We start from the raw sequence: 56812 nt of genomic DNA on the forward strand, positions 1-56812 counted from the left end.
CCCGAATACATGGCACCGATGATCTCGGCGTACTTCTCCTTGATCACCCCGCGGCGCACCTTGCGGGTGCGGGTCAGTTCGCCGTCGTCGGCGTCGAGCTGCTTGTAGAGCAGCAGGAACTTGCGGATGCGGTGGGCTTCGGGGAGGGTCGCGTTGACGATCTCGATCTCCCGCTGCACCAGGTCGTAGACCTTGCGCTGGGCCGAGAGGTTTGTGTAGTTGGTGAAAGCGACGTCGCGCTGTTCGGCCCACTTGGCGACGATGTCGAAGCGGATGCAGACGATGGCCGCCAGGTAGGGTCGGGCGTCGCCCTGGACCACCGCCTCGGCGACGAAGGGGGAGAACTTGAGCTTGTTCTCGATAAACTGTGGGGAGAAGCGCGCCCCCGTCGAGGTGGTGGCGATGTCGCTGATGCGGTCGATGACCACCAGGTGGCCGTTCTCCTGCTTGAGGTAGCCGGCGTCGCCGGTCTTCATCCAGCCCTCCAGGACGCTCTCGGCGGTGGCCTGGTCATTCTTGTAGTAGCCGAGGAACATCCCCGGGGTGCGCGCCTCGATCTCGCCGACGCCGTTTTCGTCGGGGTTGGCGATGCGGATCTCGCTGGTGCTGAAGGGGACCCCGACGCTGTCGAAATCGACGTCGTCGGCCTTGTGGATGGTGTAGGCCCCGCCCAGCTCGGTCTGGCCGTAGAGCTGGCGCAGCGGGACGCCCATGGCGAGGAAGAATTTGAAAGTATCGGGCCCCAACGCCGCGCCGCCGGTGGCCGCCGAGCGCAGGTAGCTGAAGCCGAGCCGGTCCTTCAGCGCGCGGAACAGCAGCCAGTAGGCGAGCCTGGAGTGGCCCCCCTTTCTTTTGATCGAGGCCCGCCAGGCCAGCTTCATGCCGACCTGATACATCTTCTGCTTGAACAGGGTGGCGTCCATCATGCGCGACTTGACGTCGGCGGCCACCGATTCCCAGACCCTGGGGGCGAGCAGCACGAAGTTGGGCCCGATCTCCCGCAGGTCGTTCATCATGGTTTCGGGCTCCTCGACGAAGTTCACCGTCACCCGGGTGATAAGCGCCTGGGCCACCGCGTAGACCTGTTCCATGATCCAGGGCAGCGGCAGCACCGAAACGTAATTGTCCCCCGGGCATTTGGGGTCTTCTTCAAGGTAGGCCATGCAGTGGCGCAGCATGGGGCCGCCCTGCAGCATGGCCAGCTTGGGGTTGGAGGTGGTCCCCGAGGTCGGGCAGAGAATCGCCACGTCCTCCCCGCTCCCCCCGTTGACCAGTTCCATGTAGAGCTCGGGGTGTTCCTCGTCCCGCTGTTGGCCCCGCAACAGCAGTTCCTCCAGGTTCATCAGCCGCGGGTCGTCGTACTTGCGCATGCCCCGGGGATCGCAGTAGACGATGTGCTTGACGCAGGGGCACTGTTCGGTGATCTCCAGGACCTTGTCGACCTGCTCCTCGTCCTCGGCGATGATGATCTTCGCCCCGGCGTAATTGATGAGATAGGCGACCTCCTCGTTGAGCGAGTCCTGGTAGATGCCGAAGATCATCGCCCCCAGGGCGTGGGAGGCGACCTCCCCCTGCACCCATTCGGGACGGTTGTCGCCGATGATCCCCACCGAGTCGCCGCGGTCGATCCCCAGCTCGTGCATCCCCAGGGCGAAGCACTTGACCGTGCGGTGATAGTCGGCCCAGGTGATCTCGTTCCAGATGCCGAACTCCTTCTCCCGCAGGGCGACCTGGTCCGGGGATCTTTCGGCGTTGTAGGCGAGCAGTTTGGCAAAGGTGTCGTAGCGGCTCACATCGGCGTAGTCGGGCTGCTTCGCTGGCATCAGGCCACCTCTTCCTCGGCGGGTTGGCTGGTCTCCGGTTCCTCGGTGTCCTCGCCCAGGTAGGCCTTCTTGACGTGATCGTTATCCATGATCTGGTCGGGCAGGCCTTCGGCGATCTTCTTGCCGAAATCGAGCACCATGACCCGGTGAGAGATGTCCATGACCACGCCCATGTCGTGCTCGATCATCACCACGGTCATGCCCCACTCCTCGTTGAGGTCGATGATGTAGCGGGCCATGTCCTCCTTTTCCTCCAGATTCATCCCCGCCATCGGCTCGTCGAGCAGAATCAGCTCCGGGCGCAGGGCCACCGCCCGGGCCAGCTCGACCCGCTTGCGCAGGCCGTAGGAGAGGGTGCCGGCCACGGACTTGCGGATGTGGGCGATCTCCAGAAAATCGATGATGTCCTCCACGTCGCGGCGGTGCCTGAGTTCCTCCTTCTGCGCCCTGGAGAGCCAGTAGAGGGGGCCGTTGAGGAAATTGTTCTTCAGCAGGTGATGGCGGCCGACCATAATGTTGTCGAGCACCGTCATGTGGGCGAACAGGGCCAGGTTCTGGAAGGTCCGGCCGATCCCCAGGGTGCAGCGGTCGTTGGGGCGCATCCCGGTGATCTCCTGACCCTTGAACAGGATGCTGCCTTTCTGCGGCTGGTAGCGGCCGGAGACGCAGTTGAGCATCGAAGTCTTGCCGGCTCCGTTGGGGCCGATAATGGAAAAGACCTCACCCTTGCGGACCTCGAAGGTTACATCGGTCAGGGCGTGGACGCCGCCGAAGGAGAGGGAGACTCCGGAGACTTGCAGAAGGGAGGTGGGGTCGCTCATGATTCGGCTCCTATGAAATTCGGACCGGTCGTGGGGCGGCTTGGTGCAACAGTGTTCCCTATGGCAAGCCTGAATGCAAAGCAGATACCAAACATTGTTTTAAAGACAAATTCAGGCTTTCTGTATGTTAAACACATTGAAAAAATTATAGAAAATGCCTATGCGTGGAGATGGGCAGCTATCTGCCTGGGCGAAGTTTCAGGTATGAAGTGTTTCGAGTAGTTAACAGTGTTTTTGCCTCATTTAAAAAGTGTAGACATTGCGGAAAAGGAAGTGGGCAAGTAGCAGGGGGAGGGTTGGCGCAGGGTTTGGGCAGTGCCGCGAAGGGGGGGCGGCACTGCCCAAACCGGTTATTGGATATTGAATTTCTGCAGTTTCTTGTAGAGCCCGGGCCGGGAAATACCCAGCAGGTTTGCGGCGTTGAGCTTGTTGCCGTCCACCTGCTCCAGGGCCTGTTCGATGATCCGCTTTTCCAACTCCTCCATGATTTCCTGGAGCGGTTTCAGGCCGATGGGTGCCTCGGTCTCCGGCCGACAGGTGTTGCCCTGGACGGCCCCCAGGGGCTGAAACAGATGCATCGGCAGATCCCCGCCCTGGATGATGTTGCCGGAAACCAGGTTGAAGGCACTTTCCATGATGTTGCGCAGTTCGCGGATATTGCCGGGGAAATCGTAGCTGCGCAACACGTCCCAGGCTCCGGGCGAGAGACCCTTGACCTGCATCCCGAATTGGTGATTGAAGACATCAAGGTAATGGCGGCACAGCTGATACAGGTCGTCGGCCCGTTCGCGCAGCGGCGGTATGGCCAGACCGACGATGTTGAGGCGGTAATAGAGGTCGCTGCGGAAGCGCCCCTCCTGCACCAGCTTCTGCAGGTTGACGTTGGTGGCGGCGATGACCCGCATGTCCACCTGCCTGGTGTTGTTGCAGCCGAGGGGCGTGACCTCCTTCTCCTGTAGGGTGCGCAGCAGCTTGGCCTGCATGGCCAGGGACATATCGCTGATTTCATCCAGAAAAATGGTGCCGCCGTCGGCCTGTTCGAACTTGCCGACCTGGCCGCCCTTGCGCGCGTCGGTAAAGGCCCCTTCGACATATCCGAAAAGCTCGGACTCGAGCAGGTGTTCGGGGATCGCCGCGCAGTTGACCCGGACAAAGGGGCCGTAACGCCTTGTACTGTGGGCATGCAGGGCGTGAGCGAACAGTTCCTTGCCCGTGCCGGTCTCGCCAACCAGCAGTACATTGGAGCCGCGCTCGGCGATGCGCAAAAGCTTGTTTTTCAAATCGCGGATGACCGGGCTGTTGCCGAGGATGCTGCTGCAGTCGTAGCGAAATTCCCGCTTGGCTGCCCTGGTGAGGGGCTGCGCCCGGGTTCTGCTGGAAATGCTGCGCAATTTGTCGGCCAGCAGCGAGACCTCCCGGGAATCTTTGAACAGGATCTTGCCGAAGGCCCCGATGACCCTGCCGTCGCGAAACAGCGGATAGCGACTGACCACCGCCTCCCGGCCGTTGAGCAGGTGGGGCTCGCCGATCTCCGCCTTGCCGGTCTCCATAACCACGGGGAGGCGCGAAAGGGATGAGTTAGGGTAGGACTTCAAGATGTGGCGGCCGATCATGTCATGGGCTCGGATTCCCAGAACATCGGCGAAGGCCTGGTTGACCAGGGTGACCATCCCCTCGCGGTTGACCATGATGATACCGTCGGAGGCGATGTCCGCCGCCGGGTCGATGGAATGGACCACGTCCTGAAGTCGCGGTTGTTCGCTCTGGTTCTCACCGGCCGGGTGCATCGAAAAGACGCCGCCGGCCTCCTGGCCCGGGTCGTCATGGGGGAGGTAGTCGCAGAGAAAGCTGCGGCCTTCGCGAGTGATGGGCTGGGAGCGGAAACAGACACCTTTACTCAACATCGGGCCGAGGTGGGCAAGTTTCAAAACCTGCCCGAGTTCCTTGCCCAACAACTCCTCGGGGCCTTTGTCGAGCAGGACCCTGCACGCTGCGTTGGTGGCGATGATCTGCTGTTCATGGTCGAGTTCGACTTGCCAGGGAGGCTGCCCGCCCCCCAGAGGTGCCGGTTCGCTTTCCAGGTGTGCTTCGCTCCTCGCCGGTTCCATTCCCGCACGTCCTTTCCCATGGGTTCGCTTGTCCTGATAGGCCGGAAGGCCTGCAGATGCCGGCGCCCACCGTACCCTTGTCTCATTCTGAACAGGTTCACATGTTGCAATAATACAATGTTTTACATTTTGCGCAAAACAAATGTTTGTCCCCGTCAAACGGCCGTGGTCGGATTTCTGCAAATGAATAATTTCGGCGAATCCAGGCACCTCAGTCCTTTGCCGAAGGTTATCCGCGACCCTGGTCACCGCCTGCGGAAATCGGAAATCTTTTGGTGACAGCAACAGATAGTCGGCAACCGGATGCATTGTTTACCTTCGGACCTTTTCGGCATTTCCGTGTAAACACTGGTTGACAGGTTCCAATCATCGACTTGGCGTCCGGATGGCATCCGGGAGAAAAAATTTCCAGGGGAATCGGTGATTTGTCGAGGTTTCGCCGGAAGGTGTGGTGGGAAACCGCCGGGTGGCACGGGCGTTGCTAAAACAGTGTTATTGAAAGCGCGTATCTGCCTTCTGCCGTGACCCGTGCGTAAAAGGAGAGATGACGACCATGGAAACCACCCCTTACCAGGCTCGGAATTCCATCCGATTCGTAACCGCCACCAGCCTCTATGACGGGCACGACGTATCGATCAATATCATGCGGCGCCTGCTGCAGGCCTCGGGTACCGAGGTCGTCCACCTTGGTCACAACCGCTCGGCCGAGGAGATCGTTACCGCGGCCATCCAGGAGGACGTCCAGGGGATCGCGGTCAGTTCCTACCAGGGTGGGCACATGGAATTTTTCACCTACATCCAGGATCTGCTCAGGGAGCGGGGCGGGGGGCACATCAAGGTTTTCGGCGGCGGCGGCGGAGTAATCCTCCCCCACGAGATCGAACAGCTGCACCAGTACGGCATCTGCCGGATCTTTTCCCCGGAAGACGGGCGCAAATTGGGCCTCCAGGGGATGGTCAACACCAAGCTGCGCGAATGCGACTTTGCCACCCCCTGCGAGTTGGAGCGGGAGCTGGAGAGGCTGCAGGAAAAGAAACATCAGGCCGCGGCCCGGCTGATCACCCTGGCCGAGCTGGGCATCGGCGGGGAGGGCCCCTGGAACAGGGAAATCCGGAACCGGCTAGCGGCCATGGCCCTCCCCGCACCGGTGGTGGGGATCACCGGCACCGGCGGTGCCGGCAAGAGCTCGCTGACCGATGAGCTGGTGCGGCGCTTTCTGCGGGATTTTCCCGAGAAGCAGGTGGCCATCCTTTCCGTCGACCCGACCCGCAAACGGACCGGCGGAGCCCTGCTCGGGGACCGCATCCGCATGAACGCCATCGATTCGCCACGGGTATTCATGCGCTCGCTGGCAACCCGCGAGTCGCGCAGCGAACTCTCCGCCGCCATTCGCGAGGCCCTCGAGGTGCTGAGGGCAGCCCGCTTCGACCTGGTCATCGTCGAAACCAGCGGTATCGGTCAGGGTGATGCCGCCATCGTCGACGTCTGCGACGTGTCGCTGTATGTCATGACCTCCGAGTTCGGCGCCCCGACCCAGTTGGAGAAGATCGACATGCTCGACTTCGCCGACCTGGTCTCCTTGAACAAGATGGAGAAAAATGGCGCCGAGGATGCGCTGCTGAACGTGCGCAAGCAGGTGCGGCGCAACCGCAATTTGTTCGACGCCCCGGACAGCGCGATCCCGGTCTTCGGTACCATCGCCAGCCAGTTCAACGATCCCGGCACCAATGTGCTGTACGGTGCGCTGATCGCGACCATCAACCGGAAAACCGGCGCCGACTGGCAGTCCTCCCTAAAAGTTCGCGAAACCGAGAGCCGCCGCAGCCATATCATTCCGCCGGGGAGAGTCGGCTACCTGGCGGAAATTACCCGCACGGTAAGGAGCTACCGCGACCTGGTCGAGCAGCAGGCGACCCTTGCCCGCGAGCTGTTTATGTTGCAGGGAGCGCGGCAGATCCTGGCCGGGCGGGGGGCGGCGGCAGAGGAGTGGGATCAAGCCGTCGCCGAGCGCGAAGCCGCCCTCGAGGCCGAGACCCGGGGCATCATCGCCGAGTGGCCCGAACTCAAGGCGGCCTATCGACAACCGCAGATGGTGACCAGGATCCGCGACAAGGAACTGCGCACCGAACTGTACACCACCACCCTCTCCGGCAGCCGCATCCCGAGGGTCAGCCTTCCCGATTTCGTCGACTGGGGCGAGATCGTCAAGTGGTCGCTGAAAGAGAACGTGCCGGGGCGTTTTCCTTTCACCGCGGGGCTGTTTCCCTTCCGCCGCACCAGCGAGGACCCGAAGCGCCAGTTCGCCGGCGAGGGAACCCCGGAGCGCACCAATCGCCGCTTCCACTACCTGACCAGGCACGACCCGGCCAAGCGCCTCTCCACCGCCTTCGACAGCGTGACCCTCTATGGCGAGGATCCCGACCATCGCCCCGACATCTACGGCAAGGTCGGCGAAAGCGGCGTCTCGATCTGCACCCAGGTCGACATGAACAAGCTGTTCGCCGGCTTCGACCTCTGCGACCCGATGACCAGCGTCTCGATGACCGTCAACGGCCCGGCGCCGATCCTGCTCGCCATGTTCTTCAACACCGCCGTCGAGCAGCAGCTCGAGCGCTTCCGCCTTGACAAGGGGCGCGATCCTGGGCAAGACGAATTCGCCGAGCTGCGCGCCTGCACCCTGCAGACCGTGCGCGGCACGGTCCAGGCCGACATCCTCAAGGAGGACCAGGGGCAGAACACCTGCATCTTCTCCACCGAGTTCGCGCTGAAGATGATGGGCGACATCCAGCAGTATTTCATCGAAAACGGCATCCGCAACTATTACTCGGTCTCGATCAGCGGCTACCACATCGCCGAGGCCGGCGCCAACCCCATCTCGCAGCTGGCCTTCACCCTGGCCAACGGCTTCACCTACGTGGAGTATTACCTCTCGCGGGGGATGCACATCGACGATTTCGCCCCCAATCTCTCCTTCTTTTTCAGCAACGGGCTCGACGCCGAGTACACCGTGCTCGGTAGGGTGGCGCGGCGCATCTGGTCGGTGGTGCTGCGCAACAAATACGGGGCCAACGCTCGCAGCCAGATGCTCAAGTACCACATCCAGACCTCGGGGCGTTCGCTGCACGCCCAGGAGATGGATTTCAACGACATCCGCACCACCCTGCAGGCGCTCATGGCCGTCTACGACAACTGCAACTCGCTGCATACCAACGCCTATGACGAGGCGGTAACCACCCCCACCGAGGAGTCGGTGCGCCGCGCCATGGCCATCCAGTTGATCATCAACCGCGAGTTGGGGCTGAACAAGAACGAGAACCCGCTGCAGGGGAGCTTCATCATCGAGGAGCTCACCGACCTGGTGGAGGAGGCGGTGCTCGCCGAGTTCGACCGGATCAACGAGCGCGGCGGGGTGCTCGGCGCCATGGAGACCATGTACCAGCGCAGCAGGATCCAGGAAGAGTCGATGCTCTACGAGCACAAGAAGCATTCGGGCGAGCTGCCGATCACTGGCGTCAACTGCTTTCTCAACCCGAAAGTGGAGGAGGAGGGGTACAGGATCCCCGAGCAGCTGGCCCGCTCCACCCGTGAGGAGAAGGAGCAGCAGATCGCCAACCTGCACGCCTTCCAGGAGGCCCATCGCGAGAAGGCGGACCAGGGGCTGCGGCGCCTGCAGGAGGTCGCCGAGAGCGGCGGCAACATCTTTGCCGAGCTGATGGAGACCGTCAAGGTCGCCTCGTTGGGCCAGATCAGCCGCGCGCTGTACCAGGTCGGCGGGCAGTACCGGCGCAATATGTGAATTGAACCAGGAGACGGTAGCGGGAATCTTCAGTCCAGCGGAGGCGTCAAATGGAAAAGGGCGGGTGGTGGCTGTTCGAGGAAACACAGATAAACGGGATGGAACTGAAAAACAGGTTGATCCGCTCCGCGACCTGGGAGGGAATGGCCGACTCCGACGGTTGCCCCACACCCGGGCTGATAGAGCTGTACCGGGACTTGGCCGCAGGCGGAGTCGGCCTGATCGTCAGCGGCTTCGCCTATGTTTGTACGGAAGGGAAGCCGCTTCCCGGCGCCATGGGTGCGCATCGCGACGACTTCGCAACCGCCCACCGCAACCTTGTGCAGGCGGTTCATGCAAAGGGGGGCAAGGTTTGCCTGCAACTGGGGCACGCCGGCGGTCAGACCCGCAGCAAGCTGCTGGGCGGGATGCCCCTGGCGCCTTCTGCAATAAAAGCCGCCCAATACGGAGACGAACCACCTCGGGAACTGACCTTGGGGGAAATCGCCAAGATCGTCGACGCATTCGCCGCCTCCGCCAGGCGTGCCCGCCGCTGGGGGTACGATGCGGTGCAGATCCACGCCGCGCACGGCTACCTGGTCAATCAGTTCCTGTCGCCCCTGACCAACCGTCGCCGGGACGGGTACGGCGGCAGCATGACCAGGCGTTTCCGGTTTTTGCTGGACATCTATGATGCGATCCGTGGCGAAGTTGGTCCCGATTACCCCGTTACCCTGAAGCTGAACGCCAGTGACAACCTCGAGGGAGGATTCGCCCTGGAGGAGGCGTTGATCCTGGCCAAGGAGCTCAGCGCCAAGGGGCTCGATCTCATCGAGGTGAGCGCCGGGACTCGGGCCTCGGGGGCAGACGGGCCGGTGCGCATGGGGATTAATCACCCCAACAAGGAGGCCTATAACCTGGTCCTGGCCAGGGCCGTGAAAAAGGCGGTCGCCTGTCCCGTGGCCCTGGTCGGCGGGATTCGCAGCCTCTGGACGGCTCGCACCCTGCTGCGGCGCGACCACATCGATTTTGTTTCCCTGGCGCGCCCTCTGGTGTGCGAGCCCAACCTGCCGGAGCGCTGGCGGCTTCCCGGGGAGCACTCCCTGTCGCGCTGCGTATCCTGCAACGGGTGCTTTAAAGCCGCTCTGCAAGGAAAACTAAGATGCGTGGCGGCCAGGGCAGTTTGAGAAGGCCGATAAAAAACGAATCTTTCAACATGAAAAATTTTATGGATAGATTCGATTCCTGGCGGTGGTGATCGTCGTGCTCTCAGGGCACCAGATCGCCGCCAATCAACGCGAGCGACTTTTTCACCTCGAAATAGACAATGAACTTCCGCCCCTTGGCCAGGTCCTCCGCGTCTGTCAGCCATGCCCGGGTCATCTGCTGGATCAGTTGAGGATCCTGGTCCTCGCGGATCTTTCTCAAAAACAGCCGAATCCCCTGGTAACCAGGCGCATTCTCCAGAAACAGATAAACGGCATGGGGGTTTTCCTGAAGGTTCTTGTGAGTCAGGCGTTCCCGCATGATCAGGGCGACAGAGCCGTCTTCCATGACCTGGGGGCGGTTATAAATGGCAGCATCCACGATCCCCCGACTGTCGGCTGTGGCGAGAACACCCGTTCCGGGATGGGTTTCGAAATAGTTCTTCAGATCCATAAGGTTTCCTTGCTGAATTCACTTGTTTTGGATGAATCCGGGGAAACATTGTCGGCAAATATCCGGGATTTTCTTCAGGTCGTTGCAGATCCACAGGTTTTGCATCCGGACACCCCGGTGCACCGCTTGTCCCCCCGCAATCAGTTTGATGTTCCGATCCAGGGTGTTTCTCAGGGTTGCCAGGTCCTGCTTGGCCTGGCGGGATGGATAATGGACGCTGAAAGAGACCGCAACGGCATCCACTTGCAGATCAGCCGCCAGGAGGGACACTTCGGACAGGGGCAACTCCTCGTTCAACCATATGCATCTGATTCCCAGGGAGTGAAAGATCGCCGCAGCCATCAGAAGGCCAAGTTTATGCCTTTCACCAGAAAGGGTCAGAAAAAGTACTTTTTCGCAGCAACGGCCGTCCAAATCCTCGTCTAATTTTTTTTTCAGCAGTTTGTCCAGGCAATCCGAAATGAAATGCTCCCTGGCGATATTGATGCGCCCCTCGGACCAACAGCGATCGAGGATTCGGATAGCGGGAACTCCCACGGTTTCAATAAACCTCAGAACCCCTAAACGCCGTAAATTCTCTCGAAGCTCTCCCTCTACCCTGTCCCGATCTCCCATCTCCAGCAACGGCTTCAAAGCCATATCGGCTATTGGTGCTTCGTCCAATAGTTGCTCCAGCAACTGGATTCTTTCTCCCGGGTTCAACGAAAAAATTTTTCCAGGCCTTTGACCAAGGTCCTGGAGTTTTTTCACCAGACGGAGCTCCTCTACCTGTTTGAGGGAATAACACCGGTGACCACGCCGGTCTCGACCGGGCCTGGGGAAGCCGTAGCGCCTCTCCCAAATACGCAGAGTATCGATGCCGATGCTGACCTCTTTGCTCAGTTGAAGAATATTCATTCCCTGTCCTAGACAAAAACAGATTTGTTTGAATAATATATAAAAAAGATAAATTTTCAAGGGTCTTCTCCCCACCGGCGCAACGGAAGGTGCATCGATACCAGGTAACAGGCGGCAATCGGCCCCGAGAGGGAGGTGGCTCAGGATTTCCAGCTGTCAGGAATATTGTGCCCATGGGAAAACATCGACGAAGGGTTATCCCTGCGGCTCGGCCGATACTTAATTTTGCTCTGGTTGCGGAAAGTAAATACTTGGAGAAACACCATGGGGATTTACTATTTGAAGTTGTACCTGATGACCATTCCGCTGTTTTTTGCCATAGACCTGTTCTGGCTTGGCGTTGTGGCCAGAAGTTTCTACCAGGAAAAGCTCGCCCACCTGCTCAGCCCGACGGTCCATTGGCCTGCGGCTATGGTTTTTTACCTCATCTACATTGCCGGAATCATCCTCTTTGCCGTCAAGCCGGCGATCGAAAGCGGATCTTTGGGCCGTGCCGCCATTTGGGGAGGGTTGTTTGGATTTTTTACTTACGCTACCTACGACCTGACCAACCTGGCGACCCTGAAGGACTGGCCCATCCAGGTCGTGGTGGTCGATATCGCCTGGGGAACGGTTCTGTGTACCCTTGTCGCGGTGGGCAGTTATCTGATCGGGCGCTGGCTCGCCTAGGGCGGCGCGCAGGAGACCACCCTGGAACAGGTCCTTGAGGACAACGGTCAGGCCCGGGTCGTTTTTTTCGGGGCGCTGCACAACCAGGCGGATCATCATCAGGGCCCCCTGCACTAAAAAGGGGCCGAACGGGGTGCGAAAGTCAATGCACGGGCCTACTGGGTCGTGTGTCGAAACGGGGAGATAGTGATGCAAAAAATCGTGGTTGTTGGCGGTGGCTATGCCGGGATGGCCTGCCTGATCGAACTGGCCAAAAAAGGCCGAAGGCATGAACTGCACCTGGTGGATGCCGAGCCGGGGCACTGCAAAGTCACCCATCTGCACAAGACCTTCACCACCCCGGTGGAAGGGTACACCGTTCCCTTTGCCCAACTGGCCGAGAAATTTGGTTTCCGTTTCCATCATCAGCGGGTCTCTTTTGCCGCAGATGAACTGCCACGCCTGGAAAATGCCAGGGCCCTTCCTCTGCCTCAGGGTACCTTGGATTTTGACCAGCTGGTAATCAGTACCGGCGCCTCGGCTATCCCCCTCCGCAACGGGGAAAAGCAAGGTTTCGGCCTTGGGGACCTGAGGCGGGGCAGGGGAGTCGAGGTTTTCAACCGGCTGCTGGAACGCTCCGAAGAAGAACCGGCCCAAATCACCCTGGTGGGTGGCGGTGCGACCGGGATCCAGATACTTTTCGAATTGAAAGAGCAACTGAGAAGAAAACGAATCCCTCATAACCTCAGGCTGGTCGATCTTAACGAGCGTCTGGTGCCCGATCAGCCCGAAGGCTTTCATCGTTACATCGGTAAAAAATTGCAGCGGGAGGAGATTGAATACTACCCGGAGACCCGCTATCTCGATCACGCTGAGCAAGCGATCCGGGTCGAGGACCTACGGGCCGGCAGGATCTTGTCGATGAATTCTCACCTGACCCTGCTCTTCCCAGGGGTGACCCCTTCACCCTTTGCCCTGGAGAGCAACGCCTACGGGCAGGTCTTGTCGGGCCAGACGGTTCTTCCGTCGATTTTTTCGGCCGGGGACTGTGCGTATTTCCATTCCAGGGGATTGAATTTACTCACTGCCCAGGCGGCGGTGCGCAAGGGACGGCTGGTCGCTCGCAACATCCTCAACCTTGCGGAAGGGAAAAATCCTTATAAATATCGTTACCAGGAAAAAGGGTATCTGATCAGCCTGGGCTCCGTCGATGCCATCGGCTGGCTGGGGTTGCGCTGCAATCTGGTCAAGGGGTTTGCGGCCAGTTTCATCAAGGATGCCATGGAAACCCAATACGACCTGTTTCTCGATGGGGTGGATACCTACCTGGGTTTCCCCTGATGGGGGCTCGATACGGCGTCAGCACTCCGTCGGTAACAAGTTTTTGGAAAGGACCGTTGACGGACCATGAATCTGTTTGCCCTGGTACTCATCGTGCTGTTGGTTTTCATGACCCTGGTTTTCGCTGTGGCGCTGCAGCGCAAGGACAACAGCATCGTCGATATCGCCTATGGCCTAGCTTTTGTGCTTGCCGGCTGGAGCGCCTATCTGGCCTACGGCTCGGGCCACCCCCGGCAGATCCTGATCCTGAGCCTGGTCACGGTCTGGGGGGGGCGGCTTGCCGGGCACATCTTCTGGCGCAAACGGGGTGAGCCGGGTGAGGATTTCCGTTACCGCAAGTGGCGGGAAGAATGGGGGGACACCGTTGTCTGGCGCAGCTTCCTCCAGGTTTTCATGCTTCAGGGGCTGGTGGTGTTTTTCGTGGCCCTGCCGCTGCTGGTGGTCATCCATCAGCCCGGCGGAGAACTCGGCGGGTTCGATCTGCTCGGGGTGCTGGTCTGGCTGATCGGTTTTGGCTTCGAGGCGATCGGCGACTGGCAGCTGCTGCGCTTCAAGAAAGAGCCGGGCAACCGTGGCAGGATCATCCAATCCGGGCTCTGGCGTTACACCCGGCACCCCAACTACTTCGGCGAGGCGACCCTCTGGTGGGGGGTGTGGTTGATCGCTGTGGGGAGTCCCTACGGCTTCTTTGCCGTGCTCAGTCCGCTGCTCATCGATTTTCTGCTGTTGAAGGTTTCCGGGATCCCGATGCTCGAAGCCAAATACGAAAACAACCCAGAATTCGCCGCCTACAAGGAGCGAACCAACGCCTTCTTTCCCTGGCTCCCGAAAACCGGCAGAGGAGAGGGCCATGACTGAAGCCAAGGAAAGATCACTGAATATCGCCGTGATCGGAGGAGGTGTCGCCGGCATTCTGGCCGCCTACCTACTGCAGCAGCGCCATCAGGTCAGCCTGTTCGAGGCCAACGCTTATCTGGGAGGCCATACCAACACCGTTGAGATCCCCGATGGCCCGGATGCCGGGCTGGCGGTGGATACCGGGTTTATCGTCCTCAATGACGTCACTTACCCGTTATTCCAGAGGTTTCTCGGCAGCCTCGGCGTCCCGACCCGCGACGCGGAGATGTCCTTCGGTTTTCAGTGCGCAAAAACCGGTCTGGTCTACGCCGGCAATAATCTTGGCGGGCTGTTCGCCCAACGTCGGAATCTGGCGAGTCCAAGATTCTGGAGTCTATTGTTCGAGATTGCCCGCTTTGGTCGCCTGGCCCGTTCGGAGCTATTTGCGGGATGCGTGCCCCAGGTGACCCTCGGCGATTACCTGCGGCAAAACCGATTTTCATCTTTCATGATCGAAAACTATCTGCTGCCGATGGCGGCGGCTATCTGGTCAACCCCGGCGCTGCAGGTGGCCGATTTTCCAGCGGAAACTTTCCTGCGCTTTTTCAGCAATCACGGTTTGCTCTCTCTTCGCAACCGGCCGCAGTGGAAAACCGTGGTCGGCGGAAGCTACAGCTACGTCAAGGCCTTTTGCAAGAATTTCCGCGGTCGCATTGAGCTTGGGGCACCCGTCGCGAAGGTGTTCAGGGGCCCCGAAAGGGTTCGGGTACGTTTTCACGACGGTGCCAGCCAGGACTTCGACCGGCTGGTGGTCGCCAGCCATGCGGACCAGGCTTTGAGGCTGCTGGGCGATCCGAGCGAAGAGGAAACGCGGCTGCTCGGTGCCTGGCGCTACCAACTCAATCGCACCGTTCTGCATACGGATGATTCCCTGCTGCCGAAGCTGAAAAGCGCCTGGGCGGCCTGGAATTTCACCCGTGAGTCGGGGGGCGATGACCAGCGGCCGGCCTTCGTCACCTACTACATGAACCTGCTGCAGGGGTTTCACTCCCGGAAACATTACTGCGTTACCCTTAACCGCCGCCAGCCCTTTGCTCCTGAATCGGAAATCGCCGAGTTCGATTATCACCACCCTCAGTACACTTTCGAATCCCTGGCCACCCAGCCCCACCTGGCCAGGCTCAACGGTCGGCGCCAGACCTGGTTCTGCGGCAGCTACTTCGGCTACGGCTTTCACGAAGATGCGGTGCGTTCGGCCGTGGCGGTCGGCCGGGATTTCGGAGTCGACCTATGAAATCGTTGATCTACCAGGGCGAAGTCAGTCACTCCAGGATGTCACCGGTGCAGCACAGTTTTCGCTACCCGGTCTATTTCTATGCCTTCGATCTGGATGAACTGTCGGAGTTGGAACGGCATACACCCCTTTTCGGCTACAATCGCCTGCGCCCGGTTGCCATCCACGATCGTGACTACCTGCAGCCGGGAGAAGCTCCCCTGCGGGAGAAAATCGGCACCGTGCTGCGCGAGGCGGGGTTCGCCTGCGCACCGCGGCGCGTGGTCTTGGTCACCGCCGCCCGCTATTTCAATTACGTTTTCAACCCGATCAGTTTTTTCTATTGTTACGGTGACGCCGGACAGCTGCTTTGCGTGCTGGCGCAGGTCAGCAACACCTTCGGCGAAATGCACCTCTACCTGCTGGACAGTTCGCAGTCCGATCCGGCGAAATCCGGCCTGGAATTTTTCACTGAAAAGCAGTTCCATGTCTCGCCCTTCTTCCCTCGGGAAGGCACCTACCGCTTCGAGTTGACCGAGCCGGGGGAACGGCTCGACAACAGCATCCATTACCATCGTCAAAAGCAGCTGTCTCTGGTCGCCCGCATTCAGGGCCGGGCCAGGCCCCTGACCAGCGGCAATCTGCTGCGCACCATCGTCAGTCACCCTTTCAGTGCCGCCCTGACCATGCCCCGCATTCTCTGTCAGGCGGCCCGCCTCTATTGGCAAAGGAGGTTACCCGTGTACACCAAACCGGTTCCCGACCATGCCATGACCATTCGGCCCGTCCCGCCCGCGCCGCTCGACCGGATCGGCCAACGCGTCTGCTTCAAGTTCTTCTCGCGGCTTCCCCAGGGCGAGTTGCACCTCAGCCTGCCCGACGGCAGCCGCCACAGCTTCGGCCGGCCCGGGGAAAACCCCTTGCTACACCTGGCCGTGCGCGAATACCGCTTCTTCCGGCGGGCTCTTTTTTCGGGAGATATCGGTTTCGGCGAGGCCTATGCGGACGGCGACTGGGCCAGTGATGATCTGCCCGGTCTGTTGACCCTGCTGGCGGCCAACGAAGCGGTGATGGATGACCGAAGCCTGGTCACGACCGCCTTCGGTCGCTGGATCAATTACCTGCGCCATCTGCTGCGCGTCAACACGCTCAGGGGGAGCTCTCGCAACATCCGCGAGCACTACGACCTGAGCAATGAATTCTTCGCCACTTTCCTCGACCCGACCCTGACCTATTCCTCTGCCCTGTTCCGGGATAACGCCGACAGCCTGGAGCAGGCCCAGTTGCAAAAGCTGCGCACGATCATCGAAAAAGCCGGGCTCGGTTCCGAGGATCATGTGCTCGAAATCGGCTGCGGCTGGGGCAGCTTTGCCATCGAGGCGGTGCGCCGGACCGGCTGCCGGGTCACCGGCATCACCCTGTCCCGGGAGCAGCTTGGCCTTGCCCGCCAGCGAGTGCGCGAAGCCGGGCTCGAGGAACGTATCGACCTGCAGCTGCGCGACTATCGGCAGGTCGAGGGACGCTATTCGAAAATCGTCTCCATCGAGATGCTCGAGGCCGTAGGCCACGCCGGGCTGAAATGCTTTTTCGCCGCCTGCGACCGGGCCCTGGTGCCCGGAGGCAAGGCCGTCATCCAGGTGATCACCATCCCCGATCGCAAATACGACGCCTATCGGTTCAGCTCCGACTGGATTCGCAAGCACATCTTCCCGGGGGGGCACATCCCCTCGCTGGGCGCCCTGGCCGGTTCCATGGCTGCCGGTTCGCAACTGAATCTCGCCAGCCTGGAACATTACGGTCTTGACTATGCCCGGACCCTCGACGGCTGGCGAAGGAACCTGCTGGCCAGGCGAGAGCAGGTGTTGGGGCTCGGCTACGACGAAGCGTTCCTGCGCAAGTGGGATTACTACTTCGCCTACTGCCGGGCAGGCTTCGCGGCCCGGATCATCGATCTGGCCCAGCTGGTTCTCTACAAGCCGGAGAGAGGGTGAGGACGGTGCCCATGCTCTCCCTCGGTGCCAGCAGATTGCTCAATGTCACGCTCTACCAGCTCGGCTGGTTCTGTTGCGTGCTCGGGGGCGCCTGGGGATACCCGCTTGCCGGTGCCATTCTGGCCCTGCTGCCGGTTCTGGTGCATCTGCTGTTGGCAGAGTCCCGCGTTGCCGAACTCTCCCTGATGCTGGTGGCCTGTCTGCTTGGAGTCCTCGTCGACAGTGCTCAGCAGGCCCTGGGCGTGTTCACCTTCCGGGGCAGCCCCGACTGGCCGCTCTGGCTTCCGCTGTGGGTTTTTATCATCTGGGCGCAGTTCGCCACCCTGTTTCACTACGCGCTTCATTGGCTCGCGGGGCGCTATCTGCTCGGGGCGCTTCTGGGCACGGTTGGCGGGCCTCTGGCGTATTCGGGCGGGGTGCGACTGGGGGCGGCCGAATTCGGGGAAAACCTTCTGTTCAGCCTCGGTTCGCTGGCAGTGGTCTGGTCGTTGATGACCCCGCTGCTGATCTGGCTGGCGTCGCGTATCGGGGGCAAAGCTGCCAGCTACCGCCAGCGGCCCTGGTCTCGGAGGAGACGCGATGAAACTCAGTGAGATTTCGCTACAGCTTGGAATACTACTGCTGATGTTGCTGGCGGTCCCCGCGAACGGGCAGGGCAAGGTGATCAGCGGAGTCGAGTTTGAAGATTGGATCCTGGTCGGCGGGGAGCCGCTTCAGCTCAAGGGGGTTGCGGTGCTGACCTGGGGCATCGTTTTCGACGTCTACGCCGGCGCCCTGTATCTTCCCGGGAATGAAACCGGGCGGGCATGGCGTGGCGATATCCCCAAACGTCTGGAACTCGCCTATTTCCGATCGTTTGCGGCCGAAGACTTCGTCACGTCGTCAGAGCGCCTGCTGCGGGATCAGCTTTCGGAGAGCGAATACGCCGCTCTTGCCGAGAGGCTCACTGTTTTCAATCGCCTGTATCGAGGGGTGCGTGCGGGAGACCGCTACAATCTCACCTATATCCCCGGGGTCGGCACGCAGCTTCGCCTCAACAACGAGCTGCTCGGCGGCGTGGAGGGGCACGACTTCGCCCAGGCCTATTTCGGCATCTGGCTGGGTGAACGGCCGATCAGTTCCACCTTCCGCGACCGGTTGCTTTCGGAAAGTCCCCCTTGAGAACCGGCTCAAGTTATCCAGGATTCGGCTCAGGGCAGTTTTTCCAACGCCTCCAGCAGCTTGTCGTTATCCGGGACTCCTATCTGGATCGAGCGAATGATCTGGCTTTGATCGATGACGTAGGTGATTCTTCGCGATCCGTAGAGGTTTTTCAAGGTTCCGTCGTCAGCGATCAGCGGAAAGGTGATGTCATACTCCTGGCTGAATTTACGATGGGTTTCCAATGAATCCGAACTGACGCCCAGCACCTGGGCGTTGAGCTTTTCGAACCGGGAGAGATCCCGCTGAAAAGCCTGCATTTCCCCGGTTCAGACCGGAGTGAAATCCGCATAGTAGAGGGCAAGCACCACCGGTCCGCCCTCCAGCGACTTTTCCAGAACGATCGGGCCTCGGGTGGATGTGGCTTCGAAATCAGGAGCCCGTTCTCCCACCCCCAACGCGAATGCCGATGAAAAGCTGCAGCAAAATAGCAACATGCCCAGAAAATAGCTCCCTAGTCCTTTCATCTTCCGCTCCTTTTTCTATCGTCAGCCGCCTGGTTTTAAATTGTGTCTAACAGCCTAACAAAAGCATTTCTTTTTGCCACAATTTGGTCAGGCGCTGTCTCCAGAACGCAGCTGTCGTTGAATGCAGGAATCAACCAAATGGTCTCTTGGCATTTCCTGTTCTAAAATAAGGTCGATGATCAGGTCTGCGCGGTCGGTTACTACAAGTAACTCCCAGGCGATATCGGGCAACAAAGAGGGCGCCACCCACTGGGGGATGGCGCCCTCTTTGTTTTTTGAAGTAAAATGTGTGGCTGGTCCGGAGCTATTCGGCCATCACGAACTTGCCGTCCTTGACCTGAACGATGACCATGGAGTCGACCCCCAGGCCGTTGTGGTCCTCGGCGGTGATGTTGTAGATCCCGGAGATGCCGACGTAGCCCTTGGTCTTCTCGATTTCCGCGCGCAGCGCCTCGGGGTCGGTGCCGACCTTCTTCATGGCCCCGGCGACGATCATGATGGCGTCCCAGGCGTAGCCCGAATGGGTGTTGATCGGGAACTGCTTGTCGTAGCCCTTGGCCTTGTAGAGGCGGATGAACTCCTGGATGACCGGCTTCTGCGGATCGCTGTCGGCGAGCTGGTCGGCGACCATCAGCTTGGTGGCGGGCATGCGGTCGCCCTCGGCGGCCTTGCCGGCCAGCTCGATGTACTTGGGATCGGGCAGGCCGTGGCACTGGAAGAGCGGCACATCGATGCCGAGCTGGGCCTTGTTCTTGGCGACGATGGAGCCGGCCGGTCCGATGGTCCAGGCGATCAGGGCCTGGGGATTGACGTTTTTCGCCTTGGTGAGCTGGGCGGTCATGTCGGTGTCGCGGGTGCCGAAGGACTCCTCGAGGAGGATCTCGATGCCGTACTGGGAGGCCAGCTTCTGCATCCAGCGCTGGCCGTCTTTGCCGAAGCCGTCATCGGCGATGAGCAGGGCGACCTTGGTCAGCCCCTTCTCCTTGAGGTAGATGAACAGCCGCTCAACGGCGGTGCTCGAGCGCTGGGGAGACTTGAACACCCAGTCGAAGGGGCCGAACTTCTCGCCGCCCATGATCACCGGGTCGCCGCCCACGGTCATGAAGATCGGGGTCTTCCCTTCGTGGGCGATCTTCTTGACGTTCATGCCGGTGTCGGTCAGGGTCGGGCCGATGATTGCCGCCACCTTGTCCTTGTAGATAAATTTCTTGGCGATGGAGGCCGCCTTGGCCGGGTTGGCCTCGGTGTCGCCGATTTCCAGCGCCAGCGGGCGGCCGTTGATGCCGCCTTCGGCGTTGATCTTGTCGACCACCATCTCGGCGACCAGCTTGGTCGGGGTGCCGATGAAGGCGGCTCGGCCCGAGAGGTCGAAGAAGGCGCCGAGCTTGATCGGTTCGGCGGCCAGCGTCGGGGCCGCCGCCAGCACGAGGGCGGCCAGAATTGCCAGCATTCGTTTCATGATGTTCCTCCCTGAGTCAGAATATTCAACTGCTGGTTATTACCACTAAGATCACGAAGATCACGAAGAACAGGCGAATGAAAACCGTTGAATACCTCGATAGAAGATGCTGGATCAAACAATCTCGTCCTGGATCCGGCTGTCGAACACCCGCTGGCTCTTTCGCTCGGAGCGGGGCAGGCTGCCGTAATCGACCAGTTCGATGGCGGCGGTGACCAGCAGCTGCTTCTTGATCTGGTGCAGAGTCTCGTGAATCAGCTCGGGGGAGCGCGAGGCCGCCACCCCCTGGGCCCGCTCGATGACCAGGCGCATGTTGTCGCGGCCCGAGCCCTCCTCGCGGGTCAGGTGGATCTGGTACTCGGAACCGAGCCCGGGGACCGCCGAGAGGATGGTGTCGATGCTCGAGGGGTAGATGTTGACCCCGCGGAACTTGATGGTGTCGTCGCTGCGCCCCTTGATCCGCGAATGGCGGGGCAGGGGCGAGCCGCAGGAGCAGGTCCCGGGGATGATGCGGGTGATGTCGCGGGTGCGGTAGCGGATCAGCGGCGCCCCTTCCTTGCACAGGGTGGTCACCACCATCTCTCCCCACTCGCCCTCGGGAACCGGCTGCAGGGTTTGGGGGTCGACGATCTCGAGGATGTAGTAATCCCCCCAGTAGTGGATGCAGTCGTGCTCGGGGCACTCGATGCCGGTGCCGGGACCGTAGAGCTCGGTGAGCCCGGTAATGTCGAACAGCTCGGCGCCACCGAACAGTTCGGAGACCTTCTGGCGCATCGAGCGGCTGGAGCGCTCCGAGCCGTAGATGATCTTGTTGACCGCGATCTTGTCGGCGATGCCGCGGCGGTGGATCTCCTCGGCCATCAGCAGGGCCATGGAGGCGGTGGAGCAGAAGACCGTCGACTGGAAGTCGAGCAGAAACTGGATCTGCATGTCGATGTTGCCCGGACCGACCGGCACCGCCAGGGCGCCGATCTTCTCGCAGCCGAGCTGAAAGCCCATGCCGGCGGTCCAGACGCCGTAGCCGACGGCGATCTGCACCCGGTCGAGGGGCGTGACCCCGGCCATCTGGTAGCAGCGGGCGAAGAAATGGGTCCAGTCGTCGAGGTCTTTCTGCGTGTAGCAGAGCACCTTGCGCTTGCCGGTGGTGCCCGAGCTGGCATGGACCCGCACGATCTGCTCGAAAGGGACCGCCCGCAGCGGGAAGGGGTAGCCCTCGCGCAGGTCGTCGGCGGTGGTGAAGGGGAGGCGGCGCAAATCCTCGAGGGAGCGGATGCTTTCCGGGGGCGCCCCGGCGGCCTCGAGCCGCTCGCGGTAAAAGCTCGAGCCCTCCCAGGCATGGCGCACCGTCCACTGCAGGCCGGCCAGTTGATGCCGCTGCAATGCTTCCTCGGAGGCGAAGGCGGGCATGAAATTCTGCTGACGCATATCGGGTTTCTCCAGGCGGATGTTGGTCAGGCCGGCCGCGCCGAGGCGGCTGGCCGCGGGGTTGTCGTGGCTGGCGGCGCCGAGAAAGGCGGCGCGCAGGGCCGGGTCGCCGAGCAGATCGGCGCTGGCGCCGTGTTCGACGATGCGGCCGTTGGCCAGCAGGTAGGCCTTGTCCGAGGCTGAGAGGGCGCGGGCGGCGTTCTGCTCGACCAGCAGGATGGTGGTGCCGGCCCGGGCCAGTTGATGGATGATGGCGAAGATCTCGTCGGTGATCAGCGGCGCCAGCCCCAGGCTCGGCTCGTCGAGCAGCAGCAGCCGGGGGCGGGCCATCAGCGCCCGGCCCATGGCGAGCATCTGCTGCTCGCCCCCCGAGAGGGTTCCGGCGAGCTGGGCGCGGCGCTCCTGCAGCTTGGGAAAGCGGGCGAAGACCTCCTGCTTGCCGGCGGCCAGCTCCTTTTTCGGCAGCTTCAGCGCCAGCCCGCCGAGTTCCAGGTTCTCCTCCACCGAAAGGTGGGCGAAGACTTCCCGCCCCTCGGGAGAGAGGGCGAGGCCCCGGCGCACCATCCAGGCCGGCGGCCGGCCGCTGACCAGTTCGCCGTCGAGGCGGATTTCCCCGCCGCTCGGCTTGACCAGTCCCATCAGGCACTTGAGCAGGGTACTCTTGCCGGCGCCGTTGGCTCCGACCAGGGCGACCGTCTCGCCCTTGCCGACCTCCAAGTCGAGGCCGAACAGGGCCTGGGCGGCGCCGTAGTGGGCGGTGAGATTGGCGATTCTCAGCATCAGGCGGTGGCCTCCATCTTGCCCAGGTAGGCTTCCAGCACCAGGGGGTTGCGGCGCACCTCGGCGGGGGAGCCGGCGGCGATGCAGCGGCCGCTGTCGAGGACCACCACCTGGTCGGCGAGCCCCATCACCAGCTCCATGTCGTGTTCCACCAGCAGCAGGGTCTGCCCCTCGCGGCGCAGGCGGCCAAGCTGCTCGCCCACTGCCGCGGTCTCGTCGGCGTTCAGCCCGGCCACCGGCTCGTCGAGCAGAACCAGCCGCGGGGTACTGACGCAGGCGCGGGCCAGCTCGACCCGCTTCTTGTCGCCATAGGCGAGGATCGAGACCGGCAGCGCCGCCTTGTCGGCCAGGCCGAAGCGGTCGAGGGCCTCGAGGGCCCGCAGTTTGAGCTGCCGCTCCCGGTGGCGCAGGTAGGGCAGGCGCAGCATGGCCATCACCATGGAGCGCCCGGCCTCGCAGGTCAGGCCGGTGAGGACATTGTCGAGCACCGACAGCCGGGGGAAGAGTTTGAGGTTCTGGAAGGTGCGGGCAATGCCGAGCCGGGCGATGTGGTGCGGCGCCATTCCGGCGAGTTCGGCCTGGCCGAAACGGATCGATCCCGCGCTCGGCGCGAGGACGCCGCTGATGCAGTTGATCAGGGTGCTCTTGCCGGCGCCGTTGGGGCCGATCAGGGCGGTCACCTGCCCCTTTGGGACGGTGAAGCCGACCCCGTCGAGGGCGGGCAGCCCGCCGAAGCGTTTACCGACTCCCTCAAGCTGCAGCATTTTTCCCCCTGCGCAGGGCCAGCCGCAGGCGCAGCTGGTCGGCCACCCCGGTCACCAGCCCCTGGGGCAAAAACATCAGCACCAGCACCAGGATACCGCCGTGAACGAAGTCCTTGTAGGTCTCGAAGATATCGATCCACTCGGGGAGCATGGTGAGCAGGCCGGCGCCGAACAGCGAGCCCCAGATCGAGCCCATGCCGCCGACCACCACCATGATCGCGAAATCCGTGGAGGTGAAGATGTCGAAGGAGTCGGGGCTGATGAAACCGTAACAGTGGGCGAAGAGGCTGCCGGCCAGCGAGGCGAACACCGCGGAAAGGACGAAGACCTGGACCTTGGCCCGCCGAGTGTCGACTCCCAGGGCCGCGGCCGCCGTCTCGTCGCCGGACAGCGCCGCCAGCCCGCGACCGACCCCGCTGCGCACCAGATTGAGCGCCAGCAGCAGGCAGGCCAGGGTGAAGCCCCAGACCAGGTAGTGAAAGCGCACCTCGCTGTCGAAGGCGAAGTCGCCAATGGCCAGGGGAGGCATACCGTAAAACCCGCTCGGGCCGCCGGTGACCTCGTCCCACTGGAGCAGCAGGGTATGCACCACGAAATTGAAGCCGAGGGTCGCCATGGCCAGGTAATGGCCGGAGAGGCGCAGCACCGGAACCCCGAGCAGCAGGGCGAACAAGGCGACCAGCAGCGCCACCCCGAACATGGACGGCCAGGGCGGCAGGTCGAAGGTGACCGTGGCCAGCGCGGTGCCGTAGGCTCCCAGCCCGAAAAAGGCGCCGTGCCCGAGGGAGATCTGCCCGGCGAAGCCGATGAACAGGTTGAGGCCGAGGACGATGATGGCGTGGATGGCGATCAGGTTGGTCAACCCGAGGGTGTAGGGGTTGTTTTCGAAAAGCGGGAACAGGGCGACCGCCAGGGTAAAGAGAAATACCCCCAGGCCGGTGCGGTGCAGATAAATAAAATAAAAGATTTTTTCTTTCGCGGTCATGGACAATCTTCCGTAGGGGCGACCTATTGGTCGCCCAGGGCGAGGCATGCCTTGCCCCTACGCTTCCATCCCTTTGCGGAATGCCGCCAGGTTCTGCTCGAGAAATTTTGCCGGGGCCAGGGCGCGGATCGCCCGTTCGCAGTCCTCCACCGTGCAGAACAGCGCCTGGCGCTTGAGGGCCAGGCCGAGCAGCACCAGGTTGGAGAGGACCGGGTTGCCAAGCTCGCGGGCGGCGCCGGAGGCATCGACCCGCTCCCCGTCGCCGGCCTGGTCCGCATTGATGAACAGCCGGCCGTCGGCTTTAAGCAGGGGGCGATGCACCGGGAGGTTGGCATCCCACAGCAGCAGTCCGACATCGGCCTGGCCGGCGCGGATCAGCGGGCTGGCGAAGGGGCCGACCTTGATGGTCGAGAGCACGGTGCCGCCGCGCTGGGCCATGCCGTGGGTTTCGGCGGTGAGCACCGGCAGGCCCAGGTCGACCGCCGCCTGGGCGATGACCCGGGTGAGAAACAGGACCCCCTGGCCGCCGATGCCGCTGACGATGATCTGCTGCTTCATGAGCGCTTCTCCTTGGTGATGGCATCGACCGGGCAGGAGGCGATGCAGGTGCCGCAGCCAACGCAGCGGTCCTGGTTGACCAGGGCCTTGCCGGCCTGCTCGTCCATCAGCAGGGCCGGGCACTCGAACTGGTCGACGCAGCGGCGGCAGCCGATGCAGGCCGCGTTGACCTTCACCAGGAAGCGCTCCTGGCCCTTGGCCACCTGGCGGTCCATCAGGCAGCCGTGGCGGGAGATGAGCACCGCGACGCCGCCCTCGGCGCTGCGGGTGAAGTCATCCGCCCGGCGCAGCAGTTCGCTGAAGCGCGGCTGGTCGTAGGGGTCGCAGACCTCGAGAAAATCGACCCCGCAGGCGCGCACCAGCGGTTCGATGGCCACCGCCCTGGTCTGGCCGCCGCCGGCGGCGATGCCCAGGTGCGGCACCGGCTGGCCGCCGGTCATGGCGGTGGTGGCGTTGTCGAGAATGACCACGATGATCCTAGCCTGCTGGATCACCGCGTTGATCAGGGCCGGGATGCCGGCGTGGAAAAAGGTCGAGTCGCCGATGGTGACCACGATGGTCGGCACCTCGCCGTTCTGGGCGTAGGCCTGATAGAAGCCGGCCCCCTGGCTGATGCAGGCGCCCATGCAGTGCACCGTGTTGACCGCCCCCAGGTTCATCCCCAGGGTGTAGCAGCCGATGTCCGAGGGGAAAATCCCCTTGGGGAAACACTGCTTGATGCTGAAGAAGGCGGCGCGGTGCGGGCAGCCCGGGCAGAGCGAGGGGCGCTGGCCGCGGCGCTCCGCCGGCGGTTCCCCGGGCTGCGGCAGCTCGAGAAACGCCGCCAGGGCCTGGTGGAGCACATCGGGGGTCAATTCCCCCTCGCGGGGGACCGCGCTGTTTTGCTTGCCGCGGGCGCCGGGATGGGCCAGTTGCAGCTCGATGACCGGGTAGGTCTCCTCCAGCACCAGCAGCCGGTCGTAATCGACCCGCAGGCGCTCGCTGAATTCTGGATTAAGCGGGTAGGGCATGATGACCTGGAACAGGTCGACGCTCCCGGCCAGGCCGAGCTCCTCGAGCAGGTCGACCAGGTGGCCGTAGACGATCCCCGAGGCGACCAGCGCGGTGCGCGGCCGGCTGCCGTCCCCGGCGGTGAAGCGCGGCTGCAGCGCGGGCTCGGCGGCGATCTGTTCGAGCTTGGCGTTGAGCTTCTTGTGCAGCGCCGGCAAAAAGGCCGGGGTCGCCGCCCAGCGGGTCGGGTCCTTCTGGAAATCGGCTCGCCGCTCGAGGACCAGCGGTTCGGCCAGCTCCACATTCTGCCGCGAATGGCAGATGCGGGTGGTCGGGCGCAGCACCACCGTCACCTCGTACTTCTCCGACAGGTCGAAGGCGGCCGGGATCAGCTCCTTGGCCTCGGCGGGGCTGGCCGGGTCGAGCACCGGAACCCGCGCCTGCAGGCAGAACAGCCGGGTGTCCTGCTCGTTCTGCGAGCTGTGCGGGCCGGGATCGTCGGCGACGATGGTCACCATCCCCCCCTTGACGCCGAGGTAGGCGGTACGCATGAACGGGTCGGCGGCTACGTTCAGCCCGACCTGCTTCATGACCGTGGCGGCGCGCTTGCCGGTGTAGCTGGCGGCCAGCGCCACCTCGAAGGCGATCTTCTCGTTGACCGACCACTCGACGTGCAGCGCTTCGACGGCCTCGGAGCGGCGGTCGATGACCGCCTGGAGAATCTCGGTGGAGGGGGTTCCGGGATAGGCCGTGGCGATCTGGCAGCCGGCCTCGATCAGGCCGCGGCCGATGGCCTCGTTACCCATCAACAGTTGGACTTCGGTTGGTTTCTTCATCCTATCCTTCATTTTCCAAGCAGGCCTTTGGGGCGAACGAAAAGCACCAGCAAGAGCACCACGAAGGCCACAACGTCCTTGTAGGCGCTGGAGAGATACCCCGCCGAGAGCGACTCGAGCAGGCCGAGGCCGACCCCGCCGAGGATCGCCCCCGGGAAAGAGCCGAAACCGCCGAGAATTGCGGCGGCGAAGCCCTTGAGGCCGAGCAGCACGCCGACATCGTAGCTGAGGGTGGTGATCGGTGTCACCAGAACTCCGGCCAGGCCGCCCAGGGCGCCGGCAACGGCGTAACTGGTGAGCCGCACCCGGCCGGCAGGGATGCCGACCACTGCGGCGGCGGTGGGGTTGGAGGCTACGGCGCGCATCGACAGGCCGAGGGGGGTGCGGTAGAAAAACCAGGTCAGCAGGCCGATGGCCGCGACGGTCAGGGCCAGGATCCACAGCGCCTGGGGCAGGACGGTGGCGCCGAGGATGCGGATCGGCTCGTCGGGGGTCAGCGGCGGCAGCGCCATGCGGTTTTTCCCCCAGGCGAGCTTCATGACCCCGCGCAGGATGATCGACAGGCCGACGGTGAGAAAGATCAGCACCAGGTGATGATCGGAGCGGGAAGGACGCAGGCCAAAGCGCTCAATCAGCATGGCGGCCAATGCCACGCCCGCGACCGCGAGCAGCAGGCCGGGCAGCATCGGCAGGCCCAGCGCGAACAGGGCCGAAAACATCAGCATGCCGCCGAGGGAGACGAAATCGACCTGGACGAAATTGACGATTCCCATGGTGTTGTGCACCACGCAGAATCCCAGGGCGATCAGGGCATAGATGGCGCCGCTGGTCAGGCCGGAAAAAGTGAATTGGAGGAAATCCTGAAGCAAACCACAACCCCTTCAGCAGAGAATCCGTTGAAAATACCCCAATCGGGGGCGGTTTGAGAAGAATTAATTTGCCTTTTGGCCGTTCTTTCGGTAGAACATCGAAGCTTTCCCGGGCTGTCTGGGTACCTGGCAAGGCTTGCCAAAGCGCCCGGTAAATAGGCCGTTTTCGGCGGGGAAATTTTTTTTTTGATTTTGCTTGACTCCGGTTTTGTTCTTTGTTAAAAATCAGGCCCTCTTCGATGGGGTGTCGCCAAGCGGTAAGGCACTGGACTCTGACTCCAGCATTCCTAGGTTCGAATCCTAGCACCCCAGCCAAACAGAAAACGACGGAAGGCGAGCTTCCGTTTCGATATGCGCTCATCGTCTAGCCTGGCCTAGGACACCGGCCTTTCACGCCGGCGACGGGGGTTCGAATCCCCCTGGGCGTACCATTATCAGCCTGCCTGAGGGCAGGCACATGGGCGGAGCGTCAGCTCCGCCTTTTTCTTTTCCCCTCCCGATCCCCGCTTCCGGTTGCCCGGTTATTATCCTCTGTTATAGTAAGCGCATGTGGGCGGCTTAATGCTTTTCTCGTTTTCCGTCATCAGGTGTTTCGGCAGCAGGCCCGGTGACCGGCGATGGTTGAAGGGGCGGAAAGAATGGGACGGCTTTTTCTGGCACTCCTGGTTCTCTGCTGGCTGTACTCAACATTCGGAACGGTCTCTGCCGATGAGTGGCCGGGGCACGATTTCTCCGGCCAGTGCGACCGCTGCCACGCCACAGGCGGACCGGGGGACGTCGCCGCGAACCGGTTCATCGCCCCCATCGAGCATCTTTGCGCCGGCTGTCATCAGCCCTTTGCCGGTTTTTCCCACCCACTGGACATCCCCCTTTCGAATCGCATATCCAGTCTCGACGGCGGTGCCAATGCAGAAACGCTCACTTGCACCACCTGTCATGACCCACACCAACCACCGACCTCGGAAAACCCGTTTCTGCTGCGGGGAGCGGAGCGGGGAAGGGGGTTCTGCCTGCAGTGCCACCAAGCGCCTGCCGGAGAGGGCGCGAGCCATGCTGGGGTCGGCCTCCTGGCCCATCCGGGAGGTCGGCTGGACACTGCGGTCAGCCCCGCCTCGACGCTGCCTGACGACGCCTCTCTGGAGTGCATCGGCTGCCACCTCGGCTCGATCGGCACCCTGGCAACCTTCCAACTGGCCGATCCGCTGGATGCAGGCGCCGGGCATGGCAACGGGGCTCATCCCATCGGCCTCGACTATGCGCTGGCCGCCGAGGCGGACAGGTCGCTGCGCCCCGCGTCCCTGCTCCCTGCCCAGATCCAGTTTCCCGACGGGAAGCTCGGCTGCGTGACCTGCCACAATCCCTATTCGACCCTGCCGGCCATGCTGACCATGAGCAACAGCGGCAGCGCCCTCTGCCTGGCCTGCCACTTGAAATAGTCCCCTCCGCCGCTCTCCATCGGCCCTCCCGGTCTGGCGCCGGGATTCGCGCCTATCCCACCTGAATAGTTGACCTTTGTCGAGCCCCGGTGTACAAACGACAGCGTGGATGGGACCTGTATATGAGCGAGCGTTTCGCCTTTATCTATTCGAGCCGTTTTGACGGCTATTCCTACGGCAGCGAGCATCCCTTCAAGGTGCAGCGCTACCGCTTGACCTACGAGTTGATCCGCGAACTGGGCCTGCTGGACGGCTCCGGGATCGAGATGGTGGAAACCCCACAGGCGCCTGAGGCGGCGCCGGGGTGTTTCCACCGGCAGAGCTACCTGGATACATTGAAGGAGTTCAGCCGCGAAGATCATCCGCGGGCCAACTTCATCTATGGTCTCGGCGATGTGGAAAACCCCGTCTTTAAGGGGATGTACGAATGGTCCCTGCTGAGCTGCGGGGGTACCATGGAGGCGGTGCGCCAGGTGGTGGACGGCGGGTGCCGCGCCGCCTTCAGCATGGCTGGGGGGCATCACCACGCCCATGCGGCAAGGGCCTCGGGGTTCAGCTATCTGAACGATGCGGTGATTGCCATCCAAGGTCTGCTCGAGCGGGGGCTGCGCGTGGCTTATGTGGATATCGACGCGCATCACGGGGACGGGGTCCAGGAGGCCTTTTACCGGAGTGACCGGGTTTTGACCATCTCCCTCCATGAATCGGGCCGCGATTTTTTCCCGCACACCGGTTTCTGCAACGAACTCGGGGAGGGCAGGGGTTATGGGTATTCGGTCAACGTGCCGTTTCGCCGCCATGCCGACGATCTGATCTTCGAGCAGGCGTTTCGGCGCATCGTACTGCCGCTTCTCGAGGCCTTCAGCCCCGATGTGCTGGTAACCCAGATGGGCGTCGACACGCTGCGCTCCGATCCGCTGAGCCGCCTCGAATTCACCACCGGCGCCATCGAATTCGCCACCCGCGCCTTTTTGACCACCGGGCTGCCCTGGGCAGCCATCGGCGGCGGGGGATACGACAAGTGCAACGTCGCCCGCTGCTGGGCCCTGCTCTGGTCGGTCATGACCGGCCAGGCGGTCCCCGAGCGGCTGCCTCCCGGGTTTTGCGCCGCCGCCCGCGCTCTCGGCTTTGCAGGGGAACTGCTTCGCGACCCCCCGCGCCTGGCCCGTCCCGATGACTACGCGAGCGCCCAGGAGGCCCTCGAGCGAAACCTGGCGTTTCTGGAGAGAAAGCTCTTCCCCCTGCACGGTATCTCCGGGAGGGTAGCCCTGTGAGCCGGCTGGGAACCGACCACCTGCTCGACGGCGAAGGGCTGCCCCTGTTTTCCCTGGGGGAGATCAACCGGCTCGACCAGGCCGAAAAGGAAAAAATCTACCTTCAGCTGATTCCGGGTGAGGTTTTCGACCGATTTGCCATCGATCCGGTTTCCCTGTGCAATGCAGGCGGGGAGCGGGTGGTGCGTTTTGTCTGCCCCAGCGGCCTCGGGCTCTTGCGAATTGAGCTGCGGCGCAGTGCCGCCGACAGGGATTGCCTGTTCTTCGTCGAGCTCGCCGATACCCCCTACCGGCAGATCGAACTGGCTTTCTGCATCATTAACGATCCCGACTCGCCGCGCTTCGATATCGACGTCGACCTCTCGGGAAGGGACAATTGCTTCGGAACCCTGCGGCGCAACCTGCCCGAGGAGTTGAAGGCTCTGGGGGCCGGGCTCTCGCCCAACCAGGTGCGCAGGGGGCTTAAGCTGTTTTCCAGGTTCTTTTCCCGGCTTGAACGATTCGTCGACTCCCTGGGGATCGATGCCATTGTTGCCGAACCTTTGTCGTATAATAATGCCATCCGTTACGAAAAATACGGGTTCGACTATATCACGGGAAAACAACTCATGCTTTGGATCGACCGGGAATTCCAGCCCGGGGGACTTCTCTACCGGCGACTCGACGGGTCGACGCCCTTTCGCCTTCGGGGCATGGAGCGGACCGTCAGGGGGAGGAGCTGGGCCATTCACGACGGGGTCATGGAGCAGGCCTGGGACGGGGTGAAGATTTACAAGACCATAGGTGTCGATGCCGGCATCGACACCTTTCCCGGGCGGCGGTTTTAAATCTCATGCATTACATTAAGGAATGTCATTGATGTCTGCGAAATTGAATCTGATGCATTGTGTCAAATCCAAAGATTTTCTGCTCTGGACTCCCCCGGCGGGGCGGGTCGTGGAAGTCGGCCCGCAGCGCCTGAAGGTGCCGCTGCCCGAGATTCCCCTGCCGATCCACCGCAAGGATATCGACTCCGAGGAACCCTCGGACAACGTCATCGGCGAGGGTCTCTACGACTTTCTCCGCCAGTTCCCCGACGATTCCCACGCCACCCGCTACGCGAAGCTGCTGCAGGAGGCCTATCCCCATTTTCTTGCCGATCTCGGCGCGCAGATCGTCATGTTGGAACATAAGGAGGTCGATGCCGCCTACGTGCAGCGCAAGATCAACTTCCTGAAGATTCTGGCCCTGCTCGAGCCCGGCAACCCCGGGCTGATGGAAAAGCTTGGCCTGTCCTGCTTCGAGCTCGGCATGATGTTCGCCGAGCTGCCCCGGACCCGAACCCATCTGCTGAAAGCCATGGGCTACCTGCAGCGTTCGCTGAACGTCCAGCCTGAGAACCCCACCTGCCTCAACGTGCTCGGTCAGATCGACTACCTGATGGGGGACTACCCCACCGCGGCGCGGCGCTGGGGCGGAGTGGTCGATTTGCTGGAGGAACCGACCGTCCGCGGGGCGCTGGGCGAGAAAATCGCCAGGATCAACCGGGAGGAGGTCCCCGACCACCCCCTGCTTGATGACCTGGAGGCCATCGGGGCCGCCATGGAACACTTCGGGCGCGGGGAGATTCACGAGGCGACGACCATTCTGGAAATCCTCGAAGAAAACAACATCCTGGACAGCGAGTTCCCCCTGCCCGAGGTATTCCACCTGCTGGGCATGTGCCGGGCCCGCAACGGCGACCCCGGCGGCGCCTTTGAGGCCTTCGAAAAGGCCTTGGAGCTCGATCCCGGCTTTGCGCCTGCCCTGGCTGGGCGCGAGGCCATCCTGGAGGGGAGGATGCCTTGAAATGGGCGCCTGGAGCCTTGGAGACGTCTTTTTCATCGTTCTGGTCTGCGGGCTCATCTACCTGGTCCTGCGCCTGGTCAGTGGCGCAAAGACCTCCACCGGGGCCAAGGAGACTACCGAACACCCCAAGGAATAGGTTGTTTTCTTGGTTCACAGTTGGTAGTATCTGCGCAGAATTCTTTTATTAAATAACAGAGAGCCGTAATTTTAATGACACGCTGGATTCGGGGGTTCCGGCTGGCCCTGCTGGCAATTCTATTTTCGGCCGGAGGGGCCGTTGCCGACGAAACGGCAGCCCAGGTGTTCACGTTCTGGCCGGTGGTCGATTATCGGCATTCGCAAGCAGCCGATTATACAAGCCTCAATCTTCTCGGCCCCCTGTTCAAGTTCGAACGCAAGGCCGAGGAGCGTGAATACAGCCTGCGCCCATTTTTCTTTACCGCGACCGATGGGGCTCGGAGTCGTTACAGCGAGTATCTCTACCCGGTGGCGACGCGCAAAGCCGGGGATGATCAATCCTTCTGGCAGGTGTTCCACCTCCTGCAGTACGACTTCGAAGACAGGGAAGAGGCGGCGGGCGAGGAGAACGAATTTTTCTTCTTCCCCTTCGTCTTCTACGGCCAGCATCCGGAAAAAGGCCGATACTTCGCCCTGTTTCCCCTGGGAGGTAAAATCTACGACAAGTTTGGCCGAGACGAAATCCGCTTCACGCTGTTTCCTCTCTACGGCCGCACCCTGAAGAAGGGGACCAGGGTCACCAATATCCTCTGGCCGGTTTTCAGCCTTATCCGCGGCGAACAGGAAAGCGGGTTCAAGCTCTGGCCGCTGTACGGGGCGAGCGAAAAACAGGGGGTCTATCGCAAACGGTTCTATCTCTGGCCGGTCTTTTTTCGCTACGATCTGCGCCTCGACACCGAGAACCCCGAGCGGTTGCGGACCGTGTTTCCCCTGTACGTGGGCCGGGAGTCGTCACAGGAAACTTCCCGCAGCTGGCTTTGGCCCTTTTTCGCCCATATAGACAACCGCGCCAAGGGTTTTGAGGAATGGCAGTTTCCCTGGCCGATCTTCCGGGTCACCCGGGGGGAGACCCGCCAGGGGAACACCTTCCTTCCTTTTTACGCCGACGAGCGGGTCGGGGAGAGGCGCAAGCGCTGGTTTCTCTGGCCGGTGTACAAAATCGAGGAGATCCATTCCGAGATTATTGACCGGCGCCGGGACAGGATCTTATACTTCCTGTTTTCCAGCCTGGAGGAAACCGTGATTGCCGAGGGGCGGCCCCGCAAGCGGCGCACGGCCCTCTGGCCCCTGTTCACCTATGAGCAGAACCGCGGGGTTTCGCACTTCCACACCCTGTCGCTGCTTGAACCCTTCTTCCCGGATAACCAGGGCTTCGCGCGGAACTGGGCTCCGCTGTGGCGCCTTTACCAGGTCAAGTGGGACGGGCAGGGCAACGAGGCGTCTTCGCTGCTGTGGAACCTTTACTGGAAAGAGCGGCAGGGGGATGATCTGGCCATGGAAGTGTTCCCGCTGTTCAGTTTTCGCAGGGAGTCCGGCCTGGGGACTGATTTCAAGCTGGTCAAGGGCCTGTTTCGCTATCGAAGCGGTGCCCGGGGAAACCGTGTAAACCTTTTCTACCTCCCCTGGGCCATCCAGTGGGGGGCTCCTGCTTCTGCCGCAACTTCTGGCGTGAGCGAATAGATTGCAGCGATGTTCGAAGCCATCGGGAAAAAAATCCTCGGGACCGCGCAGACAGCAGGGGAGATGCTCTTTCTGTTGGCGGAGACCCTTTACTATTTCAAGGAAGCCCCCCGCAACCTGCCGGCGATTTTTCGGCAGATGCATGAAATAGGGGTGGGGACTCTCCCCATAGCCTCCTTGATGGCCCTGTTCGTCGGCATGGTGCTGGCGCTGCAGACCGGGGCGGAACTGGCCCTCTACGGTTCGCAGGAGGTCATCGGCGCCATCGTCGGCCTTTCCATGGTCAAGGAACTGGGGCCGGTCATGACCAGCCTGCTGGTGGCCGGACGCATCGGTTCGGCCATGGCCGCCGAAGTCGGGGCCATGGAGATCTACGAGGAGATCGACGCACTGAAGACCCTCGAGATCAACCCGGTCCGCTACCTGGCCATGCCCAGACTGCTGGCCGCCCTGTTCGCCGTGCCGGCCCTGGTGGTGTTCGCCATGATCGTCGGTATCGCCGGTGGCGGGCTGGTGGCGGAGGTCAACCCGGTCATCAACGTCCCATTCAGCGTCTATTACGACAACATGGTTCGGGCCATCGGTTATCAGGAGATTTTCAAGGGACTCTGCAAGGCCACCATTTTCGGCGGGATCATCGCCCATGTCGGGTGCTACGTCGGCTTCAAGACCAGTGGCGGGGCGCGCGGGATCGGGCAGTCCACCACCCGGGCCGTGGTCGTTTCCTTTTTGCTGATTTTCGTCGCCAACTATTTTCTGACCCGACTCATGATGTGAGGCGATTCGTTCATGGCGCAATCTTCGCCCCCAGGCAATAACGGCAAATCACGCAGCAACTTTTTCAGCAAGTTGCTGCACGGTTTCACACCCTCCATCTTCAATGGCAGCGACTGCGCATCGACCTATGAGGAGTCGCGCGGGGTGGGGATCCGCATCGAAAATCTCTGCAAATCCTTTGGCGACAATCGGGTTCTCACCAACATCAGCCTGGAAATCGAGCCGGGGGAAACCTTTTCCATCATCGGTCCGTCCGGCACTGGAAAAAGCGTGCTGCTGAAGCACATCGTCAAGCTCGAAGCTCCCGACAGCGGCCGGATCCTGATCGACGGGCAGGATATCCACGAAAAAAACCCCAAGGTTCCGCGCAACTACCGCTACAGCATGGTGTTTCAATCCTCGGCGCTGTTCAATTCACTGAGCGTGGGGGAAAACGTCGGTCTCTGGCTGCGCGAAAACCGGATCTGCACCGAATCGCGGATCAGGCGGATCATCCGCGAGAAACTCAGGCTGGTAGGGCTCGCCGGAAAGGAAGCGATGCTGACTTCCGAGCTGTCAGGGGGGATGAAAAAGCGCGTCGCCATCGCCCGCTCGCTGGCCATGAACCCGGACCTCATACTGTACGACGAGCCGACCGCGGAACTTGATCCGGTCACTTCGGACGAGCTGGCCAGAGTGATCATGAACCTCAAGCAGAGCGTCAACCTGACCACGATCATTGTCACCCATGACCTGAATTTTGCCCTGTATCTTTCGGATCGGGTCGCGATGATCAACAAGGACGGTATCGTCGAGGTCGGCACCCCCGACCAGATCAAGGCGAGCACCAACCCCATCGTGCGAAATTTCATCTACACAACCACCAAGGGGATCAAAGGGGAAGATTGAGATGGCCCTTTCCATAGAGAAAAAAGTGGGGATTTTCTTCCTGATCGCAATCATTGCCCTCGGCGTAATGATCGAACTGGTCGAAGACTGGCGCCCCTTCGAAACGCAGTATAGCTACAATACCCGGTTCGATTCGGCGGTCGGCATCAAGTTGGGGGACCCGGTGCGCATGGCCGGCGTGGAAGTCGGCAAGATCAAGGCCATCAACATCGACGAACAGCAGGTGCGGATCGATTTCTACGTCACCGAAGGGACCACCATCAAGGAGGACACCGTCGCTGAAATCCGCCAGACCAACCTGCTCGGGGGGCAGTTTCTCGGATTGAGCTTCGGTTCCGCGGCAAGCCCCGTACTGGCGCCTGGCTCCTCCGTGCCTTCGCGCGAAAGAGCCAATATCGATCAGCTCATCACCAATTTCGACCGCAACCAGGAGCGGGTGCTGGGAGAGTTGGCTGACCTGGTGGCCGAGAGCCGACAGCCCTTTGCCGAAGCCATTTCGCGCTTCGAAAGCATCACCCGGAAGGTTGATGAGGGGACCGGGACCCTGGGCAAGATCATCAACGATCCCTCGGTTTACCAGGATCTGCAGGTCGGTGTCGGAGACCTGCGGAAGATTCTCGGGCGCATCGAGAAGGGCGAGGGCACCCTCGGGCGCCTGCTTCACGACCCCGGGCTGTATGACGAGGCCTCGCAGACCCTGGCCAACCTGCGAGACATTTCCGGCCGTCTGCGCGAAGGCCAGGGGACCCTGGGCCGACTGCTGACCGACGAATCCCTGTACGACGAGGCCCAGCAGACCCTGGGGCAGATTCGCGCCATCGCGGCCAAGATCAACCAGGGGGAGGGGACCCTGGGGTTGCTGCTCAACGATGACGGTCTCTACCAGGAGACGCGCCAGGCCATGGAAAGGATCCGCAGCATCGCCGCCAAGATAGACGATGGGCAGGGTACCGTGGGCCGGCTCATCAACGAGGACGACCTGTACCGGGAAGCCAAGACCACCCTGCACAAAGTGGAAAAAACCGTCGACGGCATGAGCGACACCGGCCCGCTTTCCGCGCTGGGAGTGGTGCTCGGCACCCTGTTCTGAGACGCCGATAGCCCTCGGCCCGACCGCGCTCCATTGCTGTGCTCCGGGGGGGGGGCGGGGGAATTTGGGGGATGGGAGGTTGACACGTGAGAAACCTGGTTCTGTTGCTGCTGCTCTCCAGCCTGGCCTGCGCCTGCACCGACCTGCAGTTTCTCCGCTCCGACCACCCGCTCATGCCCGTCCGGGAATACGAGAGAATGATCGTCGGCCGCCTGGACGCAGACTACGTAGGCAACGACAACTGCCTGGGCAAATGCCACAAGCATGAGAAGATTTTCCGCGATTTCCAGCTTTCCGTGCACGGCGAACAGATCGCCGTCGAGACCGGCCTGCCGCTGGTGAACTGCGAATCCTGCCACGGCCCGGGCAGCCTCGCCATCGCCAACCTCGAGGGGAAGGAGAAGTGCGATTTCGAGACCCTGCTGCAGTTTGACAAGCTCCCTTCCCAGGCCCAGTCGTTGATCTGCCTCAAGTGCCATTCCGCAGCCTCCACCCCGGCGCTGCACAATTGGGCGGGCAGCATCCACGCCAACAGCGAGGTCAGCTGCTTCGATTGCCACAAACTGCACCAGGGGCCCCAGCAAAAGGCGAGCCGCAAGGAGATCGACGCCCTTTGTTACGGCTGCCACCAGGACGTGCGCATGGCTTTTCTGCAGTTCTCGCATCATCCCGTTCCCGAAAACAAAATGGCCTGCATCGACTGCCACGACCCTCATGGCGGCTCCCAGAGCGGCAGCTTGCTGGGGGCGACCCAGAAGGAGGTCTGCACCCGCTGCCACATGCAGTACCAGGGGCCCTTTGTCTTTGAGCACGCTGACCTGACGGAAAACTGCGGCAACTGCCACAGCCCCCACGGTTCGCCCAACAACCCATTGCTGAATTCATCCCAGCCGTTTCTTTGCCTGCAGTGCCACAGCGGCCACCTCGACGGCTTTTTTGCTCCCGCCTTGGCCGACCAGAATTTCAAGGGAGCATTCTACTCGCGTTGCACCGACTGTCATTCATCGATCCACGGCACCGACGTCCCTTCCGCCAAGGGGCGAGGGAGCTTTATTTCCCGGTGATGCGGCAGCTCCCACGGGGGCTCGGCCGTAGTGGATTATTCGAGGAGGGCGCCATGATTTTTTCTGGTTCTGAAAAAATCGGCCTGATCCTGCTGGCCCTGACCGCGGCCCTGGCTTTCCCCCCCGGCGCTTCGGGCCAGGAGGAGAGTTCGCTGAAGAAATCCCTTCTCGAAGGGAGTCTCGAGCCCGGCTATGGTTTCGTCAGCACCCGCGGCAATCCTGGCCGGGCCGCCGAATACAGCCTGCTGCACTCGAGTGCGACCCTGGGGCTCGGTTTCAAGGCGCTCTTCCCCAACCACCGGCTGCGGCTCGACGGAACATTCCGCAACGAGTCGGATTTCCAGGGCGAGGCCGACATCGATTACCGAGGCCTGGTCCGGCTGCACGCCTCCTCCGAAGCCCTGTTCCATAATCTCGATCATTTTCCCGCGGCGCCCCCCGAGCGCGACGACGCCCTCAAGCCGGCAACGCCGGCGACTCCCTGGGTCCGTTTTTCCGACCGGCAACCAGGCGACGACTACTCGGTGGAGGTCAAGCAGAACCGGGTCGCCCTGCGCACCCGGCTGCCGAGTTTTCCGCTGCATTTCAACCTCGGCTACTGGAGACTCGACCGCCAGGGGCGCGTCCAGCTCTCCTACCTCGAGGAGGGGGATGCCGCCGGTTCCGGCTCCTGCAACCAGTGCCACGTCCAGAGCAGGCGGAAAAAACTCGACCAGGTGACCGAGGAGGTGACGGCCGGATTCGACGCTCACCTGGGATTCATCGACCTGGGATTCGAACAGGTGATCCGCGAATTCCGCGAGCGCGAAGATGCACCGCAGGACAGCTTCGGCGGGCTGCTCAGCACCCTCTCCCCGCCCACGACCTTTCGCAATCCCGGTACCTACCAGCATGACTTCGCCCCGGATTCGCGTCTGCTGACCAGCACGCTGCGGGCCCACACCTCGGTTTCCGGAGGGCTGGTCGGAGCGGCCGCCTTCACCCTTGGCAAACGGGAGAACCGCTCCGACCCGGCGGATTTCGGGCCGGTGGAGGCGGAGACCGAATTCCGCAAGGCGGCCGGTGATCTCACCCTGACCCCCAATGAGTTCTGGACCTTCAATTTCCGCTACCGGATGCTGGACCAGGACAGCAGCAACAGCGACCGGCTCAGCGTTGCCGGGCTGGAGAGCGAGGTCGAGGTACGGGACAATGTCGACCTCACCCGGGGCATCTATGCCGCCCAGGCCTCGTTTCGACCGACCCGTAAACTGACCTTGAAGGCTGAATTCGAACGCAGGGAGCTGCATCGGGGCAACACCGGCGGTCCAGTGGAACCGCAGTTTTCATCCCCCTTTGCCATCGACCCGGTCTGGGAACTGCCGGAAGAGGAGAATATCAACCGCTATCGCCTGTCCTTTTATTCCCGACCGATAAACCGAACAGCCCTCAAGTTGAACGGCTGGTACCAGTTTCAGACCTCCGACGATCCGGCCTACGCCACCACCCCACACCGGGGCCACCAGGTTTTCGCCAGCGTGGCCTGGTCCCCGTCGCCCGTCTGGGGTGCCCTGGCCAACGCGAGGCTGCAGAAAGACCGCAACAACCATTCGGAAATCAACCAGTTCGAAGAGCCCTCTGGGCAATTGACCCGTTTCGAACTGGACCGGCGCAGCGACCAGCAGAGCCTGACCGCAGGTCTTTGGGCCAATCCCGTGGATACTTTGGGGTTGAGTCTGAATTACGGATTTTTCGGGAAGAGAGTCCTGCAGGACCTGGTGTATGGCAGTGATCCGTTGAATACCAGCTTTCTCGAACAGGACGCCCGCTTTTCGCAAAGCGTTCACACCGCGACCCTTGCCGCCAACTGGAGGGTGTTCGAGGACCTGAGACTGTTGGGTGAGGCGCGTTACTCCCGGTCCCATTCCGAATTCGATCCGGATTTTTCATCGCGGGACCTGACCCTGTTTGGTTTTCCGGACCCGGTCACGGTGGATTCGGGGGAACTCCGGGAGCTCAGCGAGGTTGATCTGCGCCAGCTCGGTTTTCAGGCAGGCATGGACTGGACGGCAGGTAAGAACTGGCGTTGGTCCCTGCGCTATAACTTCAGCGATTACGATGAGGTTGATCATGACAAGTTCGACGGAACGGTACATGTCTACATGGTCAGCCTGGCCCGAAGCTGGTAACTCCGGAAACGCCTCAGGGAAGATTTAGTGGCCATATTCCTGTCCAGAACAGCCAGGTTCATAGTGTTGACAGCGGGAGCCCTCGTGCTGCTCCTGTTCAGCCTGGCCGTCGCCGAGGCGGCCGAGCAGCGATTCGTTGCCGTGATCATCACTGGCGACCTGCCCCGCTACAGGCTGGCCCACGAGGCGTTCGTCCACTCCCTGGAAGCCAACGGCTATGATAAGGAAAAAGTCCAGATCTACGTGCAGACGCCCAACCCCGATCCCATCTCCTGGGCCAACAGCATCCGCAAGGCGGTCGGGATCGGGGCCGACCTGATTCTGACCTACGGCGCTTCGCCCACCCTGGTGGCCAAAAAGGAAGCCCGGGGGATTCCCCTGGTATTCGCCGATGTTTTTGATCCGGTCGGCCTGGCCATCGTCGGCAAGGACAACCCCCCCGGGGGGACCATAACCGGCATCAGCGGCAATACGCCCCTGGAGACCCTGGTGAAAACCTTCCGGGAGATCTACCCCCTGAAAAAGCTCGCGGTCCTCTACTCGTCCATCGACCAGGGGTCGTCCCTGCAACTGCGAAAACTCGGTGACCTGGCTGCCGGAGAGGGGTTCGAGCTGTTGCCCCTGGACGTGCGCCGCCCTGAGGACGCTGCTGCGCTTCTGGCGGAGCGGGCCGGTGATTTCGACTCCATATTTGTTTCGGAGAGCCCGGTGGTCCATCTGTCGGCCCCCGAGGTTCTCCAATATGCCCGCCAGGCCGGCCTTCCCGTGGTTTCCCAGGTGCCCGGAATCTGCGATCTGGGTGGGATGATAAGCCTCGAGGCCGATCCGCTCGAGCAGGGAGAGGTGGCGGCTTCCTACGTCATGCAGATCCTCTCCGGGAGCAAGCCCGGCAGGCTCAGCGTCAAATCACCGCGGCGGGTCGCCCTGGTCATCAATCTCAAAACCGCCCGGGAACTGCACCTGAAGGTCCCGTTTCAAGCCCTCAGCATGGCCACCCGGGTCGTTCAGTAGCGGATTGGTCAGCGCTCCTCCAGTTCCCTCCCCGAAAAATCCCGGTTCACCCCTGCAGCAGGTAGAGCAGAACGGTCAGAGAAACGGCGCTCAGCAGCGTGGTGACGAATATTGCACCGGCGACCAGGTCGGGACGGGTTCCGAAGCGCAGCGAGTAGAGCAGGGGGAGAATGGCCGAGGGAGTGCTGGTCTGCAGGATCGCCACCTGCCTCTCCAACCCGTGGATTCCCAGCACGCCGGTTACCCCCAGGGCAACCAGGGGGGCGATGGCCAGGCGCAGCAGGGTGGCCAGGGAGAGAAAGCCGGGCAAAAGCTGCAGCCGGGTGCGGGCCAGCTGCATGCCGAGCAGAACCAGCATCAAGGGGATGGCGGCCTGCCCCAGCAGTTCGAGGGGGCGGAGCAGAAAGGGCGGGCAGGGGACCTGCAGGGCCTTGACCGCAAAGGCGAGGGCCACCGCGTGGAACAGCGGGATCTTGAAGGTGTTGACCAGCGCCTCGCGCAAGGATGCCGCGGAGCCCTGGGCCAGGACGATGGCCAACGTGCTCAGGGGAATGTTGAACAGGACAAAGATCAGGATGGAGGCCTCGAGTCCCGGATCGCCAAACGCGAAATACGCCAGGGGCAGGCCGAAGTTCCCCGAATTCATCACCACCGTGGTCAGGGACAGGGCTCCGCGGGTGTCCGGGTCCATGCGCAGGCTGCGCCCGATGACGACCGAAAGAGCCAGCATCGCCAGGGTGTAGAAAATCATGAACAGGAACAGATCGAAAGCCAGGTCGAAGCGGATTTCGCGCTTGATCAGGGCCGAGAAGATCAGCGCCGGGACGAACAGGTAGAGCGAACAGTTGGTAAGGGTGCGAAAGTCAAGGGAGGATTTCTTCTCCAGGACGAAGCCGGCCAGGATGGTCAGGAATACGGGCAGAATGATCTCGATGAACAGCATGAGCCGCCTCCGCAAGGGGGTATGTAGCCTCATCCTTCATGCCGGCTGCGACTGAAACCGCCGCAATGACTTTCATGAGTGAAACAGGCTAGGCGGAAACTAGCACGGGGCGCATGGGGGTTGCAACCGCCGAGGATTGAAAGAGGTGGCAAAGCTGATAGCTTTCATGGTAAACAGACCCCCCGAAACATTAAACACCCGCAGGAGAGTAAAATGAACAAGGTTTTTCACATCGCCCTGGCCGTGATCCTGGCCGGCGCCGTTTTGGCGGCCAGCGGCTGCCGGCGTGGCGACCAGCAACCGGCCCGGGAAGGTCGGATTACCGCCACTGCGGTCTATGAAACACACTTCGGTGAAGCACCCAACCCCCAGGAGGGAGCCTGCTTCGCCCTGGTCGGCTTTCTGCCAGCGGCGACCCAGGAAGGCAAGGTGGTTCCGCTGCCCCTGTTCCTGTTCAAGCAGGAGGAGCAGATGCGCCAGTTGGTGGAGCGGCTGATCACCGTGGACGAAGGGGCCGCGGCCCGGGTCGGGGTTGCCAGCCCGTTCGCCGAGAACACAACCCTGCTTGGCCTTCGTCAGCAGGAGGACACCGTCATTGTCGATCTGACCGGCCAGGGAGATCTCGCCGCCGAGCCGCAGCGAGCCAGGCTGATTCTAGCGGCCCTTGGGCACAGCCTGGTGCAATTTCCCGGGGTGGCCAAGCTCATCGTGACTGCCTCGGGCAACCCGCTGCCCGGCTCCGAAGCGGGCTATGTCCCATCGCCCGAGGATGTCGCCGCTCCCGGCAACCCCGTCGTCCTCGGCGTGCTCGCCAGTTGGGAGCAGCAGCGGCCGGCCCCTGAGGAGGTTTCGGTATACTTCGATCGTCCGGTCACCATCCAGCAGATCCAGTTGACCGACCAGGCCGGAAACCGGATCGAAGGGGAATATTTCCAGTCCATCTTCAACATGGCGGTGGTGATTCACCCCCCTGCCACCCAGTCCGTCAGCGAGGGGATGCCGGTGCGGGTCGCCTGGGAGGTGACTGACTTCAAGGGACGCTCCAGCAAGGGGGACCAGATGTTCCAGCTCATGCGGATGGAGCACCCCTGAGGGCCGCCCCGCGTATCCATGAAGCTGCTCCCATATTCCCGTTGACAACCCGCGACCAATCAGATTTAATGCCTTTTTGGTGTGCTTCACCGCCCGTTCTCGAGCAGCGGGATCGGGCGGATTATCAATCGTTCCGGGAGGATATGATGAACCCACTTGCCGCAGAACTCAACGAACTGCTCGCCCAGCACAGCCCTCACGTTCTCGAGATGCTTTCCGACCTCGGAAAGAACCTCTTCTTCCCCAAGGGGATCCTCACCCAGTCCGCCGAGGCCAAGGAAAAGGCCCACAAGTATAACGCCACCATCGGCATCGCCACCGAAAAGGGCGGCCCGATGTTCCTGCAGTGCATCCAGGACAAGCTCTCCGCCTTCGACCCCAAGGACATCTACCCCTATGCGCCGCCGGCTGGCAAGCCCGAGTTGCGCAGCCTCTGGCGCGAGAAGATGCTGCGGGAAAACCCCAGCATGGCCGGCAAGCATTTCTCCAACCCGGTGGTGACTAACGCCCTCACCCACGGCCTCTCCATCGTCGGCGACATGTTCGTCGGCGTCGGCGACCACGTGGTTCTGCCCGACATGCTCTGGGGCAACTACAACCTGACCTTCAGCACCTGCAACGGCGGCATCGTCAAAAAGTTCCCGACCTTCACCGAGAGCGGCGGCTATGACGTGGAAGCCTTCAAAGCCGTTCTGAAAAACACCGCCGAGGAGAAGGGCAAGGCCGTGGTGCTGCTCAACTTCCCCAACAACCCCAGCGGCTACACCCCGACGGTCGCCGAGGGCGACGCCATCGTCGCCGCCATCCTCGAAGTTGCTCAGGGCGGCTGCAACGTGGTGGCTATCACCGACGACGCCTATTTCGGCCTGTTCTACGAAGACTCCCTGAAGGAGTCGCTGTTCGGCAAGCTGTCCAACCTCCATCCGCGGATCCTCGCCATCAAACTCGACGGCGCAACCAAAGAAGAGTTCGTCTGGGGCTTCCGTACCGGCTTCATCACCTTCGCCGACGGCAACGACTACGAGAACACCCCGGTCATGACCGCCCTCGAGAAGAAGACCATGGGCATCATCCGCGCCAAGATCTCCAACTGCCCGCACCCTTCGCAGACCTTCGTCATCGAGGCTCTGCGCTCCCCCAAGTTCCTCGAGCAGAAGGAAGAGAAGTTTCAGGTCATGAAGGGCCGGGCCCTTAAGACCAAGCAGGTTCTCGACAGCGGCAAGTACGACAGCGCCTGGAGCTACTACCCGTTCAATTCGGGCTACTTCATGTGCCTGAAGCTGAACAAGGTCGATGCCGAGACGCTTCGCGTTCACCTGCTCGACAAGTACGGGGTGGGCGCCATCTCCATCGGCAAGACCGACCTGCGGATCGCCTTCTCCTGCATCGCCGAGGAGAACATCGAGGAACTCTTCGACCTGATCTACAAGGCTGTCCAGGACCTCGCCTGAGCCGCCGTCTGAAACCACGGAGGCCCGCCTTGTGCGGGCCTCTTTTTTTTCGGAGTCCGCCCCCGCGTGGATAAGCTTCGCCAAATCCTGACCAGGGCCGGAGTCTTGCCGGCCCTGCCTGAGCTGTCCGGTCCCGGCCGCGCCTGCTACCTGGTCGGCGGGGCGCTGCGCGACCTGCTGCTGGAACGCGAGGTGAAGGACTTCGATTTCGCCACCCCCGGCGACCCGACGAAACTCGCCCAAGCCTTCGCCCGAGCAATCAAGGGGCGCTGGTTTATGCTCGATGCCGAGCGTAAGCAAAGCCGGGTGGTGGTGAAAACCGCCGAGGCGATGCTCGGCTACGATTTCGCCCCGTTTCGTGGCGAGGATCTTGAGGCCGACCTGCGCGGCAGGGACTTCACCGTCAACGCCCTGGCCTGCCATTTGGAACCGCAAGGGGCGGCCCTGGCGCTACACGACCTGCTCGGCGGCCGCGGCGACCTGGAAAAACGGCTGCTCAGGGCTTGTGCCGAAGGGGCTTTTGCCGACGATCCCCTGCGGGTTCTGCGCGGAGTGCGGCACGCCGTCCAGCTCGGCTTCTCCATCGAACCCGGAACCTTTGGCGCCATGTCCGATGCCGCCCCCCAGGTCGGGAAGTGCGCACCCGAGCGGGTGCGCGAAGAGTTGGCCGCCACCCTGAATTGCGAGGCCGCCGATTCCGCCTACCCATTTTGGCAGCAGTTGGGGGTGATGCAGACCCTCTTCGGCCCTGGGGGAAAGGAAGCGACCCGGACCGACCAGGAGGCGCTGCGGCACCTCTCCGAACGAGGGCTCAGGAATTTGGACGAGGAACCCACTGGTCGCAAGCTGCTTCAAGACCAGGCCGGCGACGGCTTTACCAGGGCGGGGCTGCTGCGGCTTGCCGCCTGTCTGCGCTGGCGAAAAACCGAGGAGCTGCGGACGGTGCTTGCCGAAAGGCTGCGGCTCAGCCGCCGCAACGTTGCTGTGGTCGAAAGCCTGGTCGGGCTGCAGAAAACCCTGGAAACACAGTTGCGCAAACTTCCTGCAAAACCCCGCGCCAGGGCCCTGTGGGCCGAAACCCTGGGACCCGGACCCGTCGAGGCCCTGCTTTTCCTGGCCCTGATTTCAGAACCCTCCGTCGAGCTTCGCCAGGCCCTGCTCGTGACCTCCGGGGATTATCTGGACCTTTGTTCTGAAGGCCAGGTTCCCGATCTCCTGGATGGATCCTGGATCAAGAAAAATCTCAGCCTCAAGCCAGGGCCGGTGGTTGGAAAACTGCTCCAGAAGGTGCGCGCAGAGGAAATCGCCGGGCGGATCCAAACCCGCGAGCAGGCTGTCCGGTTTCTGGCCGAAGAAGGGAAAAAAATCGTTGACAAGGGGTAGGGCGATTCATATAATCGGCCTCCATTGAGCGGGAATAACTCAGTGGTAGAGTGTCAGCTTCCCAAGCTGAAGGTCGCGGGTTCGAATCCCGTTTCCCGCTCCAAGCAACAATTCAAGGGAGTCGGCTGTTCACGGCCGGCTCTTTTTTTTGTGCAAATTTCCCCTCGCCGGGTAGCCTTCCCCGGTTCGGGGCCCATCAATTCCCTCCTCTGCACCGGAAGGGAAGAGCCGGCGCGGTCAAGATATTCGCGGGTGAGAGGAGGGGGGGCGGCCGGACCCACAAGCGGGCCGACATCGATCTGGCCATCTATCCCAACCCGTTGATGAGCACCACCAATAACCGGATCGAAATATCGGCGGATCTATCCCCGGTCTTCAAGTCCTGGCCCGCAGTCGCATCCAGGTGAGCAGCTTATGGCAATCCGCAACCTCTGGAAACTTGTCCTCGTCATCCTGCTGCTGGTGGCGGGTTGGCGGCTGATGCCCGCCTCGGTGGTGCACGTCCAGCCGGAAGCCACCGGGGAAATCAGCCGGAGCGGGGATACGCTGAGAGTTCGACCGGCATCGCCAGAAGCCAATTCCGTTCCAACCGTTGCGGTCGGGCAGCATTTCGCCTCCATCGATCAGCTGGTTTCAGCCCAGGAAGGCAGTGGGTATGTCCGCACCGGGTCCTTCGGCAGCAGCTGGCCGGCGACGGTGACCGAGGTGCTTAATGGCAGGGATGGCATCTCTTTCACCCGGGCGAACGGTACCCGCCACAACTATACGGGCTTTAAGGGCTACCGGATGCAGGTGGTGCGGCTGCAGGGTCCGGCCCAGGCGGAGGTGCTTGTGGTTTTCCGTTCGGTTGCCAAACGCTGAATCCCGTCCGGGGACCCGCCGACTCGCCGGGAGAATTTTCTGTTGCCTCTGCCGACCCGGGCAGGTATAGTCGGGCGCCCGACGGCAGGATGAAGCAGCCGGCGAGGCGAAAATGGAAATACGTCGCCGAATCGAGTAGGCTTTAGAGAAGAAGCGAAACGTTTCGATCATGGTTGAAAAAGTCAAAATCCTCAAGGTCCGCTGCCCGCGCTGCGGCACCCGGGGCGGCTGGGAAGGCAACCCCAACCGGCCGTTCTGTTCGGAAAAATGCCGCCTAATCGATCTTGGACGCTGGGCAGAGGAGGATTACCGCATACCGGGAGAGCGGGTTGAACCCGAAGAACCCGGAAGTGGAGAATAATCGGCCAGCCGGCCAATCAGGAGACAGCATGTACCATCTGACCATCCACACCCATTTTGCCGCGGCCCACAACCTGATCAACTACCAGGGGGACTGCGAGAACCTGCACGGCCACAACTGGAAGGTAGAAGTGACCGTTTCCGCCCGGGACCTGGACAAGGCCGGTCTGGGCATCGATTTCAAGGTGCTTAAGCGCGAAACCAATGCAGTGCTCGACCTGCTCGACCACAAGTACATCAACGAGGTCCCCCCCTTCGACCAGATGAGTCCGTCGTCGGAAAACATCGCCCGGTTCCTGTTCGAACGGATCGGCGAGCGGCTCAACGACGGCAACGTCAGGGTTGCGAAGGTCAACGTCTGGGAGTCCGACCATGCCTGCGCCAGCTACAGCGCCGACTGAGGCCAGCCTGATCGAGGTCTTTTCCTCCATCCAGGGGGAAGGGCTGCTGGTGGGCTGCCGGCAGATATTCGTGCGCATGGCCCTGTGCAACCTCTCCTGCGCCTACTGCGATACCCCCTTTGAACCCACCGACAGCTGCCGCATCGAGGACGCTCCAGGGTCCGGGAATTTTCGCAGCCTGCGCAACCCCGTCTCCCTGGAAACGCTCTGCACCATTCTTCATCAATGGCACCTGGGTTCCCCCGGGGTCCACCATTCCATCAGCCTGACCGGAGGCGAACCCCTCGTCCAGGGCGCCTTGCTGAGGGATTGGGTACCGGCGCTGAAAAAGATCCTTCCCGTGCACCTGGAAACCAACGGCACCTTGCCCGAGGCCCTTGCACCGCTGGTGCCCGAGCTGTTTTCGGTCGCCATGGACCTCAAACTCCCCTCGCAGACCGGCGCGCCCTTTCCCGAGCGGGAGCATCGTGAGTTTTTGCGGCTGGCCCGGCGGACCCACTGCCAGGTCAAGGTGGTGGTCGGGGAAGAAACCCCGCACGAAGAGATCGCCGCTGCGGCAACCCTGGTCCATCAGGGCGCCCCGGAGGTGCCACTGATTCTGCAGCCGGTGACCCGGGACGGAAAGATTACCCTGACGAGCCGGATGCTGCTCGATATGCAGACTCTGGCAGCCGCCATTCACCCCGCCACCCGGGTCATTCCGCAGACCCACCGCTTCATAGGTGTTCTATAGGGGAAAGAAAATGATCATCGAAGAGCTCACCATGGATGAATTCGAAGCCGGGCTGGAGCGCACCCGGACCGTGCTGATCCCCTTCGGTGCCACCGAGGAGCACGGCACCCACCTGCCGCTGGCCACCGACACCCTGCAGGCGGTGGAGATCGGCCGCAGGTTGGCCGAACGCCGTCCCGTCTTCATCGCCCCGCCGATTCATTACGGGGTCTGCCGTTCCAGTTCAGATCACCCGGGGACCATCACCATCCGCACCGAAACGCTCAAGGCCCTGGCCCTAGACCTGGTCGAGTCGCTGTATCGCCAGGGGATGAGAAACGTCATCATGCTCAGCGGCCACGCCGGGGGAACCCACAACGCGGCGCTGCTCGACGCCGGCGAGGAGATGCTGCGCCGGCATCCGGAACTGAAACTGGCGGTGCTCACCGAATACGTACTGGCGGCCGGGGAAGGGAAGGGGATCATCGAGACCGAGGGGGATTCCCACGCCGGGGAGATCGAAACCTCGCGGATTCTGCACAGTCATCCGCACCTGGTGAAAGGCCGCGGGGAGAGGGAATTTCCGAGCTTTCCTGCCGGCATCCTGGTGCGCGACAAGCGCAGATACTGGCCGGGCGGGGTCTGGGGCGACCCGACCAAGGCGAGTGCGGAAAAGGGCGCCCGGATAGAGGAAGTGGTGCTGGCCGCCCTTGAAAAACTGGTGGCGCGGTTGGAAAAAGAAGAGTTTTAAGAGCTTACAGGGAAACCTTGCGCTGCCAGGTTGAGAATTTTATTCCGGCTCCCGAATTCCCTTGTTTTATTCAGTCTGAAATAGCTTCGTTCAGTTCTTTGAGCAGGGTGTCGACATCCACCTGGTGAACATCGGCTCCGTGGCCGACCTCCTCGAACTGGGCGATCTGACACTCCATGCATTCGAGGCCGAATTTGCTGAATACCTGCCTGGTCTGGGGGTATTTGCGAAGGACCTGCTCGATGGTCATGTTCCTGGTGATCATCCCTGCCTCCCTTGGTTATTTACTTTTTCCCGAATTTCTTCTCCAGTGCCTCCTGGACCGCCGGGGGAACGAAGGAGTCGATGGGGCCCTTCAACAAAGCCATTTCCTTGACGATGGACGAGCTCAGGTAGCCGTAAGGGACCGAGGTCATCATGAAGAGAGTTTCGACCTCCTTCTGGACCGTGTGGTTCATCTGGGCGATCTGGAATTCGTATTCGAAATCGGAAACTGCCCGCAAACCGCGCAGGATAACCCTCGCACCCTGACGGATCACGTAATCGACCAGCAGGCCCTCGAAGGTGTCCACCTTCAGGCGGGGGTTGTCGCCTACGGCCTTGCGAATCATTTCCACCCGCTCTTCGATGGTGAAGAGCGATTTTTTCGATGAATTGCGGGCCACCGCCACGATCAGGGTGTCGAATACCTCGAGGCCACGGCATATGATGTCGAGGTGTCCATAGGTGATCGGATCAAAAGAGCCAGGATAAACGGCAATGTGTTTCTTCATCGCATTAGGTTCCCTGTCACTGAATTTGAAAAAAATGCACGGTTGTCCCGCCATAATCGCGCCGGTCGGTCCGGGCCAGCGTGTCGACAGTGGTCGGAATCGGTTCGTTTTTGGCCGTTTCGGCACAGATGATGCCATCTCTAGCCAGTAACCCCTCCGCTGAAATCAGGCCAAGCATTCTTTCAACCAGGCCTTTGCCGTAGGGAGGGTCAAGAAAGATCAGGTCGAAGGGCTTTTCGGTGGCCACTTTCGGGATACACGCAAACGCATCGCACCGCAGCAGCTGTGCCCGTTGGGCAAATCCGCAGGCGGCCAAATTGGCAGGGATGACCCGGCTTGCTTCGGCCCCTTTGTCCACCAGGATGGCGCGTTCTGCTCCCCGGCTGAGCGCCTCGAGGGCCATGGCTCCGGATCCCGCGAAAAGATCGAGCACCTGTTTCCCCTCCAGCGAACCGACCAGGCTGTAAAGGATGCTGAAGATGGCACCCCGAACTTTATCCGGGGTGGGCCGGATGTCTTGGCCGGCAATGCTCGCCAAACGCTTGCCTCGGGCCAGGCCGCTGATGATCCTCAATGAAAGATATTCCTTCTGCCATGCGCTTTGAGGGTGGATACAAGTTGCCGGAAAAGCTAGCACAGGGGGGGTAGGCCGTCAAGACGTAAGCCGCGAGGGCCCGTCCCGCTGTCGAGCATGAGGTCATTTGCTCGGAACTAGGCAGAACCTCAACCTTTTTTGGTTATTCCGTGCGGCATCCTTATTGCAGAATCCAGGAAAGATTAAAAAACCGGTTCGAGGGGCCAATAGCCAGGGATACCGCTCTCACTGAGGGGCCTTCAATGATATAGGCGGGTTAGGGCGAGCTCCCCGCCCGAGTGGGGCGCTTACAAGCCCGGCCTCGCTCCTTGGGAGGCTTGCTGGAGCCCACCGCTACCGGCGAATTGGCGGAACAGTCCGTGAATTACCTTGCCTGGAAATTTTTCACCGAATTCTATTCAGGCAAAAGATTTACCCCCCTAGGAGCCTGTCGGACTTGGGGGATCGTCACGAGAGAATGAGAAATCGAGGACAGATTTTCGGAATTTTGAGAGCGAATAGAGGACCTATTTGTCGAATATTTGCGGAAATATGGACCGATTTGCCGTTTTCGCAGTAGATTCACTCCTAAGTCCGACAGGCTCCCAGGCTCCCGGACCCAGGCACACTGCCGGAGAAGGTGCACATCATGAAGATCTGCATCGCCGCTGAAAGGATTCTGCAAAGCCGCAGGGTCATGATCTGGGTGGTCGGCTCCTACCTGCTGCTGGCCGCCCTGTGGCTTCTGTCCTCCCGCGTCCTGCCCAACCTGTTCATAAGGGACCTGGAAAGGCTTCATCATTTCCAGGTACTTTTCGATATTTCCCTGATACTCTCCTCTGCCATTGGCCTGGGGTTTCTCACCCGCCGCTTTCTTCTGCTTCTGCAGAGAAAGGAACGGGAGTTGACCCAACTGGTGGAAGGAGTTTGCTCTGCAGAAGGTGAGAGCTTTTTCACCACCCTGACAGCCAACCTGGCCAAGTCGGTGGATGCCGACTACGCTTTTGTCTGCGAATTTACCGACGACAGCCACAGCCGGGTGCGGACCATTGCCGTACATGTCGACGGTCTGCCCGCCGAGAATTTCGAATTCGACCTGGTCGGGACTCCCTGCGGGGAGGTGATCAGGCATGAGGCGCAATGCTTTCCCGCGAGGGTCCGCGAACAGTTCCCCCTGGACCACATTGCGAAGCAGTTGCAGGTTGAAAGTTACGCCGGCATTCCGCTTCGGGACTCCACCGGACAGGTCCTGGGGCCCCTGGCGGTTTTCAGCAGGCGTCCGATGGCGGACCGGCATCTCGCCCAGTTGCTGCTGCAGCTTTTTGCCGTTCGCGCGGCTACCGAATTGGAGCGGAGGCGGGCCACCAAGGCAAGGGACTTCATTGCCCTGCACGACGAACTGACCGGCCTGCCCAACCGGCGCCTGTTCTGTGACCTGCTCGGGCAGGAACTCTCCCGCGCCCGGCAGCGCAGGGAGATGGTGGTGGCGATGTTCCTTGACCTGGACCGGTTCAAGAACATCAACGATACCCTCGGCCATGCCGTGGGAGATCGCCTGCTCAAGGCAGTCGCCCGCCGCCTCGAGACCTGCCTGAGGCGTGAAGATTTGGTGGGGCGGCTCGGCGGCGACGAATTCATGATCATGCTCACCGGGATTCGCAGCCCTCTGGATGTCAAAAGCGTCGCCGGCAAGATTCTCGATTGTCTCAAGCCTTCCTTCTGCCTCGAGGGGCACGAACTGCACATCGCCTCAAGTATTGGGATCGCTTTGTTCCCCGAATTTGGCGGCGATGTCGAGACCCTGCTGAAAAACGCCGACACGGCGCTTCACCGTGCCAAGGAACTGGGCCGCAACAACTACCAATTCTATTCCCCGGACATGAATGCCAAAACCATGCGCCAACTCGGCATGGAGGCTGAACTGCGCAAGGCGATCGAACGCAACGACCTGTGCCTGCACTACCAGCCCCAGTTCGAAATCGAAACCGGCCAGGTGGTAGGCATCGAGGCCCTGGTGCGCTGGAACCACCCGGAACGGGGCATGATCCCCCCGGAAGATTTCATCTCCCTGGCCGAGGAGACCGGGCTGATCGTTTCCATCGGCAACTGGGTTCTGTCCAGGGCCTGCGCGCAAAACCGCGCCCTTCAGGACGCCGGGCTGAGCCCCTTGCGGATGGCGGTCAACCTTTCCCCCCGCCAGTTCAATCAGCGGGACCTCCCGGAGCAGGTGGCGAAAATTCTCAGGGTGACCGGCCTGGAGCCTTGCTGGCTGGAACTCGAAATCACCGAGAGTATCATCATGCAGGACCTTGAGACCACCATTGACCAGATGGTCCGGTTGATGGAACTCGGGGTGCGGATTTCCATTGACGATTTCGGCACCGGCTATTCTTCATTGAGTTACCTGAAGCGATTTCCCATCCAGACCCTCAAGATCGACCGTTCATTTGTTCGGGATATCGGCAGCGACTCGGACGACACGGCCATAGTCGCCGCGGTCATCGCCCTGGCCCACAATCTCAAGCTCGAGGTGGTCGCCGAGGGGGTGGAGACCCAGGACCAGCTGAATTTTCTGAAATCCCGCGGCTGCGACCTGGCGCAGGGATTTCTCTTCAGTCGCCCCATCTCTGCCGAAGCCCTGCTCGAACTGCTTCTTTCGCAAGCCGCCGGGCCGGCCCTCAAAAACAGGACCCGGCTGGCCAATTGAGCCCCTCCGGCAATCCCCAGGGGTGTGCCCGTGGTTTGACTTTCCCTATAGGCATCCTAAACTTTTCTGCAGAGACAAACATTTTCTCCAGTTCGCCAGCTTCCCTTCCTTTCCTGCCGGAGAATTGTCCATGGGCGATCCTGCGCCGAGGTTTCGACCACCCAAAGGTAAAGAGATTGCGATTCGGATAACCCTGATCTATCTCGCCACGGCCTTTGTCATCCTGCTGCTTTTCGAGCAATTGCTGGACGCGGTTGGCCCTGACCCCGAGGCCGCCCAGCAGTTGCAGAGATACCTGGGGGGCCTTTTTCTGGCGATTACCGGCGCGCTGATCTATTACGTGGTGAGACGGGTGGTGTCGACCTTGAATCGCGGTGAGCAGGTGCTGCGGGAAATCGTCAGGAGCGTTTCCGCGGCGGTGGGGGAAGCCTTTTTCCATACCCTGGTCGAAAAACTCTGCCTGCGCCTTGGTGCCGACCACGCCCTTCTGGGGCGTCTTGACGGGAACAACCCCAACCTGGTGCACGTGGTCGCTGCGTACTCCCGGGGCAAGTGGTTGGAAAATTTTGACTACTCTCTGGAGGGAACACCCTGCGCCAGCGTGCTAACCGGGCACCCATGCTACTACATGAAAAACGTCCGCCATCACTTTCCCAAGGATGAACAACTGGCCAGCCTGGGGGTGGAAAGCTATATGGGGGTGCCCCTGTTCGACTCGGCCGGAAAGGCGATGGGACTGCTGGTGGTGATGCATGGCAAGTCGCTGAAGGCCCGCCAGCGAACCGAATCGATGCTGCAGATTTTCGCCCTGCGGGCCGCGGCCGAACTGGAGCGGCTGCGCAACGAAGAGGCTATCCTGCATATGGCCTATTACGACGGGCTGACCAACCTTCCCAATGAGCGCATGTTCCACGAACGCCTGCAGCAGGCGCTGCAACAGGCCAACCGGAGTACGGGACAGGTGGCCGTGCTGTTTCTCGACCTGGATCGCTTCAAGACCCTTTCACGGACCCTCGGGCACGCGCTCGGGGAGCGCTTGCTGATTGCCGTGGTGGAGCGGTTCCAGGAGCGCCTCCCTCCCGGGGGCACCCTGGCCCGGCTGGGTGATGATGAATTCGGGGTTATCCTGACGGGGGTGGAAAGCCCCGAAGAGGTCGCGGAAAAAGCCAGGGGGCTGCTGGACAGCCTCAGGGACCCCTTAACCTTCTCCGGACAGGAGATGTATGTGACCGTCAGTATCGGCATTGCCATCTATCCTCACGACGGTCTCCAGGTCGAGGAGCTGGTGAAAAACGCCGATGCGGCCATGAGCCGGACCAAGGAGATGGGCAAAAACAGCTTCCAGTTCTATTTTCCGGAACTCAATCAATGGTCCATGCAGTCGCTGATCCTGGAAAACAAGCTACACCAGGCACTGGAAAGGGAGGAGTTCGTCCTGCTTTACCAGCCTCAGCTCAACCTGCAGACCGGAACCTTTGACGGAATGGAAGCTCTCGTGTGCTGGCGCCACCCTGACCGCGAAACCGTTTCCCCTTCGGACTTCATTCCCCTTGCCGAGGAAACCGGGCTGATCGAACCCATCGGAGAATGGATCCTGCGCACGGCCTGCTGGCAGAACATGGAGTGGCAGAAGGCGGGCCTGCCTCCCCAGAAAGTGGCGGTCAATATCTCGGCGAGGCAGTTCAATCAGTTGAACATCGCTGAACTGGTCGGGCAGGTGCTGAGGGAGACGGGGATGGAGCCGAGGTGGCTGTCCATCGAGATCACCGAGAGCGCCATCATGCAGGATGTGCAGAAAACCCGGGTTACCCTCCGCCGGCTTCAGGAGATGGGGGTCACCATCACCATCGACGATTTCGGTACCGGTTATTCGTCCCTGAGTTACCTGAAGCAGTTTCCCATACAGACCCTTAAAATCGATAAAAGCTTTATCGACGATCTTCCCGAAGGGAGTGACGACCGGGGAATCACCGCGGCGATTATCGCCATGGGGCATACCCTGGGGATGCTGGTCATTGCCGAAGGGGTGGAAAACGAAGCGCAGCTCGATTTTCTCAAGGGGAGAGGGTGCGACAAGGTCCAGGGATATCTGTACAGCCCGCCGCTTTTGGCAGAAAACCTCGCCGAGATGCTCGCCAGGGGGAGCGAGGCAAGCATCTCGGCCGGGTAGGGGGTCAGGGGAGGTTGATCTTGCCGGACTCGCTCGGCCGGTAGAGGAGAATGGTCTTGCCCAGCAGCTGGGCAACCGCAGCCCCGGTGTGCCCGACGAGGATCTCGGCCACTTCATGCCGGTCCAGATCGCAACCCTCCTGGAGCTTGACCTTGATCAGCTCGTGAGCCAGCAGGGCCTCTTCGACCGACTCGAGCAGTTTTTCACTGATCTCACTTTTGCCGATCATCACCACGGGTTTGAGGTGATGCCCCAGTCCGCGCAGAAAGCGGACCTGTTTTCCTGTAAGCGCCTTCATTTATTCCTGTTCCTGGGTTTGGAGTTGGCCCCGGGGCCCATGCGCCCCCGGGAGGAGCGCATTATAGACAGGGGCGGCCGGCATGAAAAGGAAAAAGCGGCAGGTGGTTCCGAATGCAGTCCAGTTACCGGCTGCCCTCCACCATGTAGGCCACCGCAGCCGCGACCTCCTCGTCGCTCAGGTCGCTCCTGCCACCCCGGGCGGGCATCAGGCCCTTTTCGCCCTGGAAACCCTCCAGGGAGTTGCGGACCAGCACCTCCATGCCCTTGTCGATTCGGCTCTTCCAATCCTCGGCCTTCCCGTAGCGGGGGGCCCCCGCCACCCCCATGGAATGGCAGGCCATGCAGGCCTTCTGGTAGACGCTCTCCCCGGTTTTCAGATCATAGGATGGGGCCCCCGCGGCCTGACCCTGCTCTTCGGCAGCGTTAATGGTTCGCGGGTGGACTGCACCGCAAACCAGTAATGCACTCAGCACCAGCAAGCATCCCAACGGTTTCATGGCGACTCCTTTGCGAAAGGGGTTTTGACGACCTTTCACGAATTTACCAGAGGGCCGAAGTATTTCCAGTGGCGGGGGGAAAAGACCCCTCAATTTGGGGGGGCTAGATTTTTTTCCCGGGAGGGGGAGGTGTTGCCTTGCTGCCCGGATCGGGTTGCGATATACAAAGACCAGGCAAACACCCCGTAGAGAGCCAGAACCACCAGGGTCTGCAGGGAAAGGATCGCGTAGATCAGGGTCATGAAGAATTTCTCCATCAACCCGTTCTCCGGGACTTCGGCTACGGAAAGATAGGCGTGCACTGAGCTGGCGGAGATGGCCGCGGAGATTGTCAAAATGATTTTTTTCATCGCAGCGCCTCCCCCTGTCCGATGGTCATACACATCGGAAATACCGAGCATTATGCATGCCATTTCGCCTGGCGCTCTCTTCCATGGACAAGTAGGCGAAAACACTATAGACTGCCGGACCCTTCCAGGCGCCGCTCAGGGGAGGGCTGTATATGAAATATATGCACTTGTTTGTCTGGTTTTTCAGCGGGGCGCTGCAAGTGCCCTGGATTCCTGGATTTGTCACCGTATAGGAAAAATATTCACCTGGTTTGCAAATTCGAGGGGAAATATACATCCCGGCATTCGGAAGAGGCGGGACACAGCGGTTCAGCAACCAACCGCAGGTGCGAAGGTATGCCCCGGAACCGCCAACAGCGAAAGGATTTTGCCATGGCCCAGGAAGGCGTCATCAAATTCAAGCTCGATTTCACGCTGGAAAACCCTCTGCCCGAGGACAGGCTGAAGGAAATCACCGCCTGGCGGAAACTTCTCTTCATGCTCCGCCTCATAGGCCAGGACCCAGCCCGCTACGGCGGATTCGGCTTTGGAAATATCAGCAACAGAATCGCCCCCTGGGACTCCCCGCCCAACCAGCGCAGGTTCATTATCAGCGGAACCCAGACCGGCGGGCTGCCCGATCTGGGACCCCGGCACTATACCCTGGTGCGCGAGTGCCATTGGCAGGAAAACCGGGTGGTGGCGGAGGGGCCGGTTCCGCCCTCCTCGGAATCGCTGACCCACGGCACCCTTTATGCCATGGATGATT

General features: G+C 61.5%; 53 protein-coding genes and 3 tRNA genes (2 of these 56 only partly in view). 35 read left to right on the top strand and 21 right to left on the bottom strand.

Going from position 1 to position 56812, the window contains the following annotated elements:
• The 3 genes from DESUT3_RS10195 to DESUT3_RS10205 all read right to left on the bottom strand — a co-directional run.
• Positions 1-1823, bottom strand: partial view of a long-chain fatty acid--CoA ligase gene (locus DESUT3_RS10195; RefSeq protein WP_221252373.1) — the 5' portion only. 154 nt of this gene lie to the left of the window's left edge; 1823 of the gene's 1977 nt are visible here — the first part of the coding sequence; its start codon is at positions 1821-1823; the stop codon falls past the left edge of the window.
• Positions 1823-2644: an ABC transporter ATP-binding protein gene (locus tag DESUT3_RS10200; protein WP_221252374.1), complete on the bottom strand. Its 822-nt coding sequence runs from the start codon at positions 2642-2644 to the stop codon at positions 1823-1825. Before DESUT3_RS10200 ends, DESUT3_RS10195 begins: the two co-directional genes overlap by 1 nt.
• 350 nt (positions 2645-2994) lie before the next feature.
• Positions 2995-4752, bottom strand: coding sequence for a sigma-54 interaction domain-containing protein (locus DESUT3_RS10205; protein ID WP_221252375.1), 1758 nt, complete (start codon positions 4750-4752; stop codon positions 2995-2997).
• A 553-nt stretch (positions 4753-5305) separates the two neighbouring features.
• Here DESUT3_RS10205 and icmF point away from each other — a divergent pair.
• Both icmF and DESUT3_RS10215 read left to right on the top strand, forming a co-directional pair.
• The gene (gene icmF, locus DESUT3_RS10210; protein ID WP_221252519.1) at positions 5306-8548 is read left to right on the top strand and encodes a fused isobutyryl-CoA mutase/GTPase IcmF; all 3243 of its coding nucleotides are present in this window, start codon (positions 5306-5308) and stop codon (positions 8546-8548) included.
• 50 nt (positions 8549-8598) lie between these two features.
• Entirely contained in the window at positions 8599-9714 is a 1116-nt protein-coding gene (locus tag DESUT3_RS10215) for an NADH:flavin oxidoreductase (RefSeq protein WP_221252376.1), read from the top strand.
• An 82-nt stretch (positions 9715-9796) separates the two neighbouring features.
• On the opposite strand, the gene DESUT3_RS10220 is transcribed toward DESUT3_RS10215, so the two are convergent.
• Positions 9797-10186 carry a pyridoxamine 5'-phosphate oxidase family protein gene (locus DESUT3_RS10220; protein ID WP_221252377.1) on the bottom strand — a complete coding sequence of 130 codons (390 nt, stop codon included), beginning with the start codon at positions 10184-10186 and terminating at the stop codon, positions 9797-9799.
• Between the two features lie 18 nt (positions 10187-10204).
• Positions 10205-11143, bottom strand: coding sequence for a MerR family transcriptional regulator (locus DESUT3_RS10225; protein ID WP_221252378.1), 939 nt, complete (start codon positions 11141-11143; stop codon positions 10205-10207).
• 234 nt (positions 11144-11377) lie between these two features.
• On the opposite strand from DESUT3_RS10225, the gene DESUT3_RS10230 reads away from it, so the two are divergent.
• The 7 genes from DESUT3_RS10230 to DESUT3_RS10260 all read left to right on the top strand — a co-directional run bounded on the left by DESUT3_RS10230 (position 11378) and on the right by DESUT3_RS10260 (position 18334).
• Entirely contained in the window at positions 11378-11752 is a 375-nt protein-coding gene (locus DESUT3_RS10230) for a DUF2177 family protein (RefSeq protein WP_264082203.1), read from the top strand.
• Positions 11753-11980: 228 nt separating this feature from the next.
• A complete protein-coding gene (locus DESUT3_RS10235) occupies positions 11981-13072 on the top strand; it encodes an NAD(P)/FAD-dependent oxidoreductase (protein ID WP_264082204.1) in 1092 nt (363 codons plus the stop codon).
• A 66-nt stretch (positions 13073-13138) separates the two neighbouring features.
• Positions 13139-13930, top strand: a complete 792-nt coding sequence (locus DESUT3_RS10240; RefSeq protein WP_221252381.1) for a DUF1295 domain-containing protein — start codon at positions 13139-13141, stop codon at positions 13928-13930.
• The gene (locus DESUT3_RS10245) at positions 13923-15203 is read left to right on the top strand and encodes an NAD(P)/FAD-dependent oxidoreductase (protein ID WP_221252382.1); all 1281 of its coding nucleotides are present in this window, start codon (positions 13923-13925) and stop codon (positions 15201-15203) included. The genes DESUT3_RS10240 and DESUT3_RS10245 overlap by 8 nt, the downstream gene beginning before the upstream one ends.
• Positions 15200-17173 carry a DUF1365 family protein gene (locus DESUT3_RS10250; protein WP_221252383.1) on the top strand — a complete coding sequence of 658 codons (1974 nt, stop codon included), beginning with the start codon at positions 15200-15202 and terminating at the stop codon, positions 17171-17173. The genes DESUT3_RS10245 and DESUT3_RS10250 overlap by 4 nt, the downstream gene beginning before the upstream one ends.
• An 11-nt stretch (positions 17174-17184) precedes the next feature.
• Positions 17185-17766, top strand: coding sequence for a DUF2878 domain-containing protein (locus DESUT3_RS10255; protein ID WP_221252384.1), 582 nt, complete (start codon positions 17185-17187; stop codon positions 17764-17766).
• Positions 17753-18334, top strand: a complete 582-nt coding sequence (locus DESUT3_RS10260) for a chalcone isomerase family protein (RefSeq protein WP_221252385.1) — start codon at positions 17753-17755, stop codon at positions 18332-18334. Before DESUT3_RS10255 ends, DESUT3_RS10260 begins: the two co-directional genes overlap by 14 nt.
• A gap of 29 nt (positions 18335-18363) precedes the next feature.
• Here DESUT3_RS10260 and DESUT3_RS21220 read toward each other — a convergent pair whose 3' ends face one another.
• The 9 genes from DESUT3_RS21220 to DESUT3_RS10305 all read right to left on the bottom strand — a co-directional run bounded on the left by DESUT3_RS21220 (position 18364) and on the right by DESUT3_RS10305 (position 27506).
• Positions 18364-18633: a redoxin domain-containing protein gene (locus DESUT3_RS21220; RefSeq protein ID WP_221252386.1), complete on the bottom strand. Its 270-nt coding sequence runs from the start codon at positions 18631-18633 to the stop codon at positions 18364-18366.
• A gap of 9 nt (positions 18634-18642) precedes the next feature.
• Positions 18643-18840: a thioredoxin domain-containing protein gene (locus DESUT3_RS21225; protein WP_221252387.1), complete on the bottom strand. Its 198-nt coding sequence runs from the start codon at positions 18838-18840 to the stop codon at positions 18643-18645.
• A 304-nt stretch (positions 18841-19144) separates the two neighbouring features.
• Entirely contained in the window at positions 19145-20299 is a 1155-nt protein-coding gene (locus DESUT3_RS10275; RefSeq protein WP_221252388.1) for an ABC transporter substrate-binding protein, read from the bottom strand.
• A gap of 114 nt (positions 20300-20413) precedes the next feature.
• Positions 20414-22504, bottom strand: a complete 2091-nt coding sequence (locus DESUT3_RS10280; protein WP_221252389.1) for an ATP-binding cassette domain-containing protein — start codon at positions 22502-22504, stop codon at positions 20414-20416.
• The gene (locus tag DESUT3_RS10285) at positions 22504-23268 is read right to left on the bottom strand and encodes an ABC transporter ATP-binding protein (protein ID WP_221252390.1); all 765 of its coding nucleotides are present in this window, start codon (positions 23266-23268) and stop codon (positions 22504-22506) included. The genes DESUT3_RS10280 and DESUT3_RS10285 overlap by 1 nt, the downstream gene beginning before the upstream one ends.
• Complete coding sequence (locus tag DESUT3_RS10290) at positions 23255-24253, bottom strand: branched-chain amino acid ABC transporter permease (RefSeq protein ID WP_221252391.1); 999 nt, start codon at positions 24251-24253, stop codon at positions 23255-23257. Before DESUT3_RS10290 ends, DESUT3_RS10285 begins: the two co-directional genes overlap by 14 nt.
• A gap of 57 nt (positions 24254-24310) precedes the next feature.
• Positions 24311-24811, bottom strand: coding sequence for a 2-oxoacid:acceptor oxidoreductase family protein (locus DESUT3_RS10295; protein WP_221252392.1), 501 nt, complete (start codon positions 24809-24811; stop codon positions 24311-24313).
• On the bottom strand, positions 24808-26637 hold the full coding sequence (locus DESUT3_RS10300) for a thiamine pyrophosphate-dependent enzyme (RefSeq protein WP_221252393.1): 1830 nt from the start codon (positions 26635-26637) through the stop codon (positions 24808-24810). Before DESUT3_RS10300 ends, DESUT3_RS10295 begins: the two co-directional genes overlap by 4 nt.
• Before the next feature lie 8 nt (positions 26638-26645).
• Positions 26646-27506 (bottom strand): branched-chain amino acid ABC transporter permease, encoded by an 861-nt coding sequence (locus DESUT3_RS10305; protein WP_221252394.1) that lies wholly within the window; start codon positions 27504-27506, stop codon positions 26646-26648.
• A gap of 240 nt (positions 27507-27746) precedes the next feature.
• On the opposite strand from DESUT3_RS10305, the gene DESUT3_RS10310 reads away from it, so the two are divergent.
• The 14 genes from DESUT3_RS10310 to DESUT3_RS10370 all read left to right on the top strand — a co-directional run bounded on the left by DESUT3_RS10310 (position 27747) and on the right by DESUT3_RS10370 (position 40739).
• A tRNA-Gln gene (locus tag DESUT3_RS10310) sits at positions 27747-27821 on the top strand.
• 38 nt (positions 27822-27859) lie between these two features.
• Positions 27860-27937, top strand: a tRNA-Glu gene (locus tag DESUT3_RS10315).
• A 207-nt stretch (positions 27938-28144) separates the two neighbouring features.
• Positions 28145-28942 (top strand): cytochrome c3 family protein, encoded by a 798-nt coding sequence (locus DESUT3_RS10320; protein WP_221252395.1) that lies wholly within the window; start codon positions 28145-28147, stop codon positions 28940-28942.
• A 122-nt stretch (positions 28943-29064) separates the two neighbouring features.
• Complete coding sequence (locus DESUT3_RS10325) at positions 29065-30216, top strand: acetoin utilization protein AcuC (protein ID WP_221252396.1); 1152 nt, start codon at positions 29065-29067, stop codon at positions 30214-30216.
• Positions 30213-31043 (top strand): hypothetical protein, encoded by an 831-nt coding sequence (locus tag DESUT3_RS10330; protein WP_221252397.1) that lies wholly within the window; start codon positions 30213-30215, stop codon positions 31041-31043. Before DESUT3_RS10325 ends, DESUT3_RS10330 begins: the two co-directional genes overlap by 4 nt.
• Positions 31044-31074: 31 nt before the next feature.
• Complete coding sequence (locus tag DESUT3_RS10335) at positions 31075-32043, top strand: tetratricopeptide repeat protein (RefSeq protein ID WP_221252398.1); 969 nt, start codon at positions 31075-31077, stop codon at positions 32041-32043.
• A 1-nt stretch (position 32044) separates the two neighbouring features.
• A complete protein-coding gene (locus DESUT3_RS21140; RefSeq protein WP_264082198.1) occupies positions 32045-32179 on the top strand; it encodes a hypothetical protein in 135 nt (44 codons plus the stop codon).
• Between the two features lie 74 nt (positions 32180-32253).
• Complete coding sequence (locus tag DESUT3_RS10340) at positions 32254-33741, top strand: hypothetical protein (RefSeq protein WP_221252399.1); 1488 nt, start codon at positions 32254-32256, stop codon at positions 33739-33741.
• Positions 33742-34518 carry an MlaE family ABC transporter permease gene (locus DESUT3_RS10345; protein WP_404827045.1) on the top strand — a complete coding sequence of 259 codons (777 nt, stop codon included), beginning with the start codon at positions 33742-33744 and terminating at the stop codon, positions 34516-34518.
• 12 nt (positions 34519-34530) lie between these two features.
• The gene (locus tag DESUT3_RS10350) at positions 34531-35406 is read left to right on the top strand and encodes an ABC transporter ATP-binding protein (RefSeq protein ID WP_221252401.1); all 876 of its coding nucleotides are present in this window, start codon (positions 34531-34533) and stop codon (positions 35404-35406) included.
• A 1-nt stretch (position 35407) separates the two neighbouring features.
• The gene (locus DESUT3_RS10355) at positions 35408-36496 is read left to right on the top strand and encodes an MlaD family protein (RefSeq protein WP_221252402.1); all 1089 of its coding nucleotides are present in this window, start codon (positions 35408-35410) and stop codon (positions 36494-36496) included.
• Between the two features lie 86 nt (positions 36497-36582).
• Positions 36583-37560, top strand: a complete 978-nt coding sequence (locus DESUT3_RS10360) for a DmsE family decaheme c-type cytochrome (protein ID WP_318836022.1) — start codon at positions 36583-36585, stop codon at positions 37558-37560.
• A gap of 53 nt (positions 37561-37613) precedes the next feature.
• The gene (locus DESUT3_RS10365; protein ID WP_221252403.1) at positions 37614-39728 is read left to right on the top strand and encodes a porin family protein; all 2115 of its coding nucleotides are present in this window, start codon (positions 37614-37616) and stop codon (positions 39726-39728) included.
• An 84-nt stretch (positions 39729-39812) separates the two neighbouring features.
• A complete protein-coding gene (locus DESUT3_RS10370; protein ID WP_221252404.1) occupies positions 39813-40739 on the top strand; it encodes an ABC transporter substrate-binding protein in 927 nt (308 codons plus the stop codon).
• Between the two features lie 46 nt (positions 40740-40785).
• Here DESUT3_RS10370 and DESUT3_RS10375 read toward each other — a convergent pair whose 3' ends face one another.
• Entirely contained in the window at positions 40786-41682 is an 897-nt protein-coding gene (locus DESUT3_RS10375) for an AEC family transporter (RefSeq protein ID WP_221252405.1), read from the bottom strand.
• Positions 41683-41895: 213 nt separating this feature from the next.
• Between DESUT3_RS10375 and DESUT3_RS10380 the strand changes: the two genes are divergently transcribed.
• The 9 genes from DESUT3_RS10380 (at position 41896) to DESUT3_RS10420 (ending at position 48693) form a co-directional block, all read left to right on the top strand.
• Complete coding sequence (locus DESUT3_RS10380) at positions 41896-42774, top strand: GerMN domain-containing protein (RefSeq protein WP_221252406.1); 879 nt, start codon at positions 41896-41898, stop codon at positions 42772-42774.
• A 146-nt stretch (positions 42775-42920) separates the two neighbouring features.
• Positions 42921-44225 carry an aminotransferase class I/II-fold pyridoxal phosphate-dependent enzyme gene (locus DESUT3_RS10385; RefSeq protein ID WP_221252521.1) on the top strand — a complete coding sequence of 435 codons (1305 nt, stop codon included), beginning with the start codon at positions 42921-42923 and terminating at the stop codon, positions 44223-44225.
• A 66-nt stretch (positions 44226-44291) separates the two neighbouring features.
• On the top strand, positions 44292-45608 hold the full coding sequence (locus DESUT3_RS10390) for a tRNA nucleotidyltransferase/poly(A) polymerase family protein (RefSeq protein WP_221252407.1): 1317 nt from the start codon (positions 44292-44294) through the stop codon (positions 45606-45608).
• 28 nt (positions 45609-45636) lie between these two features.
• A tRNA-Gly gene (locus DESUT3_RS10395) sits at positions 45637-45711 on the top strand.
• A 311-nt stretch (positions 45712-46022) separates the two neighbouring features.
• A complete protein-coding gene (locus DESUT3_RS10400; RefSeq protein ID WP_221252408.1) occupies positions 46023-46469 on the top strand; it encodes a hypothetical protein in 447 nt (148 codons plus the stop codon).
• A 169-nt stretch (positions 46470-46638) separates the two neighbouring features.
• Entirely contained in the window at positions 46639-46830 is a 192-nt protein-coding gene (locus DESUT3_RS10405; RefSeq protein WP_221252409.1) for a DNA gyrase inhibitor YacG, read from the top strand.
• Positions 46831-46858: 28 nt separating this feature from the next.
• Positions 46859-47230 (top strand): 6-carboxytetrahydropterin synthase QueD, encoded by a 372-nt coding sequence (gene queD, locus DESUT3_RS10410; RefSeq protein WP_221252410.1) that lies wholly within the window; start codon positions 46859-46861, stop codon positions 47228-47230.
• Complete coding sequence (locus DESUT3_RS10415) at positions 47202-47963, top strand: 7-carboxy-7-deazaguanine synthase QueE (protein WP_221252411.1); 762 nt, start codon at positions 47202-47204, stop codon at positions 47961-47963. The genes queD and DESUT3_RS10415 overlap by 29 nt, the downstream gene beginning before the upstream one ends.
• 10 nt (positions 47964-47973) lie before the next feature.
• Positions 47974-48693 carry a creatininase family protein gene (locus tag DESUT3_RS10420; protein ID WP_221252412.1) on the top strand — a complete coding sequence of 240 codons (720 nt, stop codon included), beginning with the start codon at positions 47974-47976 and terminating at the stop codon, positions 48691-48693.
• Between the two features lie 70 nt (positions 48694-48763).
• Here DESUT3_RS10420 and DESUT3_RS10425 read toward each other — a convergent pair whose 3' ends face one another.
• The 3 genes from DESUT3_RS10425 to rsmD are packed head-to-tail and all read right to left on the bottom strand — an operon-like array spanning position 48764 to position 50103.
• Complete coding sequence (locus DESUT3_RS10425) at positions 48764-48958, bottom strand: DUF1858 domain-containing protein (protein ID WP_221252413.1); 195 nt, start codon at positions 48956-48958, stop codon at positions 48764-48766.
• A gap of 19 nt (positions 48959-48977) precedes the next feature.
• Positions 48978-49466, bottom strand: a complete 489-nt coding sequence (gene coaD, locus DESUT3_RS10430; protein WP_221252414.1) for a pantetheine-phosphate adenylyltransferase — start codon at positions 49464-49466, stop codon at positions 48978-48980.
• A 16-nt stretch (positions 49467-49482) separates the two neighbouring features.
• Positions 49483-50103 carry a 16S rRNA (guanine(966)-N(2))-methyltransferase RsmD gene (rsmD, locus tag DESUT3_RS10435; protein ID WP_225911670.1) on the bottom strand — a complete coding sequence of 207 codons (621 nt, stop codon included), beginning with the start codon at positions 50101-50103 and terminating at the stop codon, positions 49483-49485.
• A 586-nt stretch (positions 50104-50689) separates the two neighbouring features.
• On the opposite strand from rsmD, the gene DESUT3_RS10440 reads away from it, so the two are divergent.
• Together DESUT3_RS10440 and DESUT3_RS10445 are read left to right on the top strand one after the other, a co-directional pair.
• Positions 50690-52747 carry a putative bifunctional diguanylate cyclase/phosphodiesterase gene (locus DESUT3_RS10440; RefSeq protein WP_225911671.1) on the top strand — a complete coding sequence of 686 codons (2058 nt, stop codon included), beginning with the start codon at positions 50690-50692 and terminating at the stop codon, positions 52745-52747.
• A 130-nt stretch (positions 52748-52877) separates the two neighbouring features.
• The gene (locus DESUT3_RS10445; protein ID WP_221248421.1) at positions 52878-54917 is read left to right on the top strand and encodes a putative bifunctional diguanylate cyclase/phosphodiesterase; all 2040 of its coding nucleotides are present in this window, start codon (positions 52878-52880) and stop codon (positions 54915-54917) included.
• Positions 54918-54921: 4 nt separating this feature from the next.
• Here the strand turns inward: DESUT3_RS10445 and yhbY are convergent, their stop codons facing one another.
• The 3 genes from yhbY to DESUT3_RS10460 all read right to left on the bottom strand — a co-directional run bounded on the left by yhbY (position 54922) and on the right by DESUT3_RS10460 (position 56064).
• On the bottom strand, positions 54922-55215 hold the full coding sequence (yhbY, locus tag DESUT3_RS10450; RefSeq protein ID WP_221248422.1) for a ribosome assembly RNA-binding protein YhbY: 294 nt from the start codon (positions 55213-55215) through the stop codon (positions 54922-54924).
• A gap of 124 nt (positions 55216-55339) precedes the next feature.
• Entirely contained in the window at positions 55340-55714 is a 375-nt protein-coding gene (locus tag DESUT3_RS10455) for a c-type cytochrome (RefSeq protein WP_221248423.1), read from the bottom strand.
• Between the two features lie 89 nt (positions 55715-55803).
• Positions 55804-56064: a hypothetical protein gene (locus tag DESUT3_RS10460; RefSeq protein WP_221248424.1), complete on the bottom strand. Its 261-nt coding sequence runs from the start codon at positions 56062-56064 to the stop codon at positions 55804-55806.
• A gap of 372 nt (positions 56065-56436) precedes the next feature.
• On the opposite strand from DESUT3_RS10460, the gene DESUT3_RS10465 reads away from it, so the two are divergent.
• Positions 56437-56812, top strand: partial view of a class II aldolase/adducin family protein gene (locus DESUT3_RS10465; protein ID WP_221248425.1) — the 5' portion only. Its footprint extends 272 nt past the window's final position; 376 of the gene's 648 nt are visible here — the first part of the coding sequence; the start codon lies at positions 56437-56439; its stop codon lies beyond the right edge, outside the window.

The organism is Desulfuromonas versatilis (assembly GCF_019704135.1).
Taxonomy (GTDB): domain Bacteria; phylum Desulfobacterota; class Desulfuromonadia; order Desulfuromonadales; family NIT-T3; genus Desulfuromonas_A; species Desulfuromonas_A versatilis.

Coding starts and splice junctions, on each gene's coding strand:
- DESUT3_RS10280 (WP_221252389.1), bottom strand. CDS start 22,504: ATGCTGAGAATCGCCAATCTCACCGCCCACTACGGCGCCGCCCAGGCC.
- DESUT3_RS10425 (WP_221252413.1), bottom strand. CDS start 48,958: ATGATCACCAGGAACATGACCATCGAGCAGGTCCTTCGCAAATACCCC.
- DESUT3_RS10455 (WP_221248423.1), bottom strand. CDS start 55,714: ATGAAACCGTTGGGATGCTTGCTGGTGCTGAGTGCATTACTGGTTTGC.
- DESUT3_RS10400 (WP_221252408.1), top strand. CDS start 46,023: ATGGCAATCCGCAACCTCTGGAAACTTGTCCTCGTCATCCTGCTGCTG.
- DESUT3_RS10355 (WP_221252402.1), top strand. CDS start 35,408: ATGGCCCTTTCCATAGAGAAAAAAGTGGGGATTTTCTTCCTGATCGCA.
- DESUT3_RS10385 (WP_221252521.1), top strand. CDS start 42,921: ATGAACCCACTTGCCGCAGAACTCAACGAACTGCTCGCCCAGCACAGC.
- DESUT3_RS10460 (WP_221248424.1), bottom strand. CDS start 56,064: ATGAAAAAAATCATTTTGACAATCTCCGCGGCCATCTCCGCCAGCTCA.
- DESUT3_RS10250 (WP_221252383.1), top strand. CDS start 15,200: ATGAAATCGTTGATCTACCAGGGCGAAGTCAGTCACTCCAGGATGTCA.
- DESUT3_RS10200 (WP_221252374.1), bottom strand. CDS start 2,644: ATGAGCGACCCCACCTCCCTTCTGCAAGTCTCCGGAGTCTCCCTCTCC.
- yhbY (WP_221248422.1), bottom strand. CDS start 55,215: ATGAAGGCGCTTACAGGAAAACAGGTCCGCTTTCTGCGCGGACTGGGG.
- DESUT3_RS21140 (WP_264082198.1), top strand. CDS start 32,045: ATGGGCGCCTGGAGCCTTGGAGACGTCTTTTTCATCGTTCTGGTCTGC.
- DESUT3_RS10255 (WP_221252384.1), top strand. CDS start 17,185: ATGCTCTCCCTCGGTGCCAGCAGATTGCTCAATGTCACGCTCTACCAG.
- DESUT3_RS10285 (WP_221252390.1), bottom strand. CDS start 23,268: ATGCTGCAGCTTGAGGGAGTCGGTAAACGCTTCGGCGGGCTGCCCGCC.
- DESUT3_RS21225 (WP_221252387.1), bottom strand. CDS start 18,840: ATGAAAGGACTAGGGAGCTATTTTCTGGGCATGTTGCTATTTTGCTGC.
- DESUT3_RS10440 (WP_225911671.1), top strand. CDS start 50,690: ATGAAGATCTGCATCGCCGCTGAAAGGATTCTGCAAAGCCGCAGGGTC.
- DESUT3_RS10275 (WP_221252388.1), bottom strand. CDS start 20,299: ATGAAACGAATGCTGGCAATTCTGGCCGCCCTCGTGCTGGCGGCGGCC.
- DESUT3_RS21220 (WP_221252386.1), bottom strand. CDS start 18,633: ATGCAGGCTTTTCAGCGGGATCTCTCCCGGTTCGAAAAGCTCAACGCC.
- coaD (WP_221252414.1), bottom strand. CDS start 49,466: ATGAAGAAACACATTGCCGTTTATCCTGGCTCTTTTGATCCGATCACC.
- DESUT3_RS10335 (WP_221252398.1), top strand. CDS start 31,075: ATGTCTGCGAAATTGAATCTGATGCATTGTGTCAAATCCAAAGATTTT.
- icmF (WP_221252519.1), top strand. CDS start 5,306: ATGGAAACCACCCCTTACCAGGCTCGGAATTCCATCCGATTCGTAACC.
- DESUT3_RS10290 (WP_221252391.1), bottom strand. CDS start 24,253: ATGACCGCGAAAGAAAAAATCTTTTATTTTATTTATCTGCACCGCACC.
- DESUT3_RS10215 (WP_221252376.1), top strand. CDS start 8,599: ATGGAAAAGGGCGGGTGGTGGCTGTTCGAGGAAACACAGATAAACGGG.
- DESUT3_RS10245 (WP_221252382.1), top strand. CDS start 13,923: ATGACTGAAGCCAAGGAAAGATCACTGAATATCGCCGTGATCGGAGGA.
- DESUT3_RS10320 (WP_221252395.1), top strand. CDS start 28,145: ATGGGACGGCTTTTTCTGGCACTCCTGGTTCTCTGCTGGCTGTACTCA.
- DESUT3_RS10365 (WP_221252403.1), top strand. CDS start 37,614: ATGATTTTTTCTGGTTCTGAAAAAATCGGCCTGATCCTGCTGGCCCTG.
- DESUT3_RS10405 (WP_221252409.1), top strand. CDS start 46,639: ATGGTTGAAAAAGTCAAAATCCTCAAGGTCCGCTGCCCGCGCTGCGGC.
- DESUT3_RS10420 (WP_221252412.1), top strand. CDS start 47,974: ATGATCATCGAAGAGCTCACCATGGATGAATTCGAAGCCGGGCTGGAG.
- queD (WP_221252410.1), top strand. CDS start 46,859: ATGTACCATCTGACCATCCACACCCATTTTGCCGCGGCCCACAACCTG.
- DESUT3_RS10445 (WP_221248421.1), top strand. CDS start 52,878: ATGGGCGATCCTGCGCCGAGGTTTCGACCACCCAAAGGTAAAGAGATT.
- DESUT3_RS10260 (WP_221252385.1), top strand. CDS start 17,753: ATGAAACTCAGTGAGATTTCGCTACAGCTTGGAATACTACTGCTGATG.
- DESUT3_RS10235 (WP_264082204.1), top strand. CDS start 11,981: ATGGCCTGCCTGATCGAACTGGCCAAAAAAGGCCGAAGGCATGAACTG.
- DESUT3_RS10230 (WP_264082203.1), top strand. CDS start 11,378: ATGACCATTCCGCTGTTTTTTGCCATAGACCTGTTCTGGCTTGGCGTT.
- DESUT3_RS10415 (WP_221252411.1), top strand. CDS start 47,202: ATGCCTGCGCCAGCTACAGCGCCGACTGAGGCCAGCCTGATCGAGGTC.
- DESUT3_RS10340 (WP_221252399.1), top strand. CDS start 32,254: ATGACACGCTGGATTCGGGGGTTCCGGCTGGCCCTGCTGGCAATTCTA.
- DESUT3_RS10300 (WP_221252393.1), bottom strand. CDS start 26,637: ATGAAGAAACCAACCGAAGTCCAACTGTTGATGGGTAACGAGGCCATC.
- DESUT3_RS10205 (WP_221252375.1), bottom strand. CDS start 4,752: ATGGAACCGGCGAGGAGCGAAGCACACCTGGAAAGCGAACCGGCACCT.
- DESUT3_RS10380 (WP_221252406.1), top strand. CDS start 41,896: ATGAACAAGGTTTTTCACATCGCCCTGGCCGTGATCCTGGCCGGCGCC.
- DESUT3_RS10295 (WP_221252392.1), bottom strand. CDS start 24,811: ATGAAGCAGCAGATCATCGTCAGCGGCATCGGCGGCCAGGGGGTCCTG.
- DESUT3_RS10240 (WP_221252381.1), top strand. CDS start 13,139: ATGAATCTGTTTGCCCTGGTACTCATCGTGCTGTTGGTTTTCATGACC.
- DESUT3_RS10350 (WP_221252401.1), top strand. CDS start 34,531: ATGGCGCAATCTTCGCCCCCAGGCAATAACGGCAAATCACGCAGCAAC.
- DESUT3_RS10325 (WP_221252396.1), top strand. CDS start 29,065: ATGAGCGAGCGTTTCGCCTTTATCTATTCGAGCCGTTTTGACGGCTAT.
- DESUT3_RS10375 (WP_221252405.1), bottom strand. CDS start 41,682: ATGCTGTTCATCGAGATCATTCTGCCCGTATTCCTGACCATCCTGGCC.
- DESUT3_RS10220 (WP_221252377.1), bottom strand. CDS start 10,186: ATGGATCTGAAGAACTATTTCGAAACCCATCCCGGAACGGGTGTTCTC.